This is a genomic window from Paenibacillus sp. G2S3 (assembly GCF_030123105.1).
Taxonomy (GTDB): domain Bacteria; phylum Bacillota; class Bacilli; order Paenibacillales; family Paenibacillaceae; genus Paenibacillus_AQ.
The window spans coordinates 5,940,159-5,997,829 of the sequence record NZ_CP126095.1; the positions used below are offsets into that span (position 1 = coordinate 5,940,159).

A 57,671-nucleotide genomic window follows, 5' to 3' on the forward strand; every position below is an offset into this window, starting at 1 on the left:
ACTTGCAACCGTAGGCGGCTCGAAGAATCGGCCATAAGCTTCCACGATGATAAAACCAGCAACTACAAATAAGGTGACCCCGTTCAAGAGTGCCGCTAGAATTTCAAACCGATGAAATCCATACGTTTTATTGGGTGATGCAGGTTTAGTTGCAAACCAGACCGCTACTAGGCTTAATGCTAAGGAGCTTGCATCGTTTAGCATATGCCCACTATCCGATAGCAGCGCTAAGCTGTTAGTGACCAGTCCGCCAAAAAACTCCAAAAACATAATTCCTACTGTAATTATTAATGCAATCATTAATCCTTTTTTGTTTCCGCTAGGATCAAAATGATGATGACCATGAGGTCCATGGGAATGATCGTGTCCTGCATGAGAATGATTGTGATCGCTGTGATCGTGATCGGAGTGTTGCCCGTCTACATGCTCGATCTGATGATTGTGATTATTCTTCTTGTTCTTCATGATTTACCTCCTATTTACCTACAGCAAGATAGTATTTGTATGCGCGCGCAGTGGTATTCAAAAGCTCAAGATCATAATAACATATGAACAAGTGCTCATACGTTATTATGATCTGGATTTTTCTTCTTGTCAATAACGAACCTAAGGGGTATAGCCTCTTTAATCTTGAAAACACAAAAAAACATCTTTATACAATTTCTGTATAAAGATGTTTTAGTTTATCTTTCACTTCTTATTCTTAAAGAGAAATCGCTGCTTCTAATGCAACTTCCATCATGCTGTTGAAAGAATTTTGTCTTTCTTCTGCCGTGGTTACCGCATGAGTAACTAATGAATCCGAAATGGTAAGAATACATGCTGCTTGTTTACCTAATACCTTCGCATTATGGAACAATGCATAGCTCTCCATTTCTACACATACACAGCCATGCTCATTGTAAAATTCATTGTGACCAGGCACGTTGTCTTCATGGTAGAATACATCACTGGAATGAATTCTTGCAGTTAAAATTGGCTTGTTAATACGCTTAGCCGCTTCTTCAATGACTTCGTTCAATTCTTTACTTGGCAGCTGCACGTCACCTTCCACACCACTTTGCACATAGGCGTATGTAGATTCACTCCACGCACTATCTGCCAGTACCACATCAAATAAATTCAATTTATCTGTGTAGGCACCTGCGCTACCGATGCGGATGATGTTTTCCACACCATAATTTTTGTATAGTTCATAAGAATAAATACCGATACTTGGCATTCCCATTCCCGAACCCATTACTGACACTTCTTTACCTTTGTAAGTGCCTGTATATCCAAACATATTCCGTACCGTATTAAATTGGGTTGGGTTCTCCAAATAGGTTTCTGCGATATACTTCGCTCTTAACGGATCTCCTGGCATTAATACTGTTTTGGCGATTTCACCATTTTGTGCTGCATTGTGCGGCGTTGACATAATTTATTCCTCCTAAGTTTGTTACTCAACTACTATCTTACTATACCATTCATGAATTTAAATATACGTTTAAAATATTCTTTTGTTTCAACAAAAAAAAGAACTGATTCTCTTGCTATAATTTATTCGCAAACTCGTTAAGTTTTTGGGACATTAATTTTATTTCTTCAATAAATGCAGAGGTATGCTGAACAGATGCAGCCTGTTCTTGTCCGATAGCCGCTATCTTCTCTATCGAATTAGCCATTTGGTTCGTAATCCCCTTAATCTGTAGCATGGTTTCATTTATGTTTTGAGTTGAAGAAACGGTTTCCCGTGAAAATTTCCGAATCTCCTTAGCCACGACTTCAAATCCTCTTCCCTTCTCACCTGCATGAGCCGCTTCTATGGCTGCATTCAGCCCGAGTAAATTCGTTTGGTCAGCAACCTTTTTAATAATCGATAGGACCTCTGTAGTATTCTCCACATCTCTACCAGCTTGTTGGGATTGAATAAGTAGTTGCTGAGAGTAATCCGCAAGTGAATTAGACCCATACGAAATATTATTGATTTGCTCATTAGCTTGGGTCAGTGATTCTGAGATCTGCTCTACAATAGCCTTTAATTCACTTTGTCTGCGAATCTGAACTGCAATCCCGCCAATGACCTGACCGTTTTGATCGTGAAGAGGTGTCGCTGTACCCGTAAACTCGAATCCATAGAAGCTGGCCGGAACATCGGACTTTAATGCTTGATTCTCTCGTATAGCTATGTAAAGCGGTTCTTCTTTGTTTAACAGTTGTCCTTCGCTAATGTTTAAATTAATGGTATCGCCAGGAAAATAAGCAACAAACCTTTCCAAATCACATATAGCTATGGATAAATCAGCCGGAATAGATAGTTTTATAATAGGTATAATCGCGATAAATTTGTCTAAAGATTCAATATTATTAATCACAGAAATATAGTCTCCATTCTAGCAAAAGGTTTTTCCAATCGTGCTATATTCTCAATTTTGCTTAATTCATATTTGAAATATGTATTCGAGAAATTCTCATAAAATCCTCCAAAAAAGTTTACAACTCCCCTTTTTTCTCTCACAACATACGGATAACATACAAAAAAAGCCCCCACTTTATGAGTGAGGGCTTTCGTCTCTTGCTTATATTCGATTAGTTGCGGATCAGATAATCAAATGCACCTAAAGCTGCAGTTGCACCAGATCCCATCGAAATGATGATTTGTTTATAAGCACTATTAGTGCAATCGCCAGCAGCAAATACTCCTGGTACGTTGGTAGCGCCATGGCTATCTACAACGATCTCGCCTACGCGAGTACGTTCAACCATGTCACCTAACCAATCTGTGTTTGGAACCAGACCGATCTGTACAAATACACCCTGCAATTCGATATGGTGAGTTTCTTCTGTCGCACGATCGATATAAGAAATACCATCTACCTTATCCGTTCCGGTAATTTCTTTCGTTTGTACGTTTTTAAGCACAGTAACGTTAGGTAGGCTATAGAGACGGTCTTGTAGTACAGCATCCGCTTTGAGCTCTGGAGCAAATTCCAGAACCGTTACGTGCTTCACTATACCTGCAAGGTCAATAGCCGCTTCAATCCCTGAATTACCGCCGCCGACAACGGCAACATCTTTGCCTGCAAATAAAGGACCATCACAGTGTGGGCAGTAGGCTACGCCTTTATTCTTGAATTCAGCTTCACCAGGCACACCCATATTACGCCAACGAGCACCTGTCGACAGAATGACCGTCTTACTCTTTAGAACAGCACCGTTCTCGAGTTCAACTTCAATTAAATCATTCTTATCTAAACGTGTGGCACGTTGTAGCTTCATCACATCAATGCCATACTCTTTCACTTGCTCTTCGAGTTTAGCCACTAGCTGAGGACCTTCAATGTAATTTACACTGATAAAGTTCTCAATGCCAAGTGTGTCGTTGACCTGTCCGCCTAAGCGTTCAGCGACAATCCCTGTGCGAATTCCTTTACGTGCCGCATAAATCGCTGCACTTGCACCTGCTGGGCCACCGCCAACAACAAGTACATCATATGGAGCTTTATTGTCAAACTCTGATGCGTCCACAGTACTACCCATTTTAGCTAGAATCTCTTCAACCGTCATACGACCGCTTTCGAAAAATTCACCATTAAGGTAGACGCTTGGAACAGACATAATTTCTTTGCGCTCTACCTCTTCTTTGAATACTCCGCCGTCAATCATTGTATGAGTAATACCAGGATTGAAGATACTCATTAGGTTCAGTGCTTGTACAACATCAGGGCAATTATGGCAGCTTAGGCTGACATAAGTTTCAAACTTATATTCGCCACTAATGCTTTTGATCTGATCAATAACACTTTGCTCAACCTTGGGCGCTCTTCCGCTAACTTGCAATAGAGCCAACACTAATGAAGTAAACTCATGTCCTAGCGGAGTTCCAGCAAAGGTTACGCCTGTATCTTCCCCCACACGATTTACGCTAAAGCTTGGGGTTCTAGGCAGTTCGGTTTTTTCTACCGTAATCCTAGCTGACATTTTGGCAATTTCATCAACCAGCGCTTCCATCTCTTGAGATGCTTCGTCAGAGCCTGCACTGATTTTCAGTACTACGTCGCCTTCCAAGAGTTCTAGGTATTGAGCTAGTTGAGCTTTTATTTCTTGATCTAATTTCATTTAGCTTTCGCTCCTTAAATCTTACCTACAAGATCGAGACTTGGTTTAAGAGTTTCTGCACCTTCGGACCATTTCGCTGGGCAAACTTCACCTGGATGATTGCGTACATATTGTGCTGCTTTGATTTTGTTAACAAGTGCACTTGCATCGCGACCAATACCACCAGCGTTAATTTCAACGGTTTGGATAATTCCGTCTGGATCAATGATGAATGTTCCACGATCAGCAAGACCGTCAGCTTCGATCAGAACATCAAAGTTACGGGAAATCACATGAGAAGGATCGCCGATCATGATATATTTTACTTTGCCAATCGCTGCGGAGCTTTCATGCCATGCTTTATGTGTAAAGTGAGTATCTGTGGAAACGGAATATACTTCAACACCCAGTTGTTTCAGGGTTTCATATTGGTTTTGCAGATCTTCAAGTTCAGTTGGGCATACGAATGTAAAGTCAGCTGGGTAGAAGCAAACTACACTCCATTTACCTTTAAAGTTTTCTTCTGATACATCGATGAATTTCCCATCTTGAAATGCGCTTGCTTTGAATGGTAGGACTTCTGTTCCGATAAGTGACATATTATTTAAATCTCCTTTAAGTTTTATTTTTGTGGATTCAATATTCAAATCTGCAAACATCACATATCTGAATACTATTTGTAATTATTATAATTAACCAAATTAAGGCCTGTCAAGTTATTTATAATAATTCTAATATGATAATCGTTGTCAGTCGCTAAATGTTCATAAATTATCATACTTATGAACTAGTATGGGTTAGTTTACATGTTTTATGTAGGGCAATTTCTACAATTCGAAGTCATCTGCTATTAGGTTGATAATATTTAAAGATTCTCTCACTACCTTTAGGTTAGAATATCGATTTCCATTATATGTGATTAATGCTTTCCATAAAGCCCATCCTCTTGCTCTATTCCAAGTCTCTTCATCCATCTGTAATACATCCTTGAATACCTTTCTACTCTCCTCATCAAAAAAGGTCCATGCCATTGCCGCATCACAAGCAGGATCGCCTACACCCAAGATTCCGAAATCAATGACTGCACACAGTTTTCCATCTTTGACTAGTAAATTCCCTGGCGCAATATCTCCATGAACCCAAACCGGCTTGGAATTCCATTTAGAATCTAATGCCAGTTCCCAGATTTCTCTCAATAGATCTTCTTTAAAAATATCTTTATTATGCTCAATCGCATGCCTAGACTCTTCATTATAAATAGCTAAAGATCCGCCTCTATAGAAATTATGCTCTCCAGCTATAGGTCCTCCACTAACATCAATAGATTGTAATTCTATTAAAAATGCCCCCAAATCTCTTGCAAACTGATTAAGATCATTAATATTTTGGGTCGTTAATGTCTCACCTTCTACCCACTTATTAATAGACCAAGGCCATGGATATTCTTCGTTAGGTTTCCCCTTCGCTAATGGCGTTGAAATAGGCAACGTGAGTTCTTGATCTAATATGGGCAACCACCGCTGCTCTTTCTCCACTTGTGGAACATAAGCTGCTGCACTTGGTAACCTCACGCTCATATGCTCGCCTAAATGAAACGTTCGATTATCATTCCCACTGCATTTTACAGGTCTAATCTCTAAATCCGACCACGCAGGAAATTGTCCATTGATTAATCTTGCAACTAAATCGACGGTAATTGTATTCATAAGTACCTCTCTAACATAAGTTTTACTAGCCATTTCCATAAGAGACATCTAATATTATGTTAGCTTTACTAGTGTCTGTATGCAAACTATGCAATTAGATCGGCACAAAAGGGACAAGCTATGTAAGTAGACAGCATAATATGATTACGAGGAAGAAGGGTGTTCCTTAATGACAAATAGCAAAACCAATGCTAAGGTAGATGGATTTCTAAGGAAAGTAAAACAGTGGCAGGAAGAATACGAGACGTTGAGAAAGATCGTTCTTGACTGTGAGTTGACCGAAGATTTTAAGTGGATGCATCCTTGTTATACGTTTGAGAACAAAAACATTGTCTTAATTCATGGATTTAAAGAATATATTGCGCTGCTGTTTCATAAAGGTGTCTTATTAAAGGATACCCATGGAATTCTGATTCAACAAACGGAGAATGTACAAGCCGCACGCCAGATCCGATTCACCAACGTTCAAGAGATCCTTGAAAAAGAAAGCATCATAAAAGACTACATTTATGAAGCCATCGAGGTTGAAAAAGCTGGTTTGGAAGTGGAATTTAAAAAGAATACAGATTACATCATTCCTGATGAATTTCAAAATAAACTCGATGAAATGCCTGCGTTGAAAACTGCTTTTGAAGCCTTGACGCCAGGACGGCAAAGAGCATACCTTCATCATTTTTCTGAACCCAAGCAATCCAAAACTCGAGTGTCTAGGGTTGAAAAATGGATGCCGCAAATTCTGGATGGAAAAGGATTAAATGATTAAGTTGTATATGAAGAAGCAACCTAAGCACGGTGAAATATCCGAACTAAGGTTGCTTCTTCTTTTTTACTAAGACAGACTTTATTCTACTTCAGGTAGGTTCCGGTTACTCCAATTCCACCGCTACCATTCAATACATAGACTCTCGCATTTCCTTTCCCAGAGCATATCAGAGTGATTGTACCGTTCGTAACGTTTTTGGTATCGCCAGTCACCGCATCTACGTAGGTTCCGTTCGGAATTCCGGTAAATGTCGCATTTCCTGAGATCGTAACTAATGCAAAGCTATCAATACCTTTCGCGCTGTCGGTATATCTTCTTTTAAATGCCAAATTACCTGATACATTTTCCGTAGAATATTGGCCTTTTTGCAAGGCTGGAACAGCTCTTCTGATTAAATTGAGTTGTCTGATATGTTTTGCCAAAGGATAGTTCAATGAATCGGCAAGTGTGCCGGTAGCATTTGTATATTTACCGTAGTCCTGAACCGTAACGCTACCTTCAATTTGATCTCCAAAGTAAGCACGCCCTGTTGAGCTAAGTGGTGCATTTGGTCCTACATCGATGACTGATCCTTTTTTAAACTCGATTTCAGAACCATAATAGATCGCAGGTATTCCCCGGAAGGTGAACATCAGCGAGAGATTCTCAGCCCAAGTGTCTTGTGTCCCTGCAAATCGTTGATTCTCTGGGGCTTGGTCAGGTGCATAGTCATGAGAGTCAACATAAGTTACATTCCAGGTAGCGTCGTTATAGTATTGATCACCGCTCTTCATACTGAATGCTTCTTGTGCAGTCTTGAACGCCCAATGCATTGGAAAATCAATGACATCCATACCGGATTTCATTGAAGAGTCAGGCGCGTGATAATTATTGCCTATTAAAAAAGCATTGTTCGAGGTTGGCTGCCCTGCTGTAGTAGAGTTATCTGCCCACTCTTGTTCCACAGACAGCTTGTTGGAAGCGTAGTCATTTTGTCCATCACCCGGATAGGCTTTCGAGCTTTTCCATGTATAGAATGGGGTCGATATTGCCGGAATTCCACTGTTCCATACATCTCTATACCGAGTAGCCACCTCACCAAAGACAAAGAAGTTTGAGCCCCCTCTTGTTTTCCAAGCAGGAACAAAGTATTTGTTAAAAATATACCTACTCACATGCTTCACAGTATCGACCCGGAAAGCATCAACACCCATATCAATATACTGATTATAGCTGTCAATTAGATACTGATTCACTACAGGATTTTCCGTGTTCAAGTCTACGGCGTCTCCTGCAATCTGTCCTGTCTGTACGGTGTAAGATTCCCAGGAAAGACTTTTTTCGGTATGGTACATGTTATTGTTGGTTTCCGCATTTTTCATGATTGCGAGTCTGGCCTGATATTGCTGATCAGGGGTCATCGTATCATAGTTAGCTGGCAGCTTATCCGTAATTTTGATCATGTTATTAACGGTGTCCGCTGCAGTTGGATCTTTCTTGAACAGTGGTAACAGGTTCTCTTCCCCAAAATTACCGGTATGATTCACGACAACATCCTGAATAACCTTTATCCCTTTGGCATGAGCTGCATTAATCAATTCTTGATAAGAGGCCCCCGCTGATTCATACCTTGGATCTACTTTAGAAAAATTAATTGCATGGTAGCCATGATAATCATACCCGCTGGCATTCTGCACCACTGGCGTAATCCAAATGGCACTGAATCCGAGCGCTTTGATGTAATCGAGCTTTTGAATCAATCCCTTAAAGTCACCTCTCCAAGCTGGGTCTGAATCCGGATTTCCTGCTTTAGCATCCTCCCATGAATGTACATTGTTACTCGGATCACCATCATAGAATCGTGAAGTAATCACGAAATAAATGGTGTCTTCACGGAAATCGCCTTTATTTCCAATCGTGTAGATAAAGCTCTGTTTCGTTTCAATTCCGGCACCGTCGACCACCAGGAACTTCAGTGTCGTCGTCTTATTAATAAGAATGGACGGTCCCGCCAGAGCAGTTAAAGCATTGCCCGAGATATAGACATTTGAATTAGTAGTTGGTTCCGTACCATTATTTGTGTAATATGCGGTGGTCGTTGCCGCTTTGTTATCTTTTATATTAAAAGAGACGGTAACCGCAGAGCTTGAATTCCCAACAGGTAAATTCGCTGTTATGGTTGGGGCTTGCAGGTCGAGATTCAGGTCGATGACATAAGCAAAGGTGCCTACACTGCCTGCTTGACCTAAGGAGTTAACACCAAAAGCCTTGATAGTCGTAGTAGAAACTACTTGGATTGGAGTGGTATACAAGGTAGAGGATGTCGTAGGTGTCGAACCGTCTGTCGTATAATAGATTTTATCGCTGCTATTGAGACTGGAAAGCTTCACGGTTTGAGCAGCATCATATGTCTTCGGCGTAGGAGAGACTGAAATCACAGGGATCTTCGGAATTTCTGGATTAGCGTCATACCACACATTATCCGAGGAATACCAGCCCTCTTTTACACTGCGGGACAAGTCGGCGGTCTGTTTGCCGTTGCCATCATTAAAGATAAGGCTTGTGCCGGTGGCGTTGGCAATAGTATAGCTGTACCAGTCGTTTCCGTCCGATTTCATCAGAATTCCCGGCCAAGCTCCGCTTGTCGGAACCGTTGTGGGACTCAGATTCCAGTAATGGATTCGGATCGATGAACTCCAGTTTGCTGGTTTCTTAAAATGAACCGTTAAGCCAGACGAAATTGGTGTTGGTGTTGGTGTAGGAGTCACTGTTGGTGTTGGTGTAGGAGTCACTGTTGGTGTTGGTGTAGGAGTCACTGTTGGTGTTGGTGTAGGAGTTACGGTTGGTGTTGGTGTAGGAGTCACTGTTGGTGTTGGTGTAGGAGTCACTGTTGGCGTTGGTGTAGCGGTTGGTGTTGGCGTAGGAGTAGCTGTTGGTGTTGCCGTAGCTGAAAGAGTTACATAGTCTATATTGATATTCCCAGTATCATCCGAGTCATATTTGTAGGCGATTGTATTATTCCCAGCCTGTAGGGAGAGCGTTTCTGTTTGGTCACTCCATGTATCCCAGTTTGCCAAATTCGCTAAAGTGGTCTGCTTTACCTTAGCTCCATTCACATAAATGGAAACTTGCTTGGCACTGCCAGTCGCATTGGCATAGCGAAGTGTGGCATTATAGGCACCTGCAGCGGAAGACTGAATATTGAAGGTGGTTGTTGCTCCGGTGGTTGTGTATCCATCAACAAAACCGGTGCCAGTATATCCGGTGTGATTCGTATTTATTTTTGCGCCACCTGACAAGGCTGCGCTCTCAGCTTCATACTTCCCAGCAACCGGAATAACTACCGTCCAGTTTTTCCCTCCATTGCTGTCCCAGCTATCCGTCGGGGCTGTGATGTGATAACAATAAATGAGTGTTGCGCCCTCCTGAACATTGAGGTTGGCCGTAAACGTGGTCCCACTTTTAGACATGACTGTGTCCGTAGTATTCGTCCAATTATTCGTGGTCCAATGTAGTGTTACTGCTGATGCTGTAGAGTTCGTATAGGAGACTGTATAATCAGTGTTGCTGGCTGAAGCCCCGCCGGATAAACCGAATAAACTAAAAATAAGCGAAAAAATGATCAACCAAGAAACAAACCGCCTAGATTGTTTTCGTACCAAGTAAATAACCTCCTCATTAATTTTAAGTGCAAATCACGTTGTGCAAACGTTTGCAGAAATGAGAAAAAAAGAAACAATCTAACTTATCCAATCTCCTCCTTCTTAGAAAACATGGAAAAACCTCATTGTATGCGTTTACAAATAGAACTATTGAGAAATCCTCAGGTTACAGATAGCTCCATATCTAATGAATTTTCCCTGTTTATGATTATAGGCTCCAACCTTTTCCCGGTCAATGCATCTTTTAGGCTAAAAACATAAAAATTTAATGGTTTAAATACAAAAGTTCAATCGTTTTCATTCATCAGTTGTTCGAGGCATATTAAAATCTTAGATTACCGCTATTTATAGAACTAGGCTCTATACTTTCGTAACTATTCTAGTATGATTTTATGAAATATTAATTCCTTAAATATATTATTTGGTATGTCCCTAAATTAAATCGTCGCTGATGAGGAAGCAGTTGCTTGGTCAGCTTTTACACAATCAATTGCGACAACGAACGCAATTATGATTGCCTCCATCTCCTCATTTAGTATTTGAACCTTGTAGCTATCACCCCAAGTGAACCACTCCTTATTCACTTTACCTATGACTACACCATGCTGCAAGACCTGAAAATCCATGTCCCACCAGTTACCATGTACCTCAATGTCAGCCGCATCAATCGTATAGCGTGCTTTAAAGAAAGAAAACTCCTTCTTAATCGTTAACACCTCTCGGCCATTGACCTCAACAAAAAACTTCGGTAAAAAACTAAATACCTTCTTCGTAATAAGTGCGACTTCATCTCTTGTTGTATTCATAATGGAGAACGTCTTTGGTATTTGCATAAAACTGCCCTCTACATAATAGACATCCTGCTCCTGCTGATTCTTTACCGTAAATTTACCACTTAGACTGAATACCTTCTGCTTTATATAAAGTTGCTTCATTCCAATACCTCCTTCGATATAAGCATATTATTAAAGCGCAGATTTCATCATAGATCTTAATAGCGATAGCCACCTAACCATGAACTACCTTTCGTTAACCCTCTCATTATTGAACTATAGTTTCCCATTAGTTGAACCGAATGATTGTAAAAACTTGGGTGAAAACTTCTTCGTACTTACTTACCCATTACTTTCGAAATCAGTTCTCGGGATTATGTACTTTAGTCACCCATCCGTGTTCTCAATGGTTCTAAAACTTCCGTTTATGATACGGAAGACCCTCGCCTTCTTCGCAATACTGTTTAAGACTGTACAAAAAAATAGCCCAGTATAGTTACATACGCGATAAAATGAGGTCACTTCCTCCCAATTCATCTGACGAAAAATGATTGAAGTCTTCCCGTTTTTTTCCTTCATATCAAAAGAAATTGTCGTACCTATCCATTCTGGATCTGAATCAACACACTGCTACAAAATCTTTTTTTCGGGAACAAGCTCATCAACTCGCATCTTTGTTAAACCTTTGCCGCCGAATCGAAACTCATTTATACAACCAATCTGATCATTGACTATTAGTTCATTTGTCCATATTTCTGAAAGTCCTTTTGCAGTGGTTAATGCTTCATATACCGTTGAAGCTGGAACATTCACGGTCTGGAAGTGCTCGATATTTGCACAAACGTTTCCCGCTAGTTTAACGCTTCATGTATTTTATTCTTTTCCATTCGTCTGGAACATGAAGCCATAGTGCTGGTGTCAAGCATTCGCTAAAACGTTCATGATAAGAATATTCTCTAATATAATTCCATACAGCTTGATTTATTGAATGTATTTCGTCTTTGGTTACTACACCTGTCTGCAAATTGTTGTATTCACTTTCAGCAATTTCAAAAGTTTCGTAATCAAGCCCCACCTCACTATAATATCCATCACAGCAGGTGCACTTGGGCCCGCCCATGCCATGAGGACAACCATGATTTTTTTTATTTTCGTCTGAACAATGACACCACCAAGTTACAGCGTTAATTGCTATCCCTGCATTCGAAATTTCCTCAATTAACTTTTCACTTAACTCATACTTCGTAATAATGTCAATGTAACCTGAACCGACAGGATAAGATTGATGTTTCTCTAATAAAGTCTCAATTTTATTTTGCAACTCTTTATCATTTTTTCTTAAGTTTTCTAAATACTTCATGAGAAAGCAACTCCATATACAACCATTCTATCATTATATTATCCTGCCCGTTAGTTGAATAAAGGCAGCTGATCGCGTTGACTGACGGCTGCCTAATCGTATTTGAGCTAACGCTACCCATTGGTGTAATTACTCAAATATAATCAATGAATTCATTAGTTTTGTTATATCCATAAATTATGATGGAGTCGGTAGTTACTTCACCTGGAACATGTATTTTTTTCAGGATTTGAATTAAATCAGTTTTTATCAAGTCATCTTCAGCATGAATTTCTAACCACTCAATAAATTTGTAGCCACCATCTGAAAAATGGTAATACCACTCTCCATCCCAAAGGCTGATATAGCCAGTATCAATGTCTTTAGTCCTCCATTTGGTTGGAAAAGCATAGTTGAGCATTGCTTGTCTTATTTCTTCCCATTTTGTGTTGTTCATTAAAGGTTTTAGTTCATTTGAATCCATATATTCACCTTTTTCTCCCATCAGTACTGCAAGTGTTTATTCCAGCTTATCATTTTCTCTTGTACAAAACTGCCCGTTAGCAGAACAAAGCTGCCGATTCAAGTCGGCAGCTTCGTTCTGGTGTTATTGAGCTATAGTTTCCCATTAGCGCAACGACTTACTCTGTTGAATTTCGTGTTCCTCAACATAAAGCGGCATCAGAGAAGGCGAATCGTACCTTATCGCGGCCTTTAAACGACAAAATGGTGCCGATAGCCATAGCCCCATAGCTGCAACGAAATAATGAGCCTAATCCGACAGTGCTCGCATGATGTTGGATTTCGCCTCTGCCGCAATCGCTTCATTCCCGTCATCGACCGCTTGCATCAAGATCAGTACGGGGATGTATACCGCGATCAGCCGCGCCAGCAGCTTCGTTTCCTCGTCCGCTCCTCCGTAAGTTTCGAAAAACACGCCGCGAGCGTAAGGTGGTAAAAAGCTGTAAGCAACGCTCAAATCGCAAGCCGGATGGCCTACGCTCAGATCGCCCCAATCAATGATTCCGGAAACGATCCCGTTCTCATTCACAAGCATATTTTTGAAATGAAGATCGCCATGTAGCAGTGCATTCACCGCCTCGACACGGTCCGTTTGCAGCCTGCTAATATACGCTTCGATCACACCGGACTCCTCCGGCGACAAGTGTTCAACCACCTTCGATAGAAAGCCCTCCAATTTCACTTTGCGCGATGCTATGTCCGTCAAGCTTCGATGATCTTGCTGAACTCCGCACTTCAGCGCCGCTTGCACCGGAAACTCATGCAATCTCCGCAAAAATTTCGCCAGCGTCTCTGCCGATAAAGCCCGGCGTTCTTCCGTCAAACCGATGGGAAAATCTCCTGGCACGTAGGCATAGCCAAGAAATGGTGCCGGGTATTTGTCACTTGCTTCGCCATAAAACAACGGTTTCGGATAGGGGATGGTCATATATGCCTCCAGCTTCGGCAGCAGCTTCCCTTCCATACGAATCGAGCCAACTGCAATCGTTCTTCTTGGAAACCGGAACACGTACTCGTCACCGATGAGAAAAACCGTATTGTCCCAGCCCCAGCCCAATCGCTTCACTTGCTTCGATGACAGCTGAGGGAATTGTCTGCCGATCAGCGTCCGCGCCTGCTCTTCGTTAACCTCCCACTCCGCATCCCATACATTCGTTCCTCCCATGAAATGTCTGCCTCCTCGTTCCTTACTTTATTAAGACGTTTACATTCTCTGGAAGTTACGCATAACTGCCTGTTAGTTGAACAAATAAAAAATGGCTGCCGAAGCAACCGCTATTCCACTAATGTGCCCCGCTAGCTTAATCGACATGATTTATTAAATGAGCAATTTCTTTAACTCTCTCCATTGTAATTCCTTCTCTTTGTTCAACTGCAAGTGGATGATTCGTTTGTTCTAATTCTATTAACGGAACAGCACCAACTTCTTGTGTATGTACCATTGTCTTTAACGATAATGTAGTTATTGGATATATTGAAAGTTCAGTCGATAACCAACCAAAATAAGGTTTTTCAGCTTCCCTTCCTTCTACGTGCAATAATTCATTAGATTTCAAAAAGTTTTCTTCACTAAGAGAAACCCAAACGCTCCATATAAATTTCTCTTTACTATCAATTATTGGTATTTCAATATGTCCTCTAATAAAGAAATGCTGTTCATCAATTACACAAAAATCCCTAATTAATTCTGTTCTTTGCTCTTCTGGTACAGTGTAAAAATAATATGGTGCTTCACTTCCGTAACATAAAGGAAGTTCACTTAATTCGTTGTTACAATGAGGGCATTTCATGTTTTCTTCTCCTTATAGTTTCTCGCTGATTTCTTATAACGTCTTATTCGCGAAATTACTGAGTTATCCTGCCCTTTACTTCAATAAAAACGGCAGCTAGCATCTGCCTAACATAGAAAGACCGCCATTGAAGGCGGTCTAAAAAATTTATCATTTCTGCCCAACAATAAGTCCTGGGGATATTAAAAACCTGAGATGATTCGCTGTAAGCCTAATTAGAGCGTCTCAACCAATTTCTGAATTTTTGAGCGGGAAATTAAATATAAAGGACCCATTATTTCTATTTTGCCGTCCTTTACACGTATAGCGCTCTCCTGTTCTGCCGCATAAACATCAATCTCTTCAGACAAGGGGGACAGGTAGCCTTGAACAAACTTGGCGTAGTCGCGTTGAGAATGAGATTCATAGGCAAAATGATCAAAGCCAATACCATCATAAATAGTACTTGTTTCAACTTCATCAGTGTTATTCAAGCTTAACCATTTTGCAGACATGTTTAGCGCACCGGCGCTGGCACCCAGTATAACGGCATTGCTGTTCTTAATAACATTTGATAATTCATAATCCGCCAAGAAATCGTTCTGCAAAACAGGATACCCACCGCATAAAAAAATGACAGAAGCGTTGTGAATTATTCGCTGGGCATCTTCCTTCTGCATGCGGTAATCAATGAAATGATATTCATCAAAAATAATGTTAGCCTGATAGAGCCATGTCCATTCAGAAATATCATCAAAGTTAATTTGCTCATCTGTATAACCAGACGGGTCAGCGCTAATCATAACAAGCGATTTTCTGTCTCGTATATCCTCATGCAAGCAATAGACCAGCTTCTCTGGAAAAAAATTATTAAACCAACTGAAATAGTAGTGAGTACTCAAACTTAATTACCTCCATATGAATTTTTTACAATAATAAAATGAAGTTACATATTAGTTATCTAATACGTAACTCCAATTATTATCATTAGCTTCTATTAGCAGAATCTCAAGCAAGGGTCTCCATTAAGAACTCGATCACCGGGTAAGAGATCATGTGCCGATCACGGTAAATCGAGGTAATAGCATCTGGCCGTGTGCTAAGGATTGCCTTCTGTAAAAGGGCTGCTTGAAAGCCTCTTTCTTGTGCACCGTTAATAGTAAAGGTTACACAATGTTCTGCGGCGAAGCCCGCAACGATGATGAATTCAACACCATGTTCACGTAGCACTTTTTCCAAATCCGTTTTCCAAAAAGCATTAGAGAATTCTTTTGCCATCTGGATATCCGTGGGTGCTACTGTAATTTCCGGTATACTATTTCTTGCTTCTGGATCCGTATCCGCATTCGCCCCTTCCATGTCTTGTATATGGATGACGATTTGGTCCTTCGCACGAAGTAACCCAGACACATGATTAATGTATTCACAAGCCTCACTTACATTTAACTTCTCCATATGATCGTGTAAGAAAAGGTTTTGCATATCAATAATTAGAAATCCAATTTTTATTTTGAACTCCCCCTCTCAGAATAAATATAGCTAGTTTCTATACTAATCTGGATGTAGATTCAGCTCAAGGGAATAAATGACTTAGACTATTTTGTACAACAGCATCATACGTTACGCCATTCCTCTTCATTCAGCTCGTTGTTAATGCCCACCCCAGCTAATGAACCCATAGAAGCGGCAATTATGGCTTGATGAAGATGTGTTGCTGCATCACCTGCACTAAAGACACCTGGAACGTTCGTTTTACCGAGATTATCGACGATGACTGTTCCAGCTTCTGTGATCTCACAACCGATAGCTTGTGGCAAGTCTGATCCGGTAATAAGCTTCGGTCTGAAAAATATCCCCCTACATAGGATACTAGTACCATCCTCCAGCACAACTTGCTGCACCATACCATTGTCAGATTCGATCGACTGAATCGGTGTGTCAAAGACAGGAATGTTATGTTGTTGAAGTTCCTCGCGTTGTGCATCCGTCAAGTCATCAGATCCATTAGTACATATGGTAATCTTTTTCGTCCAACCAGATAACACTTGGGCCATATGCGTTGCATCGGCTCCCTTAACAATTACGACAAGAGGCTGATCTCTTAGCTCCCATCCATCACAATAAGGGCAGATAAAGGCGCTTTTGCCATACACATCTGAGAGCCCCTTAATATCCATCGGAAGATCCTTCATCCCTATGGCGAAGAGCACCTTTTTACTTCGATAGGTTTGACCTTGAACCGTCGTAATTTGAAAATCGCCATCGGTTCCCGTAATCGATAAGGCGGTATCTTCCGCAAAAGTAACGGATGGATAGGCTCGAATCTGCTCCTTCGCAATCCTCCTAAATTCGCTTGGACTTATAGAATCTCTAGTAAGAAAGCCATGCGTTTCTCGAGTAACCCTATTACGTGCACGTCCTTCATCAATAACAACTACGTTTTTTCTTGCCCGACCTAGCACAAGAGCAGCATTTAGACCTGCCGGTCCTCCACCGATAATTACACAATTATGAGTCATACTAATTCTCCCTTTCGCTTTTCAATTTATATTAAAGATATTAAAGATTTTCGTTATCTTTAATTGTTATAAAAAAAAGAACGGATCTTACTCCGTTATTATAATTGTTGCCAGATCCACTATTTTCTTGTTTCTAGATACTAGGATTATTTCATTTAAGTGTCACAATTAAAGACTTTGTGAATCTATAATAACTTTAATGAATCTAAAAGGCAAGGATTTTTCTATTTAATCATTGCCCTCTTAGAATCCCAGCTAAATTACCGCAAAAGTGTAGTAGCCCATAAAAACAGCTTGTTGTCAGGATTAACAAATCCCTTTTTGTTTTTATCTAATGTCGATATTTGTTTCATTTCCTCATCAGATAAACTAAAATCAAAGATCTCCAGATTCGCCTTTAATCTTGCAGGATTAACCGACTTGGGAATAACCCCAACATTGCGTTCAATGTTCCACCTTAGCATAACTTGAGCCGTTGTTTTACCGTGTCCTTCAGCGATGCTTGTTAATATAGGGTTATCGAATAAATTTTTATTTCCATGTCCAAAAGGACTCCACGCTACATGTTGGATATTCTTATTCACCATATAATTATGCAGGTTGGGCTGCTGTAAAAACGGATTCGTATGAATTTGATTTACTGCAGGGACTATTGAGCCATGCTTCAATACATCTTCCAGATGAGATTGTTCAAAGTTAGACACACCAATCGCTCTGATTCTACCCTCTTTGTACAATTCCTCTAATATTAACCAACTCTCAACATATTTTGAGGATGGCCAATGGATCAAATAAAGATCTATATAATCTGTTCCCAGTTTTTTTAAGCTCATTTCGAAAGCCTGTTTCGTTCTTTTACCATGATCTGAATTCCACAGTTTTGTTGTAATAAATATATCCTTTCGATTTACACCTGATTTTTTAATTGTACTGGCAACAAGTTCCTCATTATGATAAAAAGCAGCGGTATCAATATGCTTATATCCATTTCTCAATGCCCAAATGATTGCTTCTTCGTGTTCATTTTTCATTTGGTATACACCCAATCCCACTTTTGGCAACATAACTCCATTATTTAATAGGAAATTTTCCAAAGAATAATCCTCCCATACACTATTATTTTATATCAGCTGAGTCAGTCGATTCTGAGAGCATTCCAGCAACTTCTTTCTATTCCTTCAATAAGCTCTGGAGTCTCGATTATTTTCCCATGTTGAATTTCTTTGAAGAAGCTAACAAATGCACCATAAACAATACAGATTAATGCATTCGAAGGAAGAGTGCTGAATACCCCTCTCTCTTTGCCACTTTCTATAATTCCGACTAAAAAATTCATAAATCCATCAAACACGCTCCGGCTCTTCTCATTTAAATAATATGACTCTGCATGTGAATCTATAAATAGCAGCGCGTATATATTGCTTTTTCCAAATCCGACCATTTGATAAAACACATGACGAAATTGCTCACGAATTTCATTTGAGGATGGAAAATCAGTTTTAATGGTTCCTGAAAACTCCATCACTACTTTTTGAAACAATGAATTAACTAGTGACTCTTTACTTTCAAAATATCGGTAAATTGTACCCGCTCCTACTTTTGCCGCTTCCGCAATCATAGGGACAGTCGTTCCATCATAACCTCTTTTTGCAAATAATTTTAAAGCCGCTTTATAAATTTCCTCTTGCTTGTTTGTAGACAATAAGAGCACCTCTCTTTCTAGCGGAATGAATATTCATTCCTCTTCACAATAAAACTAATTTATAAAAAAAGCAATCAGAATATTAGAAATTATTTCCTGTACCATGAAGATGAACAGACAAATAAGGATGTCTCTGAAGTATTAGCTTCAAGACATCCTTAAGTATAATTTCATAATAAATCCTATAAAAAAAGGAGGCTGTTCTTTCAATTAGAACACTACCGGCCGGATTCTGCCGTCTTCCTCATAATGAAGCTCCGTAAATTTCATACTGCGTTTATGGTCTACGCCGCCAGACAGCGATGCGTCATGATAGAACAAATACCATTTCTCGTTAAATTCCACGATAGAGTGATGAGTCGTCCAGCCAATGACTGGATTGAGGATCGTTCCTTGGAAGACAAAGGGTCCGCAAGGCTTGTCACTCACCGCATAGACGATCTTATGGGTTGTGCCAGTGGAGTACGAGAGATAGTATTTCCCTTTATACTTGTGCATCCATGGACCCTCGAAGTATCTCCTGTCTTCATCACCCGCAAGGATTAAGTTCCCTTCTTCATCAATAATGGAGATCTCCTGAGGGTGAGATTTGAATGACAGCATGTCTTCACTCAGCTCGCCCACCCAAGGACCATAAGCCGGTTCCTCTGGGCGCTTTTCTACCGCATCTTGCTGAAATACACCGTCTTGCCACTTTTCTAATTGTCCGCCCCATAGGCCGCCAAAATACATATAGGCTCTTTCATCCTCGTCCACGAATACAGCTGGATCGATGCTGAAGCTCCCTTCGATATAGCTCTCTTGAGCCTGGAAAGGACCGGATGGAGAAGTTGACGTAGCCACTCCGATGCGGAAAACACCCTCTTTATCCCGGGCAGGGAAAAACAAATAATACGTCCCCTTCCGGTATGCAGCATCAGGCGCCCACATTTGCTTCGATGCCCAAGGCACATCCCGAAGATGAAGTGCCTCTCCGTGATCTACACAGGGGGACGTAGGATCTTCCAAGGAAAAGACATGATAATCTTCCATCGCATATTGGTCACCATTATCATTCGTAGGACCATCATGGTCAATATCATGGGACGGGTAAATATACAGCTTGCCCTCAAATACATGAGCGGAGGGATCGGCTGTATAGAGATGGGTAACTAACGGTTCATTTTTTGTTGCCATAATAGAACTCTCCTCCTCATTGAGACTATGCCTAGATTGGAATTGATTCAGGGTTATTCTTTGACGCCACCAAGTGCTACGCCTGCAATAATATATCTGGATAACAAGAAGTAAACTATAAACAACGGTAAAGCTGTCAAAGCTAGCCCCATATAGATCGAGCCAAACTCCGTTTTGTAGATATCACCTCGGAGCAAGCTTACCATGATTGGCATGGTATATTTCTCCTTCTGCGTCAGTAATATCAGCGGCATAAAGAGGTTGTTCCAGTTGGCAACAAAAGCAAAGATGGCTTGTGTTGCTACTGCTGGCATCATCAGCGGTAAGATGATCCGGTTGAATGTAAAGAATTCGCCAGATCCATCTACGCGCGCTGCTTCCACGATCTCTATCGACAGAGTTGCGAGCAGGTATTGACGCATAAAGAACACCACCGCCGGTGCAGCAATCGCTGGTAGAATCAGAGGAAGAAAATTGTTGGTCCAATGTAATTTATACATGAATTGATAGAATCCGATGGCGCTTGCCTGGGAAGGAATCATCATCACGCACATGATGAAGGTAAAGAATGGCCCCCGTAGCTTCCAGCTGTAGGTGACGAGCCCATAGGCCGCCAAAGACGAGAAATAGACTGTACAGAGGGTAGCAGAACTGGCAATAATAAATGAATTCAGGAACCCTTGAAGCGGATCGAAGCTCTTATCGAGCAGCACTCGCAGGTTGCTCATCATGTGGCTCGAAGGAAGCAGAGAAAGTCCGCTTTGAATTTCCGGTGTAGAGCGTGTGGCATTTACAAACATGATCCAAAACGGCAGGATACTGAGCACCGCCAAAGAGATGCAAACCACATAGATAATTGTCTTGTTGATCTTTCGGTTAACGGTTCCGCTTTTCTGATTATTTGCCATGTGTTACACCTCCCTCACGGGCTGCTATAGCAGCTTTTCTATACTTTTGTTTTTGTATTTTTTTAAGTCTTGACGCATCGCGGTCGCGCATCACATAGAACAGGATTCCAGCCAGTACTGCCGAAATCAAGAACATGATCATACTCGCTGCTGCAGCACGATTGTACATATAGCTGCCCTTGAATGCTTGCCCGTAGATAAACATGGACGTGGTAAGCGTAGAATCGTCCGGTCCGCCTGCAAGGAATAATTGCGGAATATCGAACATGGTCAAACCACCCACCATCGATGTAATCAGTGTGAACAGCAATATCGTACGCAGACTCGGCAGCGTGATGCGGAAGAAGGTCTGAAACCCGTTGGCCCCGTCAATCGATGCAGACTCGAAGAGTGCAGGATTTATACCCATAACGCCAGCAATCAGGACGATCATGGTGTTGCCGTACCACATCCAGAACTGGATGAACGCCACAATCCCCCGTGCTGTCGTCTTATCCTGCAGGAAGAACACCGGAGCGTCGGTCCATCCTAACATTTGAAACAAACTGTTTATAGGACCCATTGGATAGGCGAATAAAGTGCTGAACAACACGGCAATCGTACTCGCTGTGATGATATTAGGCATATAGAGCAGAACCTTGAACAAGCCTTGTCCCTTTATATTGAGACGCTTATTCGTGAACCATGCCGTTAGCAAGAGCGCAAGAAGCATCTGGGGAACGAAGTTAGTAATCCAGAGCAATCCAGTGTTGATCAAAGACTTCCGGAACGAAGGATTATCAAAGAGAAGATCTTTGAAGTTTTGAAAAGGATTATCAAGAATATGGATTGGTTTTGGTATTATTCCTTTCATATCGGTGAATCCAATGACTGCGGTATATAAAATCGGATACAGCGAGAAAATCAGAAATGCCAGGACAAACGGGAAGGTAAAAATATAACCGTATTTCGAATAATTCACATTTTTGCGGCGCATGCTCTCACCTCTTTAGTTGATATGAAGGGGCGGGATTACTCCCCCGCCCCTCCGAATCCTTCTTATTCGCTTTCAATGCCAAGTTGGTCTTTGACTTGTTGCTTAAAGGTTTCGATCGCTTTGGCACGGTCCTTGTTGCCCGCGGTGTATTCACGTACTTGATCACGCCAGAGCTTGTTGATTGTTTCGTCGTACTGGGTCAAGTTTTTACCTGAAGCGTTTGCATTGGCTGGTACAAACACGTCGAACATGTTCTGACCACCGAGCAGTGGAACTTCGCCGTTTGACTTCGACATGACAACGGAGGAAGCAACGCTGTCCTTCGTACCTTGCTCGCCTTCCTTCATGGTACCGTTAGCCCAGTAGTATTGGAGTCCCGTTTCGGAGGTGTCGAGTGTAACCCACTTCACAAAATCCGCAACAGCCTGTTTCTTGGCATCGTCCTTGGTGACGTCTTTGTTGGCAAGCAGCCAAGTACCACCCCAGAAGAAGCCTGTTGGTGGTTCGGAAACAGCCCAGTCGCCATTCGTGTCTTTTACTTGACCGTTCATCACGTAGTTGATGAGCCAAGCAGGACCGAAGAAACCGAAGATAGGTTGGGCTCCAGAACCGGACATATCGGCGTACCAAGCTTCCGTCCAATCCGTTGTATCGTTGTGATAGCCATTATCTTTCAGCTTTTTAGAGAGATCAAGGAACTCTTCGCGCTTCGGATCGATATGAAGCTTGCCGTCAACAATCCAACCCTTGTCAGAGCTGTTCTCGATCGGGTGCCAGATATCACCGTCGCCGGATACGATGCCGTATCCTTTAGCTTTCAGCTTCGCGGCTGCATCGTAGAATTTATCCCAGCCTGGTCCAATTTCATTTTTGATAGTGGCTGGATCGTCGGTTCCAAAAACATCCTTCGCAATGGAGCGGCGATAGATGAAGGCACCGCCAGTCGCTTGATAGCCGAGGGCTTTCAATTTACCATCTAGGCTACCGATATCAACCGAGTATTGTGCGATGCCAGCGTCCTTAACCATTTGGTCATCAAGGCCCAGGTCAGAATAGTTGGCTGCATAGCTGGATGCGTCGCCTTGTGTATACTTGAGCACGAATGCCGATTCAGCTGCAAAAATGTCAGGGGCGTCTTTGCCTCCAGCTGACAGAGCCTGATCAAGAGCAGGCTGATAAGCACCATCAGTGGTTGCAATAACCGTAGTTTTGAACTCAACATTCGCATCAGGATGGGTTTCCATATACTTCTTGGTCATGTTAGGAATTTCGTCCGTAAAGCTCCAGAGATTGATAGTGACTTTCTCACCTGTTCCCTTTGCTGGCGCTTCGGTAGCGTTGGCTGCTGGTGCAGTGGTTGAAGTTGCGCTAGATGAGTTGGAATTTGAGTTCCCACCACATGCTGCGAGTGCAGATGACATCACGAGCAATGTAGAGATCCCCACTAAACTACGTTTCATACTTTTCATATCTTTGCCTCCCCTTTTGTATTATTACTTCGGTTTTTTGTAACCGCATACATAATTATAGATCCTCCAATCCTTAAGCATAAGGACACCCTCTTTAGGAAAACTTCCACTATTTTTAGATTCAGTTCTACGCAACGCAAAAAAAGAGACATCAAGGAATCTATCCCTTGGCGTCTCCATGATCTGTTTATATTTCTGATCATTACTTATCCGCTTTTAGCGCATCATCCTGTTTCTTGATGAACTCTTCTGGCGTGACGGCTCCGCCGAACAATGCCTGAATCTGATTCATGTGTATAGTAGAAGCGACCGGTTTCATTTGTGTATCCAGATAAAGAGTTACTTTATTAGCCTTATTTAACTCGTTTAATAGATCAATAAACATTTTCGGTAGCTTGATGGCCGCAGTATCTACTTTGGTAGCCGGGATTACGCCTGCATTGACAACAGAATGCTCTCCCCACTTTTGAACGAAAAAGCTCACGAATTCTTTAGCCTCCAGAGCATGCTTAGAATTTTTGGAAACGAACAATCCAGTGCCCGGACCACCGACCCAATCATCCACGTTGCCCTTGCCGCCTTCAACTGTCGGGAACTTGAAATAACCGATATTGACTTTAAATTCTTGGGCTATATTTGTAGTGGTCGTGAAATCTGGTAGCTCCCAAGTCCCTGTAACAAACATGGCTGACTTTCCGTTCATGAACTGTACCTTGGCTTCATCATTGGATAATCCGTTGTAGCCCTTGATAAATGTATTCAGGTTCACCAGTTCTTGCACTTGTCTTGCAGCCTCTAGCAAGGAAGGATCTGTGAAGTCCTTATCCGCAACCGCTTTATCCATCAGGTTAGGTCCCCCAATACGATCAGCTAGATACATGTACCAGAAGGAAGCCGGCCAACCGTCTTTACCGCCAAGAGTAACAGGTGTTATGCCATTGTTATTCAGTGTTCGAATAATCGCTTTGAGATCATCCAAGGTTTGGGGAGGCTGCAGATTAAATTCTGAAAATATTTCTTTATTATAGTAGACCGGAACTATGTTTAGTTCGACAGGAAGGGCATACGTCTTCCCATCAAAGGAGTACCCCTCCGTCGTACCAGCTACGAATTTCCCTTTCAACTCATCTTGTAAAAGATCGTCCACGGCTGCAAACTTATTTCCCCTAACATAAGGATCCATAAAGCCTGCTGCCCAGGTGAATCCGATGTCAGGTAGATCGTTAGATGCGGCAAGCACCTTCAGTTTGCTTTTATACTGCTCATTTTCAAGAACTTCCGTCTTGATGGTGATATTTGGATTAGCTTCTTCAAACTCTCTGATGATTTCTTTTACCATTTTGTTTTGCGCGGAGTTATTGCTATCCGGCCATAGATGCATCATTTTTAAAGTGATTTTCTCACCATCGCTCTTGGTGCTATTCTCTTTGTCCCCATTGCAAGCTGTTGTTATCAACAACAATATCAAGAATAGGGCACTATATAATCCGATTCTTTTCGTAGATATCCCCCCTACCGAGCCATTATTGGATATTCGCTTCTATACCATTCCTCATGGAAGAACGATACTGCCCTGGACTCATTCCTTCGTATTCCTTAAACAGCTTGTTGAAATATTTAACCGTTTGGTAACCGGTAAGACTGGCAATTTCCGCTATGGGCAGATTTGTTTTCAGCAGTAATTCCTTCGCTTTCTGCAATTTTCTGCGGGCGACGTATTCACTGAAATTCATCTGGCATTGCTCCTTGAAAAGAGAACTGAAATAGCTCCCGTTCAGATGAACAAGTCCGGCTACTTCCTGCAGGCTGATCGCCTCTTCTATATGCATTTCCACATAGTCTATCGCCTGACGGACCGGATCACTTAATGCGGCATCTTCATCTCTTATGGCCATTAATTGTGGATCAGCCATCTTCCGCATGAAGCCGATATGTTCCTGCTCCTCCCCTGCCTTCAGGGCATTCTCCACAGATGCGATTAGCTTTTCCCGGCTGGCTGGCTTGAGCAAATATTCAACTACGGACAACTGAATCGCTTGCTGAGCATACTCGAACTCGGCATGACCGGAGATGAGAATAACGGATGGCTGACGCTGTATTTTTTTATCCCTTATTTGGCTAACTAAAGAAAGGCCGCTAATTCCCGGCATGCGGATATCTGAAATCATGAGCTCCACCGGTATTTCCTCCAGAATTTCCATAGCCGAGATCCCATTGCTTGCCGTAAGGATTTCATAATGACCGGCTGCCCATACCTCTAGCATTTTCTTCATTCCTTCTCTAGATCTCGGTTCATCGTCGACAATAAGAATTGTTCGGCTTCTCATGGCATTTTGTCTCCTCGAACAGGAATTTTGATGTTTATACGGGTGCCTTGACCTTTTTGGCTATCGATGGTCATTACCGCACCCTGCTCATTCTCTCTCGAAAAAAATAGTTGAAGCCTTCTATGCACATTAGCGATTCCGACGCCGGAATCTTTTGAAGAAGATACCTTTCCGCTATCCAGCCCTTCCACAAGAGCGCGCAGCATCTCCTCGTCCATTCCCATCCCGTCATCTTCCACCGTAATGGTGACCCATTCTTCGTCTCCAGCAACCGTTAGCTTTATCCAACCCGGTTCAATCTTGCTCTCGACCCCATGTAATACGGCATTCTCTACAAGGGGCTGCAGCAACAGTCGGGGTAACTCCACATTCGAAAATTCAGGAGGAGCCTCAATTTCCCACTCCAAGCGATCTTCAAATCGCATTTTCATAATAAGCAAATATCGCTTTACATGCTCCAGCTCATCCTGTAACTTCACCCATCCCCCTTTACTCGAACCGGTGATCGTATAGCGGAATAAATCAGACATGGCGACAACATACTCCGCCAGTTGATCTTCATCCTTATCCAGCAGCGACCAGTACAGAACATCTAGGGTATTAAACAAAAAATGCGGATTAATTTGCGCTTGAAGTGCTTTTAACTCCGTATGACTCCGGGATAACTCCTTCTCATAAACCAACTGGATCAGCTCGTTGATATTATCAACCATTTTGTTATAGGAATAATTCAGTTCCTGAATTTCCATAGTGGAAGATACGTTTTCGATAGGTTTCAGAATGCCTAGACGGGTACTTCTCATAGCTTTGATCAACCTGAATACCGGTCTTGTAATAAGAATAGAGAGAAAAAAAGAAAGCAAGGTGAACAGCAAGGTGCCCATCAAAGCCGATACGACAATGGTCGTCCGCAAGACCGATATCCCCTTAGTGATAACGTTAACCGGGGTTAAGATGAGCAGCGTCCATCCCGTTACGGAAGACCGCTGTTTGACAACGATAAAGGACCGCTTGCCGATGGAAACGTTCTGATCGTCGGATTCCTCCACCAGCTTTGCTGCTGTCTTTTGTGAAATCGTGTCATCGTTGGATGTGATGAACTGGCCATCCGGAGCGAGGAGTAATACTGTTTCTCCGTCCCCTTCCCCAGATAAAGAGTCTTTAAGTGCAAACTTGTCACGGTCTGAGCGGATGAGTAAATAGCCTCCAGTTGTGAAATGCCGATCGATAAGGCTGATCTGTCGAATCGCCACAAGCGATGTAGGATCGAGCGGATCAATACCAAACCAAACGAGACTGCCTTCCTTTCTCGTCGCCATTTCGATCCAATCCTCGGGTACCTTATCTCTAAGGGTGCTGCCGTCAAGAGGATACAGCCTCACTCCGTCTTTATTATAAAGCTCAACAGATTTGATGCCGTCCGTGTAGATTTGGACTAGATTGATAATAGATGGCAGCGCTTGCCGTTCCGTAAAGGTAGCGGGATGACCCTCTATATCGCGTAAAAGGAGTTGCTGAATATAATCGTTGGTCGATACCAGCGTTGTCAAAGAATTGATCTGTTCGAGAACGCTTTCCAAACGGCCGTTAGCCTGAATCGCGGTTTGCTGAATATGCTTCTCCGCGTTGTTCTTGAGCAGCGTCGAGACTGAATGGAACGTAATCCCTCCAACGAACGTCAGAATGATGAGCATGACGGCGAGGAAACCGAGCAACATTTGATTTCGCAGCGTATTTAACTTTAACATCGACAGTATCCGCCGCATGCATTCTCTTCCCCTCTTTGTCATGTAAACATGGGATGATTGCCCCTATCTGCAAAAGTAAGGGCTTTCAACCTTTTCAGTCATTATATTAGCATGTTTGCTAATGATCCGTTAAGAAAGAATTATGGATTCGACAAAAAGAACTAATATTCTCGCCCCCAATACCAACAGGCGAGGTCATTAGCTCCATTTCTAGCAGCCTTTTATGTAAGAGTGTCTTACTCCTAATTAAAAAAATCCCGATGATGTATTCATCATCGAGGCTAACTACTGCTTCATTTTTTATTTTCGCCAAAAAGTTGAACAGTCTGCCTTATCCATAATGTTAAACTCGATCATTTTCTCAAGTAATGAGAAATCAACCGGACTATCCCACCGAATCCGTAACAACTGCTTGGTGTGATCATAGCCAGCCTGTACAATTGCCTCAGAGAAATGATTAATCCCTGCGATTTCAGGCGCAACAGCCATATGTTGTTTGGATACGCTAAAGCCAATAATATAGGTGTCGTGATCGGTGAACATAGGCTGATTCCACGCAATTTTTGGTTTTAAACCCGTGAATTTGTTAGTTACCCAGGCCAACACTTCTTCCATTCGCTCCCGATGCTGTGGGTTATCAATTTGCACAAAATATTCCGCGAAAGCCTCCATCTCGTTCACTCCTAACCTCATTAAATCGCCTTTTGTTCAGGCGTAGTTACAAAAAAACACCCCGTTAGATAATCATATCTAATGAGGTGATAGGGTGCAACGTTTATAACGGTATGATTTTTTGGGAAAGGTTATAACCTACTCCACAGTAACACTCTTCGCCAAGTTACGTGGTTTATCCACATCATGACCCAGTGCAAGAGAAGCATAATAAGACAATAATTGCAGAGGCACTACGGACAATGCCGCTGTCAGCATTGGCAATGTCTTAGGAATAACAAACACTTGATCCACTGATCTAAGCAGGTCAGTCAAATGCTCTTGATGAGTGATCGCAAGCACGTCAGCTCCGCGAGCTTTCACTTCTTTGATGTTGCTGACGGTCTTCTCAAGAACAGCTTCCTGAGTTGCCAGGGCAATAACCGGAACGCCTTCCTCGATCAGAGCCAACGTACCATGTTTCAATTCACCTGCAGCATAAGCTTCGGAGTGAATATAAGAGATTTCTTTCAGCTTCAAGGATCCTTCTTGAGCAACTGCGTAGTCTACGCCACGGCCGATGAAGAACAGGTTCTTGTGCTCAGAAATTTGCTCTGCATAACCTTTGATCGCTTCTTTTTGAGCTAGGATCTCTTCCACTTGCTCTGGTAGAGCTTGCATAGCTGCTAGAATCTTAGCTACTTGCGCTTCGGTTTGAGTACCACGAACTTCAGCCAAATAAAGAGCAAACAATCCGAAGGCGATCAATTGTGAAGTGTAAGCTTTGGTCGAGGCTACAGCAATTTCTGGACCTGCCAAAGTTACCAACACATCATTCGCTTCGCGAGCGATAGAACTGCCCACTACGTTAGTGATCGCCAATACATGTGCACCGTTAGCTTGAGCTTCACGTAGAGCTGCCAAAGTATCTGCAGTCTCACCGGATTGGCTGACAACGATAACCAAAGTTTCTGGCGTCACGATTGGTGAACGATAACGATATTCCGAAGCTATGTCATTCTCTACTGGAATACGAACCAAAGATTCGATCAAAGAGCGTCCTACCACGCCAGCGTTGTAAGCTGTTCCGCAAGCAATAACTTGGATGTTACGAATGTTCTTGATTTGTTCTTCAGTCATGTTTAGTTCAGGCAAGACAACCTTGTTTCCTTCGGCATTAATACGACCCCGCATAGTGTCGCGATAAGCCTTAGGCTGCTCGTGGATTTCTTTCAACATGAAATGCTCGTAGCCGCCTTTTTCTGCGGTAACTTCATCCCAATCGACAGTAATCATTTCCCGAGAAATAAAGTTTCCTTCAATCGTCATCAGTTCGACAGCATCTCTTGTCAAGACTGCCATTTCGCCGTCGTTCAAAATATATACGTTACGGGTATATTCAAGCAGTGCAGGAATATCTGACCCGATAAAGTTTTCCCCTTCGCCAAGACCGATAATGAGCGGGCTTGCTTGACGCACAGCCACCAATTTATCTGGTTCGTATTCAGTCAGGACACCTAATGCAAATGCACCGCGCATGAAGGTAATCGCTTTTTGTACAGCTTTCACAATATCCCCATCATATTCGCGAGCAATCAGATGTGAAATAACTTCTGTATCTGTTTCGGAGACAAAGTGACATCCGCCAGCAATCAGCTCTTCTTTCAGATCCAGATAGTTTTCGACAATACCGTTGTGAACGACCGAGAACTTCATGCTGTTATCCGTATGTGGATGGGAATTCTCATCGGATGGTTTACCGTGAGTTGCCCAGCGTGTGTGTCCAATACCTGCGCTACCTGCCAGTGGGCTGCCTTCCAGCTTCGACTGCAGATTCGCCAAACGGCCTTGAGCTTTCACTACTTGCAGTCCTTCCCCAGTGAATACAGCAATACCAGCGGAATCATATCCCCGATACTCCAGCTTCTTCAATCCTTCAACCAAGATCCCCTGCGAATTCTGATTACCAATATATCCTACAATACCACACATTATAATTTCCCCCGTCCGAGTTATCGTAATGTGGCGGCATAAGGAAAGAAACGTGCCGTGCGGCATGTTTTTGAGAAAAAGCAAATATTCTGTTGTATTTTTGGATCAACAAAATAAACTGTCACTTACATCTTATGTTTCATGAAATGCACAGCCTTCTTCTCTGCCGTGGCAGAACTACCGTGTTTCTTTACGATGCGCGCACACATGAATTTTTATATTTCTTATGCACCCATGAAAACGTTGTGTGAAAGGTCGCCCTTCCATTTTCCGTCTCCATTTACGGCTCTGGTGCATCACCGGGAGGTCCCCGCCGAACATTTCGAACACCTCCACCTCGTCAGCTTACGTCTGCCGTGATCCGTTCAAGCCCTTGTCTACATAACCATGTAGCAGCTTTCCCTTCTCCCCCGCGCTCGACCAAGCTCTGGCGCTTGCTATTGCAAACCTCACAATCCCCGCTTTCCTTCTAGAATGACACTTAATCTATTATATGCACCTTGTAGTACTTTGGCAATGCCGTACCAACCCAAATTTTACAAAAACAATTCAAACGACCCAATAATAAAATAAATAACGCTGGTGTAACGAGTCTGAATCGCTCTCGCTCGCTACACCAGCCTTCTAGTTATACTAATGAATTATACCAATTCGCGTTGAACAACTTCTACAATTTGATTCACATAAAGATCTAGATCTGCCTTATCAGGTCCCTCTGCCATGACACGGATTAGAGACTCCGTACCCGACGGACGTACAAGCACACGGCCATTGTCGCCTAGCTTGCCTTCTACTTCAGCGATAGCTGCTTCGATAGCCTGGTTGTTAGGATAATTAGTCTTATCTTGTACACGAACATTGACCAGCACCTGCGGGTATTTCGTCATCATGCTCTTAACTTCGCTAAGCTGCTTACCTGAAGCCTTAAGCGTATCAACCAGCTGGATAGCCGTCAGAATACCATCACCTGTTGTATTATAATCAAGGAAGATAACATGTCCAGACTGTTCTCCACCCAGATTAAAACCGCCACGGCGCATTTCTTCCATCACATACCGGTCGCCTACAGCTGTTTTAGCAGTGTTCAGGGATAATTTCTCGGTAGCTTTGTAGAATCCGATATTACTCATAACCGTTGATACGATTGTGCTATCTTTCAGCTTGCCAGCACGGTTCATTGCATCCCCACAAATGCAGAGAATGAAGTCTCCGTCAACTTCATCACCTTTATTGTCGATCGCAATCAATCGGTCAGCATCTCCGTCAAAAGCAAGTCCCAAATCCGCTCCATGACGTAATACTTCCTCACGCAAAGTCTCTGGATGAGTCGAACCAAATCCAGCATTAATATTCAAACCATCAGGCTCAGCTCCAATAGAAATAACCTCAGCGCCTAGCTCTCTGAACAATCTTGGTGCAAGTTCATACGCTGCGCCGTGAGCACAGTCGAGTACAACCTTAATTCCCTTGAAATCCTGAGAAATGGTCGTCTTCAAATACTCAAGATAGAGGTACTTGGCGTCATTATCAACCGTAACCATGCCTAAACCAGAGCCGATAGGACGAGGCAATTCATCTACTTCAGCATCCATTAGTTCTTCAATGCGCAGCTCAGTTTCATCCGTAAGCTTGAAACCATCTCCGCCAAAGAACTTAATGCCATTATCTTCAACCGGATTATGTGATGCCGAAATCATGACCCCTGCATCTGCTTTTAATAGTCTCGTAATATAAGCAACAGCAGGTGTACTCACTACACCTATACGGATTACATCTGCCCCAATAGACAGTAAACCAGCAATAAGAGCTGATTCAAGCAAAGGACCGGAAATACGTGTATCCATCCCAATGACAACCTTTGGTTTATGCACATTACCCGCTAGTACATATCCTCCACAGCGACCAATGCTATAAGCCATTTCTGCAGTTAATTCACGGTTTGCTACTCCCCGCACACCGTCAGTTCCAAAATACTTCCCCATTATTTTTCTCCTTTGAATACGCTACATTAGCTTAATGTTCTATCCTATGATTTGAATACTTTTTTGGTGTACCTTTGGGACATATCCTCAAAGACGTATTTCAATAAAAGGTTACGTTCCCCCTGTACCTACAGGATTTTCGGAATTCGTACTTGTGTTAGCTGTGCCATTATTCTCTGGACTGCTATCCGTGGGGACAGGCGTCGCTGTAGCTCCAGCCTCTCCGCTATGGGTAGGCTTCTCAGTGGCCTCCACATTGCCTATAACAGGTTCAGAGCTTGGCTCAGGAGTAGTTACACTATCTGTGTCTGGATGAGGCGTAGGTACCGGCGTTGCAGGTGATAGCAACTGTACGGTTACCGTAAGAGGCACACTTGAATTAGCCAGTGCGATGAATTTAGGCAGTGATACCCGTAAAGAAACCTCGTGAGTCCCGGCATTAAGGCCAGTCACATCAGCCACAACACTTAAATCGTCTTTATTTAGTTGATTTAGCAAAGTAGGTGCACCTGTTAAGGTAAGGGCTATATCCTTGCTTGTTGGTTCAACAATACTTCCTTCTAACCCATCACCGACACCCTGTAACTTGATGGGTACCGCTTCAACCGTCCGTTCAGCAATTTCTGAGATCGTTAATGAAACGTTCACGGTTTCAGGCATTACTTTCTCAGTTCCTGCCGGAGGTTTCAATTCTACCTTCAGCTGCTTCGTACCTGCAGAATCTATAGCGCTAAGATCGACACTTGCTTCATAGGTAGATAATGCAGCTAATGCATTGGCTTGACCATATACCACGACTGATTCCAACTCAGGTGTCACATTCGATAAGACAAGAGTACCTGGAAGTTGTCCAGTAAAGCCGATATCTAATGGCAAGCTCTTAAAAGGCAAGGTAATTGGCAATTCCACCGAAACGGTAGCAGGCTCAATGACAGCGTCCTTCACTTCTTTTCCTTCATTATCATAAGCATGTAGCTTCATTTTTTTCTCTTTAAAGGTTTCGTTCTCGCCATTTAGCTCAATGGTGCCTTGTACCTTCACCACTTTGCTTAACTCATTATCAGGCAACGTAACCTCAACAGTATCCGTAGGCTGCAAGACTGGGGTACCTAATTGATATCCCGCTGCTGGTTCTCCCTTGGTAACCAATGTTATGGGAAAAGATTTTGTATTTCGTAACTCTACATGTACGTTGACCTCTTTAGGAGTCATTCTGACAAGAGTTACACCTCTAGGTAATGAATAAGAGAGTGGCAACGTATTATCACCAGGCTCAACCTTACTTAGATCAAGGGTCACTTTATAGTCGTCCGAGAACTGAAAAGAAATATCAGAGTTTTTCCCCTTAACCTCCATACTGACACTATCTACATCCTTGTATTCCAATACATATTTATCTTTATCTAGACCGATTTCTTCGATCTTTACATTCTCAATAATCTTCGACTTAGTATCGACCGTGGTCTGTCCAACAGGTGCAGTGTCGACTCGAACCATGGTAAACAGAATAATCCCAAATGCAAGGGCAAGAATCTTATTGAAATTGTTATTGCTCATCCACTTATCCATGATTTTTGTCCCCCTTCCGTTTCCAGAAAGTTGAACCTTTCTCCTTCAGCGATGAACTTACACTCAGCTCTTGATGGAGCTTCGAAATCATTGATTCTTCTTTAATGTCCCTCACAATTTGACCATTGATGGCCAGAGAAATCTGTCCTGTCTCCTCTGAGACAATGACAGACACAGAGTCCGCAACCTCACTAATCCCGATAGCCGCACGATGCCGTGTCCCCAGTTCCTTGCTAATAAAAGGGTTCTCGGACAAAGGTAAATAGCATGCAGCCGCAGCGATCTGGTTCCCTTGCATAATAAGGGCTCCGTCATGCAGAGGGGTGTTAGGAATAAAGATGTTAATCAGCAACTCAGAGCTGACCAGAGAACGCATGGCGATACCCGATTCCGTATATTCATTGAGGCCTGTCTCTCGCTCGAATACGATTAATGCCCCTATTTTTCTATGTGATAAATAATTTACGGCTTTAATCACTTCGCCAATTAATTTACTGAGCTCTTCATCACTTTCCCCAGCCCGTCCGAAAAATCTACCTCGTCCAAGCTGCTCCAGTCCCCTTCGTAGTTCCGGCTGAAAGATGATAAAGACCGCCAGCACCCCGAATGTAAACATTTGATTCATTAGCCATTTGAGCGTATAGAGATCTAGGATGGTACTCACAGCCCAAATCAAAACCAGGACCAGAATCCCCTTCAGCAGCTGAATCGCTCGAGTTCCGCGGACCATATTAAGCACTTTATAAATAATGTAGCTGACGATCAGTATATCAACAATATCTTTAATGGAATCTTTCCATGTTAAGTCTGTAAAATAACTCATTGCCTAAAACCCCCGTCATTTCATATTAGCTGGGTTTATGTAAAATGTCTGTTAGATCTGTATCATATCTAGGTTATAACGTTCGGGCTCCAGTTGCAAGTTTAGCCCCTCACCCATTTTCTAAAATTTCTAAATTTAGGCAACAAAAAAGCGCCATCTTTCCGGAAAAAGAGGCGCAAAATAATATTCCAGCTCAAGGTAACCACTGTCGCTTTCTTTAACGGTAGGCAACTTCAGAGAACATGTTCGTCACTTTATACCAGAGCCAACTTACCGCTTGGTCTATGCTTTTGACTTGCCCAGAAATATGAGCCGTTGAAGCCTGATACAGAGAACCGTCAATGACTGTTACGTTCCCGTTCACTTCCCCATATACCTGTGCTTTACCATTCTCTATGGTAAGGTCACCGGTAATAATCTTACCGGAAGGTACGATTACAGTATCCCCTTTAATAACCACTTGATCCAGATCTGCACCTCTAACTACAAGTTGTCTATCTGGACTCCAAAAAGTTACGGAGCTCATCAGCATTACGACAAGAAACAGAGATGCCGCTGTAAGTGCAGGGTGTCTCTTAATCCAGGTAATAAAAGCTTTTTCTTTCTTGGACTTTGGCAATGAACTCATTATCCGGCTCACAAGATCATCTGAGGCAACAGGATTCTGATGCATTAGGGAGAACATCAACATATCTGTCTGTTCTAATTCTTTAAACTTTGCACGGCAATCTGGACAGGATAGAAGATGCTCCTTCAATTCCCTCTGCTGCTGATCGGGCAAGTCGTCATCCAAGTAGTCGTGCATCATAGAGACGGCCAGTTTGCATTCCATAGGAGCCAATCCTTTCATGAGTGCTATTTAATTATCCTAAGACAAAGGGTCAGGACACATAAGACTTGCTTAACTTACATACGTCGCGCTTCAAAAGATGTTTCATAAAAAAAATCTATTTTTACATTTTCGGGCCTAACTTTTTACGCAAAAACTCACGACCACGGTGAACACGCGTCTTAATCGTGGTTACAGGCATGTCTAGCACATCACTTATCTCCTGAAGTGATAAATCCTGCAGGTATCTAAGAATCATCACAGACCTGTATTTCACAGGCAGACTGTCAATCGCCTCATAGATAAGTCCCTGCGTCTCAGAGAGCAGTAATTCGGTCTCAGGTGTCACATTATCACTTGGAATCAACGAATAGCCGTCAAGGCCCTCCTGATCGTTCATTTCTGCATCGAGCGAATAGGTTGGTTTCCGTTTGCGTAATCTATCAATACAGAGGTTCGTTCCAATCCGGTAAATCCAGGTTGAGAACTTCTGTTTATCATCATACCGATCCAAGTTTCTATACACACGCAAAAAGGTCTCCTGAACAATATCCTCCGCCTCATGGCGATTGTTCAGCATCCGGTACGCCAGATGATATATTTTGTCTTTATATAGTTCCACAAGCTCGGCAAATGCCCTTTGGTCGCCTTTTAAGGCGAGCTTTGTCAATCTGCCTTCCAAATTCTCCACCTGTTAACTCCCCCAGACTTGCCGCCCTTGGTATTTATTTTCAAATATCCACGGTACAAGCAATTAAATCGTAATTCAAGTTTGTGTAAAAATCAAGGATTGTATTGTAACCTTCTCTGTAAACTGAGTTAAAAACTGGACAACTTGGTATAGGTGATTAAGTGCAGCTTCAAGAAATATTTGGACTTCCGGTCGCTGTTATTGTCAGATTTCCTGATTTAAACCGCTACTCGCGGTAGAAATCTGACAATAAAGGCGATCACTAACGCTCCTACAGTTCCAAACATTCTCTACGCTGCTCCTTCACCTGAATAATAAGTGCACACTATTTAACTTCGCTTACATCTCGGTTACTTGGGTAGGAGCCAGAAAGATTAATATTGACCACAGCACCACAATATTTTTCAGGACAAAAGAATCACTTCGCAGCACAATATTTAGTCTATGAGCGTAGTAGCTCGTATTAGGCACAAAAACACCCTGTCGGGTGAATAGGCTTCTGTTAGATAAATTCAAAGCATACGGAGCAGAAATTGTTGCACTTTCCGGGGTTTTAGGTGATTTGGCGAGTAAGAACTCCAGTGTAGGTAGATGGTTTTACTTTCATGGAACGAGTTATAGGGAAAACCTCCCTATAAATTAGGTCACAGCTGTTTTATGAACAAGTTATACGGAATTTCTCCCTGTATATTGGCTAAATTCAATTAATTACACCAAGTTCAGCTGATATAAAGGGAACAATTCCCTATATTTTATCGAAATGACCTTAAAACATCGAATTATAGGTAATAATTCCCTATAATTCAGCAAGTTGACCCTGAAGCAGAGAAATAAAAACATTAAAAATTTTATGTGTGCGAGTAGACAGTAACTCCTATAAAGAAGCAAATAAACACGAGCTCCGGCGCTCCTTTCGTGCATCCTTTGCACTCATCTCTGGCAAAGCCCATAACTCGTGTGCCACAGCGCATCGCTTTATTCTCGGTCTATGATTCTGCTATGGAGACTATTGGTCTTAGACTGTACCAGATACTGCATAATTTCCTATACAAGCACAAAGAGTCCGCCCCAATAAAGGGCGGACTCTTTGTGTTAAGACTATATCAGCCGGTATTCCGAAGACCAGCGGCAATGCCATTGATGGTAAGCAATACTTCGCGGAGCAATTCGCTATCGTCTCCATCGATTTCACGGAGCGCTCTAAGCTCAGATAGCAATTGGACCTGCAGGTAGCTAAGCGGATCAACGTAAGGATTACGGAGTCTGATCGACTCCTGAATCACAGGGACGTTATCCAAGATATCCTGCTGGCCAGTAATCTTCAGGATCAGCTCAGAAGTCAGTTTGAATTCATCTTCAATCTGGCCGAAGATCCGTTGACGCGCTTCTTCGTTCTTGCCCATGCTGGCGTATTCCTTAGCAATGATCAAGTCCGCTTTTGAAATAGCCATTTGCAGCGTATCTATCAGTGTAGTAAAGAATGAGAAGTTCTCATACATATGCTGCATTACCTTCAGATTCTCTTCCTTACCCTCATAGAAACTCTGCAGTCCAGTTCCAGCAGCATACCACGCTGGAAGCAAATAACGGCTTTGTGTCCATGCAAATACCCACGGAATTGCACGCAAATCTTCAAAACGGTCACTGTTCTTCCGTTTGGAAGGACGTGAACCAATATTAAGCTCTCCAACCTCAGGCAGAGGTGTAGATTCTTTGAAGTAAGTCAGGAAGTCCGGATCACGGAATATCAAATCCTGATATTTGTTTAGCGAAACTTCAGAGATTCGGGCAACAATCTCTTCCCACTTCTCTTCATATAGATCCGCTTGCGGAGTTCTCGCATTGATCGCTGCAGTCACAAGCGCAGATGTCGCTTGCTCTAGACTGCGGTAAGCAATCCCTTGCATCGAATAACGGGAGGAGATAACTTCTCCCTGCTCAGTGATTTTAATGCCGCCACCAATCGTCGAGGCAGGCTGAGCCAGAATGCTGCGGTTAAGCGGCATGCCGCCACGGCCGAGCGCTCCGCCACGACCGTGGAAGAACTTCAGCTTGATTCCGAACTTATCGGCTGTAGCTGTAATCTCTTTCAGAGCAACACGCAGTTCCCAGTTAGCAGTAACCACGCCGCCATCTTTGTTACTATCTGAATATCCAAGCATGATTTCCTGCAAATCATTCATCGCGCTTACTGCATCGCGGTAGATAGGCATACTGAGCAATCTATTCATAATTTGTGGTGCATCATGCAAATCATCAATTGTTTCAAAAAGTGGCACAGCTTGCAGCGTACATACGACTGTACCATCATTATCTTTACGGAATAGTCCTACCTCTTTGGAGAAGACCATAACCTCCAAAATGTCGCTTGCCGCTTCTGCCATACTGATCAGGTAACTGGTGATACATTGTATGCCGTACTCTTCTTGCGAAGCGTAGATCGTACGGTACACAGCAAGACATTCCTCTGTACCCTCACTATACGTCTGATAAGAAGAAGTAATTGGACGTGGATCATTCAGCAGTTTCTCCAACAGCTCAATCTTCTCATTCTCAGACAGTTTGGAGTAGTCCGGCGTAATATTCATTTTCGCCAGAATTTCAGTCATAGCATTCTCATGTTCTTGACTGTGTTGACGCACATCAAGTGTCGCCGTATGGAAACCGAACAACTCCACTTGGCGGATCAATTTCTTAATATAAGTGTCAGCCACATAATCGGCATAGTGATGCCGTAAACTGCGGTCAATCACGTTCAAATCATCGATGAACTCCTCAGGGGTAGAATAACGCTCAGGAGTATCTTTTTTCTCATCATCCAGAACATTTTGTGTCTTGGAGATCATATAGCTAAGCTTAATACGGTAAGGTTCATTGTCATTGCGCCATTCTTCCATCTTGCCAAGATTAATGATCTCACGATCAGCTTCAATGGATTCTACTAGCTCAGGCGTCACCTTAACAATACTTGTGCTAAAGCTTAGGTATTTCATAAGCTCACGCATGATCCGCTGATATTCTCGAATCGCCAGCTTACGTTGCATACGCAAGGTCTGTGAGGTGACTGTTGAAGTTACTGATGGGTTACCATCACGGTCTCCACCAATCCATGAGCCAAAACGCAAGTAGGTTGGTACATGCCAGTTCTGCCCTGGGTAGTATTTACTGAGACAACGTTCAAGTTCTTGATAAACGTCCGGCAATACATGGAAGATCGTCTCATGGAAGTAGTACATCCCATTACGCACTTCATCGAGTACTGTAGGCTTGCGGTCACGCAGTTCATCCGTTTGCCATAGCGTAATTACTTCATTCAATAGCTTCTCACGGAGCTGTTCGCGCTCCCGGAAGGTTAAGGTAGGGTTATCCAGACCCATAACATCATCAGATATCCGCTTATGAATATCGAGAATAGCACGGCGCATAGCTTCCGTTGGATGTGCCGTCATTACAAGCTCCAGAGATAATCCTGCAATAATCTCGTTAACTTCCTCATGAGAGAAATCACGTTCACGAAGCTCTTTAATCGCGCTTTCTATAGAACCGGGTTGGACTGTCTCCCCAGCTGAACGTTCATAGTCACGTTTGCGGCGAATCCGATGGTTCTGTTCGGCAATATTCACGAGCTGAAAATAAATAGCGAACGCTCTTATTACCTGATGACGGTTCTCTGGATCCAAAGAATTGATTAACTCCTTAAATTCACTGTGCAGTTCAGGTAAAAATAGTGAGCGCAGCGATTTACTGGTTTCGCGAATTTTCTCCACGATCTCTAGTAGTTCGTTACCGCCTTGGTGAACCAAGACCTCTCCTAAAATGTTCCCCAAGAACCGTACGTCCCGTCGCAGCAGATTGTTAGAGTTGCTTTTGCTGACGGTAGTCGTAAGTTCGGTCATGCTGCTCCCCCCATTCTCTTCCGGATCAATGTGTTAATTATTGTCTGTCTAAAAATCGCCTATTAAAGCTTTCCTCATATCATACAATAAAACCGCGTGAAAATCTCCAACTTTTTTGCGCTGTAAAGCGACACAGTATCTACGATTATACACCAATTTCTCAATTTATACAGTCCTTATATTTTATGTATTCTTTCTTATATATAATGGCTCTAGCATACCTTCATTATGTGTATTTAAATACGCAGCGTTCGAATCTGATCGATGAACAGGCCAATAAGCGGAGAATAATGACGATCGCGGTTATACGAATAATAAATATGTCTTTGAAAATTATAATCTGGAATGGTGCGCATTAGCAATCTTCCTCTGGCTACCTCATCCTCCACAGCAAGACGCGATATAAACGAAACGTACTTTCCACTTATAAGCGATTGCTTAATGGCCTCCAGTGAATCCAGTAGAATATAAGTTCTAGGTTCATTCCCCTCCCGCTCAAACCATTTATCCGTTAGTTGGCGTGTACTCGATTCCTTGTCATGTAATATAAAACTCGCTGAAGCAATCATAGCCGGGTTTAGATTAGAAAATGAGGCAAATTCATGAGATGGTGAAAAAACAAGCACGAGCTCGTCCTCACACAAGGCTTGAGTATGCAGATCTGGTAGATAAAAAGATTCTGTAGACAAAATACCAAGGTCAATCTCATGGCTAGCCAGCATTTCTTTGATTACAGGGGAAGGCTTAACCGATAAAGAGATCGTAATCCCCGGATGTTGTTCTCCAAACAGCCCCAATATTTTCGGAAGAATATAAGTAGCTGGAACGTAACTGGCACCAATCTTAAGCGTCCCCCGCCCCGCCTGACTGAACTCTTTTACAACCCGCTCCGCTTCTGCAGCTAGTGCATTGATTTTAGTCGCATAATGAAGAAACGCTTTTCCACTCTCCGTAAGAATCATTTTATCCATTCTGGATTCAAATAACTTCTCCCCCAATTGCTGCTCTAAATTCTTCAAATGGTACGTAACAGTGGGCTGCTTCAGTCCGAGTTTATCGGCTACTGTAGTTATTTTCTTATGTTTATTTAACAGTTCTACGATTTCCAGCTTGATTAAATTAAGGTTCATTATCATCCACTCCTCGCCTATTCACTAAACGGTAACATAGAAGAATTCTATGAATGTTAAAATAAATCGGCAAAAAAGTTAATATCACAGTTACATTCAGCAAATATAGCGGGAATTCTTTACCTTTACACTAAGAACAAGCTTAAGAACAGGCAGGTAGATAGAGATGAAGGAAATTACAATCCACAGATTGGAAAAGAAATTCGGAGATGTGCATGCCTTGAAGGCTGCAGATCTGAAGATTCCCGCTGGAAGCTTTACGACATTACTCGGTCCTTCAGGTTGTGGAAAGACGACACTACTCCGTCTGATTGCTGGGCTAGAAACACCGGATGCGGGAGAAATCCTAATGGATGACGAGTTTATTTTCTCAGGTAGCAAAAGAATTAGTCGCCCCATTCATAGCCGCAACTTCGGCATGGTTTTTCAAGATTTCGCACTCTGGCCGCATCTAACTGTCTTCGAGAATGTCGCCTTCGGACTTCGTGCCTCTAAGCAGAAAAAAGATTTACGAATTAGGGTTCAGCAAGCCCTTCGTTCCGTAAAGCTGGAAGGACTCGAGCTACGCTTTCCCCATCAGCTGTCCGGTGGACAACAGCAACGGGTTGCTTTTGCCAGAGCAGTAGTTACTAGACCACAACTCGTATTGTTCGATGAGCCTTTGAGTGCACTAGATGCGGTCTTGCGAGATGAAATGAGGCTGGAGTTAACCTCCTTGGTGAGAAACATGGGTATTACCGCTTTATATGTCACCCATGATCAAACCGAGGCGATGTCTATGTCAGATGAAGTGGTCGTGATGCAAGGTGGTACTATTTTACAAGCAGGTTCTCCTGAGGAGATTTATCAGAAACCAAACCATCCTTTTGTAGCTCACTTTATTGGAAAATCCAACTGGATCGTTCCCGATAAGCAAATGCTTCGTCCGGAACATTTACGTTGGTCTCAGGAGAATGCTTCCTCTCTCCCTTTTACGGGGACGATTCAACATGTGAGCTATATGGGTGATCGCTATGAGGTCATTCTAGAAATGGAGAACAAAACCACTTGGACCGCTTATCATGATCAACGTCTACCTGTTGGAGAGACGATCCAGGTCTACGCTTCAGAGCACCAGATTCATCATCTGAATTAAGCGTCCACTGCATGGAATAGCTCGTATGATGCTGTTCCATGCAGCAAGATGCACAAAAAATATTAGGGAGGCATTCACATTGAAATCAATGAATAACACTAAAGGACTTAGTACACTTCTTCTAACAACTATAATAGGTGCGAGCTTAGCCGGTTGTAGCTCTACTAACACTCCTGCAGCTAACGCAAGCAATCCGACTTCAACCGCTAACACTACAGCTCAAACTGAAGCACCACAACCCACAGAGAAAGCTCTGAGTGGCAGTCTTGTCGTCTACAGTGCAGGTCCTGAAGGTCTAGCCAATAAAATTAAAGACGGCTTTGAAGCCAAAACCGGTGTGAAGGTCGAAATGTTCCAAGGCACTACTGGAAAAATATTAGCCCGTATGGAAGCAGAAAAGTCCAATCCAGTAGTCGATGTTGTCGTTCTCGCTTCCCTTCCGTCTATGCAAGGAATGAAGAACGATGGATTATTGCTTCCATATAAAGAGGCAGTTAATGCAGATAAGCTCGTTAGCGATTGGTCAGACACAGCAGATGGCAATTATTTTAGCTATAGCGCATCCGCGCTGGGGATTGTCTACAATACTAAAAAAGTTAGCACACCTCCGGCCTCATGGGATGATCTTACTAAAGCGGAATGGAAAGGAACCATCAATATTCCAGATCCTTCGCTATCTGGCTCGGCTCTAGATTTCGTAACTGGATATTTAAGCGCTAAAGGAGACAGCGGTTGGGATCTTTTTAAACAATACAAAAGCAATGGTGTAGCGATGGCGGGCGCCAATCAGGAGGCACTTGATCCGGTTATTACCGGCGCTAAATCCGTCGTTGCTTCAGGTGTAGATTACATGGCTTATAAGGCAAAAGCTGATGGAGAGCCTGTAGATATCGTCTACCCTGCTGAAGGAACAGTCATCAGCCCACGCCCGGCTGCGATTATTAAGACAAGCCCAAATGTAGATAATGCCAAGGCTTTTATCGACTATCTTCTATCTGATGAAGCCCAAGCCCTTGTAGCCAAAGCTTACTTATTACCAGGCAGAGCCGATGTGAAAGCAGAGAATCGTGCGAATCTCGATGAAATTAAGACATTTGATGTGAAATGGGAATGGATGAACGAACATAGTGATGAAGTTTCCTCGACCTTCACACAAATTTTTAAATAAGCATAATGAATATTAACTCTTTACGCTCATTTAAATGGGTGAGCGGCGGACTTGCTTTATTTATACTGACAGTGCTCGTACTGCTGCCACTCCTGCTCATCTTTTGGACCAGTATCTATCCCAATGAGCAGCTGGATATAGCCGCGCCACTACGAACCATTATGAGTAGTCATGATCTGGTTGAGGTACTGCTGAATTCTATCGGGCTCGGGGTAAGCGTTATTCTACTAACTACGCTATTTGCACTACCTCTGGCCTGGATTATGGCTAAAACGGACTTAGGGCATCATAATTGGCTGGATGTTGTGCTACTAATCCCTTTTATGACTCCGCCATACATTGGTTCAATGGGTTGGATGTTATTTATGCAGACGGGTGGGTATATGGAACAGTTTCTGCCCGCTTCCTCCGTGCTGACTCCGTATTTCTTTAGTTATGGAGGGATGGTGCTGATCATGAGCCTGCATTTATTCCCCTTCCTGTATTTACTGCTGCGTAATACGCTTTTGCAGATCGGGGGCAATCTGGAGGAAGCAGCCTCTGTTCATGGTGCTCCGTTCTTTTACAGATTTAAAAGAGTAATCATTCCCTTGCTATTATCCAGCTATGGGCTTGGAGCTCTTCTCATCTTCGTCAAAACGATTGCCGAATTTGGTACCCCTGCGACCTTTGGTCGTAGGATCGGCTTTTACGTTCTGACCTCTGAGATCCATAAGTATATCTCTAGTTGGCCAATAGATTTTGGAAAGGCTACTTCACTAGCTTCCTTGCTGCTCGGAGTTTGTCTCGTCATGTGGTATATCCAGACTCTAATTAGCAGCCGCTTCTCTTATCGCCTAATTGGCGGAAAAGGGACTCGCACCAAACGTTATAAAAGCACGGGAATCGTAGGGGTTCTTAGTTGGGGGTATGTTGTTCTATTACTTCTAGCATCTATCGGCATTCCTTATTTCTCAATCATAACAGCCTCATTATTGAAGCTGCGAGGAGAAGGCGTATCTTGGAGCAATTTAACCTTAAAACATTATGCAGAGCTGCTGTCACCGGGTTCTCAAGGTCTTGAGGCCTTATTAAATAGCTTCACATTAGCCATCATTGCTTCCAGTATCGCGGTTATTCTTGGGACTTGGTTTGCCTTAACTGTAGGAAAAGGAGCTACATTCAAGCAGAAAATTACAGATCTATTCAGCCTACTTCCCAACACAGTGCCTGGAATTGTAATTGTAGTAGGGCTAATCCTGCTATGGAATGCTCGCTGGATGCCTATTCCGCTCTATAATACCTACTGGATGGTTGTGCTTACCTACGTTGTACTATTCATCCCCTATACTGTTCAGTATGTAAAAGCGAGCTATGGGCAGATTGATTCTTCCCTTATGCAAGCGGGACAAGTATTCGGAGGAAGCAAGCTGTATGTGTTCCGCCGTATTCTGCTCCCTCTCATCCTTCCGGGGATGGTGGCTGGCTGGATGATGACCTTCACCATTTCCAATCGGGAACTGGTAGCCTCCTTACTCATTCTTCCACCTTCAATGCAGACATCGGCGACCTATATTTTTGCCCAGTTTGAACAAGGTGCAGTAGCAATGGGAATGGCCATGGCAGTAATTTCTGTCGGTGTTACTACTATATTACTACTAGTATTAGAATATTTAAGCCCAGATAGAAAGCGGAGACAACGATGAGCACACTAACGATTTGGGGAGGGGCCGGAGAGCATGGCCGTTCCTCCTATCTTTTGCAGGACAAAGATGGGCAATCTGGTATTCTACTCGATTGTGGTGTCAAAAAAGAAGGTCCAGGTGAATACCCCCTGCTAGATACAGACATCATCCCACATTTGCAGGCAGTGTTTCTGTCCCATGCGCATGAGGATCATTCCATAGCACTTCCCCTACTATATAAGTACGGATATTCAGGTAAGGTATGGACAACGAAAGCTACCGTTAAACAGCTTCCCGATTATTTCGAAGCATGGGATAAATACGTGGCTGCTCAGTCCGCATCACTACCTTATGGAGAAATAGATAAGCAATCTATCCAGTTCATGTATTTGGAGGAGCATATCCCCCCTCAGACTTGGCTGAGGATTGCACCTAATCTTCAAGTACAATGGGGGCGAAGCGGACATTTAGCAGGTTCGGTTTGGCTGATCCTCGAATGGGATGGAACAATCGTATTTTTCTCAGGGGATTATACGAAGGAGTCGCTGCTGCTCATGGCAGATTCACCAACGATTATGGAAGCCGGAGCTAAAGATTTCGCCGATCTATCCATTATCGATGCCGCATATGGCGCGGATCCTGATGAGCAGCTTGTAAAGTTACAACAATTAGAGTCAGCGATCTCTAACACTCTGCAAAAAGGGGGTTCAATCCTCCTTCCGGTACCTATCCATGGCAGAAGCCAGGAATTGATCGTATGGGCAAGCGAGTGTTTCCCGGATGATCAGCTGATCGTCGAAGAAGAGCTCGTAGCACCTTTAAGAGGTTTGAGCGATAAGACCGAATGGCTGAAAGAGGGCGCTATTCAGCGCGTTGATATGCTTTTTAATAGAAAGAACTTGTGTATTGTATCTAATTCAGAGGAACGTGCAAAGGCATTGTTGAATCTCAAGAGCTCAATCGTGTTTACCAATGACGGAATGATGCAGTCGGCAAAAGCACAAGAGTATTTTCACCAGCTCTCTTCTTCTCCTGACAACCATGTGATTTTCACGGGACATTTGGCGGCAGGTAGTTTCGGGCACCGTCTCGTTAAACATTCTATGGTAGAAGAATCTAGCGACATTAGATGTACAATCTCACTCATTCGCTATAAAGTCCACCAAGGCTTACCGGATATTCGAGAAATGCTCCAAACGGTTCCTAGCCGCCGGTCGGTGCTCGTTCATGCTCCCAAATCGCATATTGATCATGTCACTTCTATATTAGAAGGAGAAGGTTTTGCAGGGCTGTATTCTTTGCTGCCTGGAAGTACGCTTTCGTTCTGAAGCTTAACTATGTAATCTCGTAAAAAAACAATGGGGCTCTTCCTTAGGTCTATTCAGACTTTTTGGAACAGCCCTTTTTAATGATTCGTACCGATTATTCATTTACTCTTTCGTCGTCCCCGGACGATCCTTAAAAGCTAGCTCAAACAACCCCGTCGCAGATAAACCCGCAAGCCCTCCAGCCCAAAGACGAAGTACGATATCCAGTTCGGTAAAAGGATACGCCGCCGCACCAATGAACAAACCTATCAATAGTCCGATGATCGGAACTGTATTCCGCGGGATGTTGATACTATTTTTGACCAATTGAACTAAAGCAAGTACGAATACAGCTAATATAGAAGCAAACGCCATAACATCATCTAAAATCTCTCTAGTTTCCATGATAGATACCTCCTTAGTGAGTACTTTTAATCTCAACCGTTCGAGTGGCGGAATCATAACCCACCTGTGCACCTAGCGCTTCTGCAATAATACGAACGGGAACGTAGGTGATGCCTTTTTCAAGCACTCCATCTGCAACCTTAACCCCGTTAACCTTTACAACGGCAATAATATCACTCTTCAATTCTTCTTCCTCCTTCCTATTGATGACCTTATACGCTGACTCCACTGCGGATATTGAGGGCTTTGCCCCTGCTCGTAACTGAGTGAGCATTAAGCCAAATGCCATTTGAAAATGTGGGTAATCCTTAAAGCTAGTCCAATCACCACCCCATTCGAAGCCAAGTGCCTTGGCCTCTTTTACAACCTCCTGCCAATCTGCGATCTGATTGTTATTGCCATCCCGGCACATATCCCAAGACACACTAGATCCATTCGTCAACAAAAGAGCAAAATCTACGGCTAATCCAAAATTATGATAGCTATACCCGCCACGCGCATTGGTGACAATCGCTCCGGGCTTGGTGCGTCCTTGTGCGTAAAGAGCATCTTGCTCGGCTACTGTGCGAAGTCCCTGCGTAATGAGAATGGGGATGTTGAGCCTGTAACAGCGCTCAATAAGCGCAGTAGCAGCGGAACGGACTACGGGGTGTAGGTTGGTTAGACGTTTACTTGATTTTTCTTTGATTTGGGACAATGTGAGCATCTATACCCCTCCTTTAAATAAAAAGGCAATAATAGCAAAGATAGTACCAGCCAGAACGTATTTAAGTAGATCAACAAACACTTTTCGTTCGCTCTTGCTGTCCGTCTGGGATTGTTGCAATAACTGAAACACACGTGAGTCTAAAGTGTCCCAACGCCTCATAATCTCGTTGAATTGAATTTTCATTTCTATTGTTGATTGTTTAATTTGCTTCACATCTTCCTCATGGCGTGATTGTTTTTCTTTTAATAATAGAAGCTCATTGTTAAAACTTAGATGTTCCGTTCCAAATCTAAAAATCTCGTCTTGGATGACTACGAGTCTATTTTCAACATCTTCTAAACGGTGCTCAATGGGCGCTGCTTCAGCATCGCCTCCTCCTAAATTCACTCCCACAATGGTCATATAACAGCCCCCTTCTAAAGTGATAAATAAAACAGCCCTCGTAGCAGATACGAGGGCAAAATAAAAACGCCTACTATGCGACGCTAAGTGTAATCCCTATTTATCTTCAGCCAGAAACTCCAGACCACCGTCCGTCAGAACCTCCAGCACTCCAGCTTTAAGTGTAGACGGTACCTCTGCATACTTGGTCTTACCCAAGATTACACGCTGTGCAAAAAACATAACTACCATGATATCACCTCCCTTACAAGCCAGCAGCCGAGCAACCTCAGGATCATTTATACAACTGAGTAGCCAGTTCGGATATGACATCCTCAATAAAGTCAGAGCGCTCTGACTGAGCCTTAACTTGTGCCTTAAGCAGCGTGTTCTCGCTTTTCATAGCGGCGACCTGGATAGATAAAGGCTCGATGTATTGCGGTTTCTGTGGCTCGTCCGGCTTTTCGTTCGGGTCGGGAAAACTAAACTTTAGTTTTCCCGTTTTGACATCTACCCGGTAGCCGTTACATTCTGCAAAATCCTGTGCGTTCTCGCCATATTCTAGATCTATAACACCTACTGTTTCCTCGACGCGCTCCGTAAGTGCTTTATAGCTATTAAAATCTTGCTCCCAAGTAGTTTCAACCACATCTCCGGAACGTTCTCCGGTGTCAGCTAGGACGCTGCCCGTTTCCTTATCATAATAAATCTTTCTGCCTATTTGCATTAACATCCACTCCTCTCTTAGCCCCAAGCCATCCAGTTATATTGCTGCGCTGTAATCTGACCATATGAGTTAGTTACAGTAATTCCACCAGGCGTAGGTGTAACATTAATTGAGAATCCGCCGCCACCACTGTTACCAGCTTGTATCGTAAACCCTACGGTGATAGCCGGATCAACCCAATAGCCGCCGATATTAGTCCATCCACCTGGATTATTATAGTCGACATAAAAGGTAAACACTTTAGGCGTAAAGCTTAACCCTGTAATAGTGATTGAGCCTGGTCCGAAAAGCATCCCGCTCGCCGATTGCATAGGCTGTAAAGAGCCAGGCACGCCGAAAATCGTAACGCCGTTGCGAATATTCCCCTCAGTAAGATTACCGTCTGCCTGTCTCATTTGGGCAGGACTTACAATAATCTCATGCGCTGAAGCATCCACTGCTGACTTAGTAATATAAGCACCCAACGGGATACGCACAAAGAGATTTGTTCCACCCCATGCCGCGCTATTAACTGTCTGATAGTTAACTCTCGGCACAATAGCACCATCTTGTCCAAGCATCGGTTTGCCTTGTAGGTAATTTTCGGGTACTAGATTCGGTAGTGGGAATCTTACCCATGTGCCTGGATCGTAGGCGGTTTTTTGTGTGTCTGGCGTCGGAGCCAAATACACATAATTAAGACCGCTATCGGCCGATAGCTTACCTATAACCGCGGTATGCGCGTCATACTGCCCGCTAGAACCACCCGCTGCTGTCCTATTAAAGATAGTCCCATCCTGACCAAACATTGGCTTGCCCCGTAGCCAGTTGGCCTGATCAATATTCGCGTCCTCTATTGCTACAGAAGCAATGCCCGCGCCGTATCCGCTATCTGTTATATAAGCGCCTTTATTAAACCCTGCCGATATGCGTCCGACACGCTCAAACCGTGCTATAGTAGCCACCTGATCATTCGCTCTAACTGGGATCGTACCCGTAACCAATCCATTATCTGTGCCTATTGTCTTAGGAGCTATTACGTCCGCTGCTGTCGCTGTTCCATATTCACCCCCTTCACCCTGTAAGATAAAAGCCGTGCCATCATATACAACTGTGTAAATTCCGTTCAGGGCAAGTATTGCCGCATTTCCATTGGGTTTCTTGATTGCTTTGGCCCCTAAAGTATTAGGATTGAGTGTAGGATTAGCTCCGCTAGCAATATGTGTTTTGAAACTAAATTTCAGTCCTGCTATCAGAGCCGTAGGTGCTGGGCTAAGTGTAAGAGTATACGCGGTGGCTGTACCAGCCGTAGTACCAAATCCTGTGTTGTTATTCAGTAGTGTCTTGTCCGCAGTAGACATCAAGCCATTCGTAGAAGTTGTAGCTACGGCTGTACCGGCTTTAGCATTCCACGCCGTCTTTTCAGCATCTGTAACAAACCGATTACTTGAATCTTGAGCAATAATAGCGGGTGGATGAGTAGCCGGGTGTGTATAGTTAGTTGCTCCCGTAGCAACACCCGCCAGCTTTGTTTTCTCAGCTGCGGTGTAGTCGTTCGTAGACAGCTGTTTGCCAGTAACTTTATCGACCTTGCCATTAACGGCATTATCCAAGATATCCATATTCCCGTTCAAATCGGCGATATCAACGATGTCTGTTCCCTCGGGCTTCTTTAATCCCAAATTTCCTGTGGTTTGCATGTGTCACTCTCCTATCTATAAGTTCTTAATTCGTTCCATGTTTTACTGTGGGCACTCTCCCAGGTCAAAGCCTTAACAGAGTCCCACCAGGTATAGCTGAACACAAATTCATAAGCTAAATGCGCAGGTTTTATCTCTTCGATAATTTGAATCAACCCTGCCATATTCGGAGGTATGCCCAGTGTACTCACAAAATGAATCTCAAAACGATACTCATCAGGCACTTCCTTAACTTCAACCACTCCACCTGAAAAAGCGGATGCCGTCCGCTGGATCATCTCCGGCGTTGTCGTCCCGTTTCCACGCAGCTTCGCCTTAATCATCTCTCGGCGTGTGGCATATGACTTGGATAAATCGATATTTAATCCAAGTTCAGCTTCCCAACGTCCAAGGCTCACCGTTGCCGTTTCAACAAACGCCTGATCCAGTACATCTATAGTGCCTACCTTCAGTCCACCAATTTCTAGCCCGATGGTCTCCTGAAGCTTCTCCATTTCACGGACATCCTTATAATAATCCGGCAAATACTGCATTAGATCAGGCGCCTCGACTTCACTCGGATGATTCGAATCTTCATCTGCGGAATACAATAATTCGCTGAATAAAGAGTTGCCATAGCTCATCCCCTACACCCCCTTCATTTGATTCCAGGTCAGGGGACCTTTAGGCAGATAATCATGTGTATGCGCCGCTGGAGGAAACACTGATGGCTTCCCCTCTACCCCCGCCCAAACCACACTATCTGCTTGTTGCGCAAAATCCACCTTGCCATTGTTATTCGTATCGTAAATGCTTTTCAGCATATCTCCGGTACTCTGCGCTGCAACGAGGAGGACATTGCCAGAGGTAGAGCCAATGTATAGCTTACCAGTGTCTGTACAGTAGCCAAGCTCACCAATAGCCAGTGCTCCAATCGCACTTTCCAATCCGCGGCGTATTTGAATCAATGTCTTTAGAGCCATTGTCCCGCCCCCTAGAATGTTCCGCCATCAATACTGGCTACGGTAAGTTTATTGCCATTCGCAGCATCATAAATGATGCTACTTCCATCCACACTTACAGCTACACCGGCTCCATCTACAGTGATCCCTTTTCCAGCTGTAACCGCAATCGCGTCTGCAGTAACCGTGATCCCATTGCCTGCACCAATATTCAGTGTCACAGCATCGGCCTGACCACCACCAATCAGCCCGTTTCCAGCTGTAATGGTCTGTAGAGCACCACCCGTGCGTACCCATGCGCTGCCATTCCAGCTATAGATCTTTTGCTCATCATCGACGTAAGCGGTCCAGCCTACGGCAGGAACATAAAATACCCAAGCAGCAGATTGGTACTCCACGATTTGATTCGTTTTCCCCGCCCATGCCCCGGTTGCTCCCGCTGGAATAATGTATCGATCACCCTCAACCGGACTGGCAGGTGGAGCCAGCAGGTTCTGATCTTTTACCGACGCTTGCGGTTCGATGTTATGCTTGGCCAGCTCAATTTCATTTTTAATCTTCTGCGCTGACCACAAATCTGTAATCGTAGTCCCGGCATCATTGATCGTCCGGTGCTTGGTCACATCATCAATATGAGTCTTAATCTCAGCCGCGGTCTTTACGTTCGTGCCATCAGATACTTTATTGATATGCCCCGCGCTAATATCCGCTTTAAGCACCTTCGCATAGGTTGCACCCTCAGCGATATCGTCGAGGGTACCTGTCACGTCGCTAAGCTTCTGCGCATTCACCCGCCGCCAAGCTGCTCCATCATCAAAATATAAATATCCGCTATTCGTACCCGTAGTCACGTAATACAAACGGCCAACGGCTCCTGCAACCGGACGCGAAGCTTCTGGACCCGATAGCGCCCTTCCGACCATGGAATTAGACGTGCCGTCACCAATATAAACTTCCTTAGTATCACTGCAAAAACCAAGCTCACCCGCCTTCAACACGCCATAACTCGTTAGCTCAGCCTTTGTTCCACGCTTTATTTGTATAGTCTGTGCCATTTTACACCTCTCTTCTAAATGATCCTCCGTCAATCTGACCCTTGCTCTTATAACGCTCTAGTTCACTTTGTACGGCTATAAGGCTACCTTGCAAACCATTAATATCATCCGCTTCAACGGTATCCCCGGGGGTTTCGTAAGTTACATATACCTCGGGCACATCGGCAAAAATCTTAATCAACCGCCGCCATGGCGCTTCATCCGGAAAAGACACCGTAAAATTACGTAGCTCGATCCCGGAATACTGTGGCCCTGTGTACACCGCGATGGTCTGATTATTGATATTGTCATGCGCAAGCACACCACTAAACATGCCATTTACAAGCGACAATCTCTCTTCAATAACATAACTGCCACCGTTTGCTTTTTTATTAAGCTTTTCTTGAAAAATATCAATTTGCTCTGGATACCCCATACTACACCTCCAGTAAAACATTTCCGAACAACGGTACTTCTTCTTCGTTCAACATTACGTTGCCCGCTCCACTGTTCAGCTTCAGCTCACTGTAATCTGCGACTCCCTCAGTAGCTAGCAATAGTGCACCAATTACAGACTGGCTAATATAGGTTGTTGAAAAAGCCTTCTCTTTGCGATAGCTCTCAAGAATCGCCTTAAATTCTTCATTTACAGCTTGCAGCGCATAGCCTGAAGCAAGGGTTACTTTTGCGCTCATACTAATACTTTTTCCCTTTGCCGAAGCCACAGTTACAACAGCACCTACGGGGGCTTGCCCCTCACCTGCACCTGAGACCGGATCAATGTAATGCTGAACCTTGGTCACCAACAGCTCAGAAGCAGGTTTTTTCTCAGCATCCACAACAATCACCTTTACAGTTTTAGGACCGTTCCATAACGGAAAAACACGTGCACCCCCCACCCCCGCAACCTGCATCGCCCACTCCATATAATGATATTTATTGCCGCTAGTAGCTGGGCGTCTGGCTGAATCCAAATAACGCTGGCGTAGTGATTCATCACTTTCGGCGTTCTCTCCAGGGATCAGAAGAGAAGCTATTTCTCCGCGCGCAAGGTCTGAAATATAATCCACTGGCAGCAAAGAACCAAAATATCGGTTTCCTTCTTCTCCAGCGGTTTCACTTTCTAGCCGATACACTCCAGGAGATAGCTTCTCCACAGCCATATAATTCAGCATATCGAGTGAAAAGCGGCTGCCGAGAGGGACATCCACAAATCCCCCATCCGCTTTATAAAAAATCCCCTTCAGCTGAGCCTTGCTCGCTTCACGCCTTACAATTCCTGACCAGGAGATACTTCGCTCCAAGTACTCACCGGTAGCCGTATCTGCAAAATACAGATTATTATTCACATCCAGCTCAATGTACATTTGTGCCAGCTCTGCTGCTGCTGGAGCGAGCGCGTCATAAATGATGCTGCCCTCGCGTTTATCCAAATCTGACGGAACCCGATCCAGCATCCGCTCCAAAAGAGCCTCATACGTCTGATCCTCATACATCCTCATTCCACTCCTTTCTCAGCTGAAAATTCCCATAACGTGTGACCACCTTACAATCAAAAGTTAGATTATCCCCGGTAAACGAAACCTCAATATTCTCTAAGCTAAGGATTCGTTCATCCTGAAGTAAGGCCTCACTAATGACACGTCTGATTTCAGCTCTGACTAACAGCCGATCCTTACCCAGAACCAGCTGCCACTCTGTTCCGTAATCCGAACTGTAAATCAGATGTTCAAATCTATCGGTTCGCAGAATTTTGGCCGCTGCCTGCTGCACTGCCTCAAGTCCATCCGCTTGGCCAGTAATCCTTTTTCTGTCCCAATCCATTCGGTAGGTTAGACTAGGGCTTTCCCCACGCTCAAGGTTGACCTCGCCTTCAAGAAGGGCAGTTATCGGTCCGGATTTTCCAATCGCAGGAATCATATCGGACTCACCAGCCGATCCAGAACAATATAGCTTTGTCCACCCTGCATCCGAACCATCAGAACCCGATCACCAGAGGCAAGTCCTCGACGCACTACCACTTCTCTACCCTCTAGCTCGACTTTACATTCCATTACCGATTCAGGCAGCACTAGCGCATTCCCCGATAAAATAAAACGTTGATCCACCTGGATCTGTAAAGGAGCTGCCTCCGTTACCGTCCCATAAGAAAAAGCCACGGGATTTGTATTTCCCACGGCTCCTAAGCTTGCTTTCTTTATAATATCCAACATCATTTCTACACCACCTTTATATCGAGGGACATCGTATGCTCCCCACCGGAAATCTTATGACTGCATTGATCCACCAGAAACACCTGAGTCTTAAATTCATCAAGCAGGACATAAATGAAATTACCAGCCCTTACGCGCATATCACCAATCGCCTGTACGGAGAGACTAAGCTTTTCACGGTTGTGCATTTTTAGCAGATTATTTGCCTTCTCCTGAATTTGTGCAGCATTCGCTTTGTCATCTGCCTTCTGATACAAGTGCAGGATACCCCAGCGTTTCACATTATCCTTATCACTAACCGGAAAGAAATCACGCTTACCAGACTTCTCATTATCCTTGTATAGAAAGATCGTGTTGTACGTATCATCATCAATACTTTTTTTGAGCGAATAGTCGTACAGATAATGCCCCGCTCCCAACACCAAGTTAAGCAGCATAGACTCCGGTTTACGCAGTGTAAGCTTGCCAAAATCATCGTAAAAAGCCATCAGCCGCCCCTTATACTGAAGCTCACTGCCGATCGCTCCCATAATGATGTCCAGCAGCTTTTTGTCATCCTCGATTAAAGAGGGAATCCGGTACTCTGTATCCTCCAGCACACCTGTCTGCAGTCCGTAATCCTTTGTGATTTTCTCGATGACGTCACTAGCCGTAACATCCTGCAAAACATAACTACCATTGCCCAGCAAATAACGCATCTGATCATAGGCTGTCAGCTTAATCTCCTGATCTGAGCCTGTATCAATGCTGAACACAAACCCGTAAAATACATCCACATTATCTTTGCTGAACTGAATAATATCACCGTTGCTGATGCCGAACTTTGGATGCTGATAGATTCCACTGTCCACAAGTGTTAACTCTAGCGTTGCCGGTTTTCCTGAGCGGGCCGTTTTCCAAGAAATATCGGAGACGATGCCAGAAATATCCCATAGATTACCTTCCTTATTCTTCACAAGCAGTTCCATAACATCCTCCTACGGCAGCTTAATGACCTTACCGATTGGAAGCTTCCTCAGCTCACTATCTTTAATGCCATTAAGTTTCTGGATTTCTCCACACCTTTTGCCATCTCCAAGAATTTCTTTAGCGATTTTCCATAGATTGTCTTTAGATTTCATGATATACGTTTTAGGTTTGGGCTTTTCATTAGCCCGCTTCTGTTCTACCTTCACTTCATCTTTGACAACCTTAACTGCTACCGCTTGATAGAATACATACTTTTTGAGAGATAAAGAATATTCAATATCCCCTGATGTACCCGCACTGAGCTTCCAAGAGAAACCTTCAATACTCATAGCCATGTTCACACCGAAATCAATTTCTATGGATTTATCCTCACTAGTCGATGATTCCTTTAACCATTTCTGAGGGTTGTTTAGCTTCCCATCAGCTTTTTTCAAGTCATCAGCATAACTCACCCCAGAGAATACAAAACGAATAGGTCTGCGACTCGTCATCCACTTCTTAATCAGCTCCACATATTCAAAAGGTCTCTTCAACCCGTCCTCTTGCACCAATACGAACGGATACTTTTGTGCCGGAAAAATACTTTCAATTGTAATCTCCGTAAGCTTCGGATAAGCAATCGTATTGATTTCACCCAAATCTATAATGGTATAGCTTTTTCCATCCCCGCTCTCTTTGATCTCTAAGGTCTCCGGGTTGACTGGTAGCCGGAATGCTTCCGCCTGATTATTAAAACCAAGAAAAATCCCGTACTCTTCCACGTTACGTATACACCCCCTGCGCTGTAGAGACAAACTCTTCGTTCAGCTTTTGCCCGATCTTGTTGATAATCGTATCAATGTCTCCAGCATTGTTGATATTTCCAGTTGTTACCTGCACCGTCGGCGTCAGCTGCACAAAATTCTGGATCGCCTGAATCTCCGCCAGCTCCCTCAGCATTTTCAGATCGTCACTGGAGATGTCTACAGTGCCGTTGATGGAATCGAGTTCTTTCACGCGGTTGACGGTGTTTAGATTGCCCGGAACCCCTGCATTTCGAAAAGAACCTGCAGCTGTAGGCGTATTTAACGCAGGCGTCGTAGGAACTGCTGGAATATCTGGTACGGTTGGCGTTTTCGGAGGCTTTGACAAATCCCCTGGATGAGTAGTATTCCACTGATTTAATGTGTTGTTATTACTCGTATTGCCTCCTACATTCAGTTTTTCTTTAAACTTATTGATATCAAAATTCTGGATTTTTTCTGCCCCTGAATTAAAAGAAGCTCCAATGTCCATTTGCAAATCCTTTTTGAATTGACTGCTATCAACCTCTTCAATATGAAGATTGATCTCCGACTCTATACCAATAAATTTGCCAACAGCTCCAACTACTTTATTTATACTATCTAGCAAAAAGTTCACAGCGCCAATAATACCATTAACAAATCCGGTCCAAAGATCGATAACAAAGCCCACAAATTCTGCAACGAGCTGTCCCAGTCCCCTGAACATATTCGCCAAAAAGTCCCTCACAGGCTGAAGGGCTGCCACAATCCCTAAAAATGCTACTATAAGTGCAACTATAAGCCCTATTACAAGTGCAATTGGATTAGCACTCATCACAGCGTTGAAAATGCCTTGGGCTGCGGTAGCAATTCCGGTAGCAATTGCTGTAATTCTAGTAGCAATTGCTGATCCATTCATCGCGATTGCTAAGGCAATAACTCCAGCAACAACACCCAAAACAATCGGCAAAACAACAGGGTTGCTAAGAACACTCCAGAGATACAATGCGCCTTGTACGACCTGCGAGAATACTTGTGCAAGTATCGCCAGTCCAATCGCTATCCCATCGATAATTGGCTGAAAGCTTCCATCTGAAAATGCCTGGTTAAGAATGCCTAATAGTGGTGACAATGCCGCAAGAGCACCTTCTCCCATACCAGCCAGAGAGTTGTTATAGTTTCCAAGAAGAGCTTGCCATTGATTAACGGGTGAATCCATCATGGTTTGTAGCGAATCACTCGTCATCCCTGACGTTGTCATAATATCTCCCAAAGTACTCAAAAAGGCTTCCATATTGCCCGTTCCGGCCACTAGATCAAGTCCACCCAGATCCTCTTTATCCACCTGAAGCATGGATGCTAAATCACTAGAATCCCCCTCAAAAGCAGAAGTAATCGCCGATGAAGTATCACCAATATCTTTACCCTCCGGAGACATCATGCTTAGCCTTGTGGAATAATCCATAAGCTTATCTAACTGATCCGTATTTTGAGTTTTAGGATAAAACGACAAGACACTTTCCATGGACTTGTTTACATCCTGCCCGGTATCTAGTGCCCTCTTCTTGAACTTATCAAACATTGCCACACCAAC

At 43.4% G+C, this 57,671-nt stretch carries 55 protein-coding genes (2 of these 55 cut by a window edge); 5 read left to right on the forward strand and 50 right to left on the reverse strand.

Going from position 1 to position 57,671, the window contains the following annotated elements:
* The 6 genes from QNH28_RS26195 to QNH28_RS26220 all read right to left on the reverse strand — a co-directional run.
* Positions 1-465 carry the beginning of a cation diffusion facilitator family transporter gene (locus QNH28_RS26195; protein ID WP_283909158.1) on the reverse strand. Its footprint begins 546 nt before the window's first position, so the window shows 465 of its 1,011 coding nt (coding positions 1-465); the start codon lies at positions 463-465; its stop codon lies beyond the left edge, outside the window.
* 238 nt (positions 466-703) lie between these two features.
* Positions 704-1,420 (reverse strand): purine-nucleoside phosphorylase, encoded by a 717-nt coding sequence (gene deoD, locus QNH28_RS26200; protein WP_094874689.1) that lies wholly within the window; start codon positions 1,418-1,420, stop codon positions 704-706.
* A 115-nt stretch (positions 1,421-1,535) separates the two neighbouring features.
* Positions 1,536-2,357, reverse strand: coding sequence for a methyl-accepting chemotaxis protein (locus QNH28_RS26205; protein WP_283909159.1), 822 nt, complete (start codon positions 2,355-2,357; stop codon positions 1,536-1,538).
* Positions 2,358-2,571: 214 nt separating this feature from the next.
* Positions 2,572-4,101, reverse strand: a complete 1,530-nt coding sequence (gene ahpF / locus QNH28_RS26210; protein WP_283909160.1) for an alkyl hydroperoxide reductase subunit F — start codon at positions 4,099-4,101, stop codon at positions 2,572-2,574.
* A 14-nt stretch (positions 4,102-4,115) separates the two neighbouring features.
* Positions 4,116-4,679: an alkyl hydroperoxide reductase subunit C gene (gene ahpC / locus QNH28_RS26215; RefSeq protein WP_042192019.1), complete on the reverse strand. Its 564-nt coding sequence runs from the start codon at positions 4,677-4,679 to the stop codon at positions 4,116-4,118.
* A gap of 228 nt (positions 4,680-4,907) precedes the next feature.
* Positions 4,908-5,786 carry an aminoglycoside phosphotransferase family protein gene (locus QNH28_RS26220; protein ID WP_283909161.1) on the reverse strand — a complete coding sequence of 293 codons (879 nt, stop codon included), beginning with the start codon at positions 5,784-5,786 and terminating at the stop codon, positions 4,908-4,910.
* A 169-nt stretch (positions 5,787-5,955) separates the two neighbouring features.
* Between QNH28_RS26220 and QNH28_RS26225 the strand changes: the two genes are divergently transcribed.
* Positions 5,956-6,549 (forward strand): YdeI/OmpD-associated family protein, encoded by a 594-nt coding sequence (locus tag QNH28_RS26225; protein ID WP_283909162.1) that lies wholly within the window; start codon positions 5,956-5,958, stop codon positions 6,547-6,549.
* 83 nt (positions 6,550-6,632) lie between these two features.
* Here QNH28_RS26225 and QNH28_RS26230 read toward each other — a convergent pair whose 3' ends face one another.
* The 28 genes from QNH28_RS26230 to QNH28_RS26365 all read right to left on the reverse strand — a co-directional run bounded on the left by QNH28_RS26230 (position 6,633) and on the right by QNH28_RS26365 (position 40,981).
* Positions 6,633-10,190 (reverse strand): alpha-amylase family glycosyl hydrolase, encoded by a 3,558-nt coding sequence (locus QNH28_RS26230; RefSeq protein WP_283909163.1) that lies wholly within the window; start codon positions 10,188-10,190, stop codon positions 6,633-6,635.
* Positions 10,191-10,627: 437 nt separating this feature from the next.
* Positions 10,628-11,125: an LURP-one-related/scramblase family protein gene (locus tag QNH28_RS26235; protein WP_042192030.1), complete on the reverse strand. Its 498-nt coding sequence runs from the start codon at positions 11,123-11,125 to the stop codon at positions 10,628-10,630.
* 468 nt (positions 11,126-11,593) lie between these two features.
* Positions 11,594-11,776: a hypothetical protein gene (locus QNH28_RS26240; protein ID WP_283909164.1), complete on the reverse strand. Its 183-nt coding sequence runs from the start codon at positions 11,774-11,776 to the stop codon at positions 11,594-11,596.
* Between the two features lie 43 nt (positions 11,777-11,819).
* The gene (locus tag QNH28_RS26245; RefSeq protein ID WP_283909165.1) at positions 11,820-12,323 is read right to left on the reverse strand and encodes a hypothetical protein; all 504 of its coding nucleotides are present in this window, start codon (positions 12,321-12,323) and stop codon (positions 11,820-11,822) included.
* Between the two features lie 133 nt (positions 12,324-12,456).
* A complete protein-coding gene (locus QNH28_RS26250; RefSeq protein WP_283909166.1) occupies positions 12,457-12,807 on the reverse strand; it encodes a DUF6678 family protein in 351 nt (116 codons plus the stop codon).
* A gap of 267 nt (positions 12,808-13,074) precedes the next feature.
* Positions 13,075-13,989, reverse strand: coding sequence for a phosphotransferase (locus QNH28_RS26255; RefSeq protein ID WP_283909167.1), 915 nt, complete (start codon positions 13,987-13,989; stop codon positions 13,075-13,077).
* A 136-nt stretch (positions 13,990-14,125) separates the two neighbouring features.
* Positions 14,126-14,614, reverse strand: coding sequence for a DUF2199 domain-containing protein (locus QNH28_RS26260; protein WP_283909168.1), 489 nt, complete (start codon positions 14,612-14,614; stop codon positions 14,126-14,128).
* Positions 14,615-14,829: 215 nt separating this feature from the next.
* Positions 14,830-15,495: a Type 1 glutamine amidotransferase-like domain-containing protein gene (locus tag QNH28_RS26265; protein WP_283909169.1), complete on the reverse strand. Its 666-nt coding sequence runs from the start codon at positions 15,493-15,495 to the stop codon at positions 14,830-14,832.
* 106 nt (positions 15,496-15,601) lie between these two features.
* A complete protein-coding gene (locus QNH28_RS26270) occupies positions 15,602-16,102 on the reverse strand; it encodes a cysteine hydrolase family protein (RefSeq protein WP_349655077.1) in 501 nt (166 codons plus the stop codon).
* Between the two features lie 104 nt (positions 16,103-16,206).
* Positions 16,207-17,112, reverse strand: coding sequence for an NAD(P)/FAD-dependent oxidoreductase (locus tag QNH28_RS26275; RefSeq protein ID WP_283909171.1), 906 nt, complete (start codon positions 17,110-17,112; stop codon positions 16,207-16,209).
* A 260-nt stretch (positions 17,113-17,372) separates the two neighbouring features.
* Positions 17,373-18,206 (reverse strand): aldo/keto reductase, encoded by an 834-nt coding sequence (locus QNH28_RS26280; RefSeq protein ID WP_283909172.1) that lies wholly within the window; start codon positions 18,204-18,206, stop codon positions 17,373-17,375.
* Positions 18,207-18,247: 41 nt separating this feature from the next.
* Positions 18,248-18,814, reverse strand: coding sequence for a TetR/AcrR family transcriptional regulator (locus tag QNH28_RS26285; protein WP_283909173.1), 567 nt, complete (start codon positions 18,812-18,814; stop codon positions 18,248-18,250).
* A gap of 210 nt (positions 18,815-19,024) precedes the next feature.
* Entirely contained in the window at positions 19,025-19,990 is a 966-nt protein-coding gene (locus QNH28_RS26290; RefSeq protein ID WP_283909174.1) for a glycoside hydrolase family 43 protein, read from the reverse strand.
* Positions 19,991-20,043: 53 nt separating this feature from the next.
* Complete coding sequence (locus tag QNH28_RS26295) at positions 20,044-20,898, reverse strand: carbohydrate ABC transporter permease (RefSeq protein ID WP_042192048.1); 855 nt, start codon at positions 20,896-20,898, stop codon at positions 20,044-20,046.
* The gene (locus QNH28_RS26300) at positions 20,888-21,874 is read right to left on the reverse strand and encodes a carbohydrate ABC transporter permease (protein ID WP_283909175.1); all 987 of its coding nucleotides are present in this window, start codon (positions 21,872-21,874) and stop codon (positions 20,888-20,890) included. Before QNH28_RS26300 ends, QNH28_RS26295 begins: the two co-directional genes overlap by 11 nt.
* Before the next feature lie 62 nt (positions 21,875-21,936).
* Entirely contained in the window at positions 21,937-23,343 is a 1,407-nt protein-coding gene (locus tag QNH28_RS26305) for an ABC transporter substrate-binding protein (protein ID WP_283909176.1), read from the reverse strand.
* Between the two features lie 202 nt (positions 23,344-23,545).
* Positions 23,546-24,877, reverse strand: a complete 1,332-nt coding sequence (locus tag QNH28_RS26310) for an extracellular solute-binding protein (RefSeq protein ID WP_481858413.1) — start codon at positions 24,875-24,877, stop codon at positions 23,546-23,548.
* Complete coding sequence (locus QNH28_RS26315) at positions 24,867-25,670, reverse strand: response regulator transcription factor (RefSeq protein ID WP_283909178.1); 804 nt, start codon at positions 25,668-25,670, stop codon at positions 24,867-24,869. Before QNH28_RS26315 ends, QNH28_RS26310 begins: the two co-directional genes overlap by 11 nt.
* Complete coding sequence (locus QNH28_RS26320) at positions 25,667-27,418, reverse strand: sensor histidine kinase (RefSeq protein ID WP_283909179.1); 1,752 nt, start codon at positions 27,416-27,418, stop codon at positions 25,667-25,669. Before QNH28_RS26320 ends, QNH28_RS26315 begins: the two co-directional genes overlap by 4 nt.
* Before the next feature lie 300 nt (positions 27,419-27,718).
* Positions 27,719-28,090: an iron chaperone gene (locus QNH28_RS26325; RefSeq protein ID WP_283909180.1), complete on the reverse strand. Its 372-nt coding sequence runs from the start codon at positions 28,088-28,090 to the stop codon at positions 27,719-27,721.
* A 138-nt stretch (positions 28,091-28,228) separates the two neighbouring features.
* Positions 28,229-30,061, reverse strand: a complete 1,833-nt coding sequence (glmS, locus tag QNH28_RS26330) for a glutamine--fructose-6-phosphate transaminase (isomerizing) (RefSeq protein WP_283909181.1) — start codon at positions 30,059-30,061, stop codon at positions 28,229-28,231.
* Between the two features lie 641 nt (positions 30,062-30,702).
* Complete coding sequence (gene glmM / locus QNH28_RS26335; protein ID WP_042192071.1) at positions 30,703-32,043, reverse strand: phosphoglucosamine mutase; 1,341 nt, start codon at positions 32,041-32,043, stop codon at positions 30,703-30,705.
* A gap of 111 nt (positions 32,044-32,154) precedes the next feature.
* Positions 32,155-33,612 carry a CdaR family protein gene (locus QNH28_RS26340; RefSeq protein WP_283909182.1) on the reverse strand — a complete coding sequence of 486 codons (1,458 nt, stop codon included), beginning with the start codon at positions 33,610-33,612 and terminating at the stop codon, positions 32,155-32,157.
* Positions 33,605-34,435 (reverse strand): diadenylate cyclase CdaA, encoded by an 831-nt coding sequence (gene cdaA, locus QNH28_RS26345; protein ID WP_060625814.1) that lies wholly within the window; start codon positions 34,433-34,435, stop codon positions 33,605-33,607. The genes QNH28_RS26340 and cdaA overlap by 8 nt, the downstream gene beginning before the upstream one ends.
* Positions 34,436-34,652: 217 nt before the next feature.
* Positions 34,653-35,267: a zf-HC2 domain-containing protein gene (locus QNH28_RS26350; RefSeq protein WP_283909183.1), complete on the reverse strand. Its 615-nt coding sequence runs from the start codon at positions 35,265-35,267 to the stop codon at positions 34,653-34,655.
* A 121-nt stretch (positions 35,268-35,388) separates the two neighbouring features.
* Positions 35,389-35,955 (reverse strand): RNA polymerase sigma factor SigW, encoded by a 567-nt coding sequence (gene sigW, locus QNH28_RS26355; protein WP_036681288.1) that lies wholly within the window; start codon positions 35,953-35,955, stop codon positions 35,389-35,391.
* 1,103 nt (positions 35,956-37,058) lie between these two features.
* Positions 37,059-39,851: a phosphoenolpyruvate carboxylase gene (ppc, locus tag QNH28_RS26360; RefSeq protein WP_283909184.1), complete on the reverse strand. Its 2,793-nt coding sequence runs from the start codon at positions 39,849-39,851 to the stop codon at positions 37,059-37,061.
* A gap of 236 nt (positions 39,852-40,087) precedes the next feature.
* Complete coding sequence (locus tag QNH28_RS26365; protein ID WP_283909185.1) at positions 40,088-40,981, reverse strand: LysR family transcriptional regulator; 894 nt, start codon at positions 40,979-40,981, stop codon at positions 40,088-40,090.
* Positions 40,982-41,147: 166 nt separating this feature from the next.
* On the opposite strand from QNH28_RS26365, the gene QNH28_RS26370 reads away from it, so the two are divergent.
* From QNH28_RS26370 to QNH28_RS26385, 4 genes are all read left to right on the forward strand, one after another.
* A complete protein-coding gene (locus QNH28_RS26370) occupies positions 41,148-42,116 on the forward strand; it encodes an ABC transporter ATP-binding protein (protein ID WP_283909186.1) in 969 nt (322 codons plus the stop codon).
* Positions 42,117-42,204: 88 nt separating this feature from the next.
* Entirely contained in the window at positions 42,205-43,284 is a 1,080-nt protein-coding gene (locus QNH28_RS26375; protein ID WP_283912273.1) for an ABC transporter substrate-binding protein, read from the forward strand.
* Positions 43,285-43,289: 5 nt separating this feature from the next.
* The gene (locus QNH28_RS26380) at positions 43,290-44,969 is read left to right on the forward strand and encodes an ABC transporter permease (protein WP_283909187.1); all 1,680 of its coding nucleotides are present in this window, start codon (positions 43,290-43,292) and stop codon (positions 44,967-44,969) included.
* Positions 44,966-46,276, forward strand: coding sequence for an MBL fold metallo-hydrolase (locus QNH28_RS26385; protein WP_283909188.1), 1,311 nt, complete (start codon positions 44,966-44,968; stop codon positions 46,274-46,276). The genes QNH28_RS26380 and QNH28_RS26385 overlap by 4 nt, the downstream gene beginning before the upstream one ends.
* A 102-nt stretch (positions 46,277-46,378) precedes the next feature.
* On the opposite strand, the gene QNH28_RS26390 is transcribed toward QNH28_RS26385, so the two are convergent.
* The 16 genes from QNH28_RS26390 to QNH28_RS26465 all read right to left on the reverse strand — a co-directional run.
* Entirely contained in the window at positions 46,379-46,660 is a 282-nt protein-coding gene (locus QNH28_RS26390) for a holin (RefSeq protein ID WP_283909189.1), read from the reverse strand.
* A gap of 13 nt (positions 46,661-46,673) precedes the next feature.
* Positions 46,674-47,366 carry a M15 family metallopeptidase gene (locus tag QNH28_RS26395; protein ID WP_283909190.1) on the reverse strand — a complete coding sequence of 231 codons (693 nt, stop codon included), beginning with the start codon at positions 47,364-47,366 and terminating at the stop codon, positions 46,674-46,676.
* Positions 47,367-47,771, reverse strand: coding sequence for a hypothetical protein (locus QNH28_RS26400; protein WP_283909191.1), 405 nt, complete (start codon positions 47,769-47,771; stop codon positions 47,367-47,369).
* Positions 47,772-47,867: 96 nt separating this feature from the next.
* Entirely contained in the window at positions 47,868-48,002 is a 135-nt protein-coding gene (locus QNH28_RS26405) for a CD1375 family protein (protein WP_283909192.1), read from the reverse strand.
* Between the two features lie 43 nt (positions 48,003-48,045).
* Complete coding sequence (locus tag QNH28_RS26410; protein ID WP_283909193.1) at positions 48,046-48,477, reverse strand: hypothetical protein; 432 nt, start codon at positions 48,475-48,477, stop codon at positions 48,046-48,048.
* Between the two features lie 17 nt (positions 48,478-48,494).
* Positions 48,495-50,156 carry a hypothetical protein gene (locus tag QNH28_RS26415; protein ID WP_283909194.1) on the reverse strand — a complete coding sequence of 554 codons (1,662 nt, stop codon included), beginning with the start codon at positions 50,154-50,156 and terminating at the stop codon, positions 48,495-48,497.
* Between the two features lie 11 nt (positions 50,157-50,167).
* The gene (locus tag QNH28_RS26420) at positions 50,168-50,779 is read right to left on the reverse strand and encodes a putative phage tail protein (protein ID WP_283909195.1); all 612 of its coding nucleotides are present in this window, start codon (positions 50,777-50,779) and stop codon (positions 50,168-50,170) included.
* A gap of 3 nt (positions 50,780-50,782) precedes the next feature.
* Positions 50,783-51,118, reverse strand: a complete 336-nt coding sequence (locus QNH28_RS26425) for a hyaluronate lyase N-terminal domain-containing protein (protein ID WP_283909196.1) — start codon at positions 51,116-51,118, stop codon at positions 50,783-50,785.
* A gap of 11 nt (positions 51,119-51,129) precedes the next feature.
* Complete coding sequence (locus tag QNH28_RS26430; protein ID WP_283909197.1) at positions 51,130-52,152, reverse strand: DUF2793 domain-containing protein; 1,023 nt, start codon at positions 52,150-52,152, stop codon at positions 51,130-51,132.
* Position 52,153: 1 nt separating this feature from the next.
* A complete protein-coding gene (locus tag QNH28_RS26435; RefSeq protein WP_283909198.1) occupies positions 52,154-52,567 on the reverse strand; it encodes a phosphoglucomutase in 414 nt (137 codons plus the stop codon).
* A 1-nt stretch (position 52,568) separates the two neighbouring features.
* Complete coding sequence (locus QNH28_RS26440) at positions 52,569-53,627, reverse strand: baseplate J/gp47 family protein (RefSeq protein ID WP_283909199.1); 1,059 nt, start codon at positions 53,625-53,627, stop codon at positions 52,569-52,571.
* The gene (locus tag QNH28_RS26445) at positions 53,620-54,051 is read right to left on the reverse strand and encodes a DUF2634 domain-containing protein (RefSeq protein ID WP_283909200.1); all 432 of its coding nucleotides are present in this window, start codon (positions 54,049-54,051) and stop codon (positions 53,620-53,622) included. Before QNH28_RS26445 ends, QNH28_RS26440 begins: the two co-directional genes overlap by 8 nt.
* Positions 54,048-54,344: a DUF2577 domain-containing protein gene (locus tag QNH28_RS26450; RefSeq protein ID WP_076301021.1), complete on the reverse strand. Its 297-nt coding sequence runs from the start codon at positions 54,342-54,344 to the stop codon at positions 54,048-54,050. Before QNH28_RS26450 ends, QNH28_RS26445 begins: the two co-directional genes overlap by 4 nt.
* A gap of 5 nt (positions 54,345-54,349) precedes the next feature.
* Positions 54,350-55,312 carry an XkdQ/YqbQ family protein gene (locus tag QNH28_RS26455; RefSeq protein WP_283909201.1) on the reverse strand — a complete coding sequence of 321 codons (963 nt, stop codon included), beginning with the start codon at positions 55,310-55,312 and terminating at the stop codon, positions 54,350-54,352.
* 9 nt (positions 55,313-55,321) lie between these two features.
* The gene (locus QNH28_RS26460; RefSeq protein ID WP_076300990.1) at positions 55,322-56,074 is read right to left on the reverse strand and encodes a LysM peptidoglycan-binding domain-containing protein; all 753 of its coding nucleotides are present in this window, start codon (positions 56,072-56,074) and stop codon (positions 55,322-55,324) included.
* 1 nt (position 56,075) lies between these two features.
* Positions 56,076-57,671 carry the 3' portion of a hypothetical protein gene (locus tag QNH28_RS26465; protein ID WP_283909202.1) on the reverse strand. Its footprint extends 438 nt past the window's final position, so only the last 1,596 of its 2,034 coding nucleotides appear in the window; the start codon falls outside the window, past its right edge; the stop codon is at positions 56,076-56,078.

What these genes read in the sequence shown, in the direction of transcription:
- deoD (WP_094874689.1), bottom strand. Translation starts at nt 1,420, where the DNA reads ATGTCAACGCCGCACAATGCAGCACAAAATGGTGAAATCGCCAAAACA.
- ahpF (WP_283909160.1), bottom strand. Translation starts at nt 4,101, where the DNA reads ATGAAATTAGATCAAGAAATAAAAGCTCAACTAGCTCAATACCTAGAA.
- ahpC (WP_042192019.1), bottom strand. Translation starts at nt 4,679, where the DNA reads ATGTCACTTATCGGAACAGAAGTCCTACCATTCAAAGCAAGCGCATTT.
- QNH28_RS26220 (WP_283909161.1), bottom strand. Translation starts at nt 5,786, where the DNA reads ATGAATACAATTACCGTCGATTTAGTTGCAAGATTAATCAATGGACAA.
- QNH28_RS26225 (WP_283909162.1), top strand. Translation starts at nt 5,956, where the DNA reads ATGACAAATAGCAAAACCAATGCTAAGGTAGATGGATTTCTAAGGAAA.
- QNH28_RS26235 (WP_042192030.1), bottom strand. Translation starts at nt 11,125, where the DNA reads ATGAAGCAACTTTATATAAAGCAGAAGGTATTCAGTCTAAGTGGTAAA.
- QNH28_RS26245 (WP_283909165.1), bottom strand. Translation starts at nt 12,323, where the DNA reads ATGAAGTATTTAGAAAACTTAAGAAAAAATGATAAAGAGTTGCAAAAT.
- QNH28_RS26250 (WP_283909166.1), bottom strand. Translation starts at nt 12,807, where the DNA reads ATGGGAGAAAAAGGTGAATATATGGATTCAAATGAACTAAAACCTTTA.
- QNH28_RS26255 (WP_283909167.1), bottom strand. Translation starts at nt 13,989, where the DNA reads ATGGGAGGAACGAATGTATGGGATGCGGAGTGGGAGGTTAACGAAGAG.
- QNH28_RS26260 (WP_283909168.1), bottom strand. Translation starts at nt 14,614, where the DNA reads ATGAAATGCCCTCATTGTAACAACGAATTAAGTGAACTTCCTTTATGT.
- QNH28_RS26275 (WP_283909171.1), bottom strand. Translation starts at nt 17,112, where the DNA reads ATGACTCATAATTGTGTAATTATCGGTGGAGGACCGGCAGGTCTAAAT.
- QNH28_RS26290 (WP_283909174.1), bottom strand. Translation starts at nt 19,990, where the DNA reads ATGGCAACAAAAAATGAACCGTTAGTTACCCATCTCTATACAGCCGAT.
- QNH28_RS26295 (WP_042192048.1), bottom strand. Translation starts at nt 20,898, where the DNA reads ATGGCAAATAATCAGAAAAGCGGAACCGTTAACCGAAAGATCAACAAG.
- QNH28_RS26300 (WP_283909175.1), bottom strand. Translation starts at nt 21,874, where the DNA reads ATGCGCCGCAAAAATGTGAATTATTCGAAATACGGTTATATTTTTACC.
- QNH28_RS26305 (WP_283909176.1), bottom strand. Translation starts at nt 23,343, where the DNA reads ATGAAAAGTATGAAACGTAGTTTAGTGGGGATCTCTACATTGCTCGTG.
- QNH28_RS26315 (WP_283909178.1), bottom strand. Translation starts at nt 25,670, where the DNA reads ATGAGAAGCCGAACAATTCTTATTGTCGACGATGAACCGAGATCTAGA.
- QNH28_RS26320 (WP_283909179.1), bottom strand. Translation starts at nt 27,418, where the DNA reads ATGTTAAAGTTAAATACGCTGCGAAATCAAATGTTGCTCGGTTTCCTC.
- QNH28_RS26325 (WP_283909180.1), bottom strand. Translation starts at nt 28,090, where the DNA reads ATGGAGGCTTTCGCGGAATATTTTGTGCAAATTGATAACCCACAGCAT.
- glmS (WP_283909181.1), bottom strand. Translation starts at nt 30,061, where the DNA reads ATGTGTGGTATTGTAGGATATATTGGTAATCAGAATTCGCAGGGGATC.
- glmM (WP_042192071.1), bottom strand. Translation starts at nt 32,043, where the DNA reads ATGGGGAAGTATTTTGGAACTGACGGTGTGCGGGGAGTAGCAAACCGT.
- QNH28_RS26340 (WP_283909182.1), bottom strand. Translation starts at nt 33,612, where the DNA reads ATGGATAAGTGGATGAGCAATAACAATTTCAATAAGATTCTTGCCCTT.
- cdaA (WP_060625814.1), bottom strand. Translation starts at nt 34,435, where the DNA reads ATGAGTTATTTTACAGACTTAACATGGAAAGATTCCATTAAAGATATT.
- QNH28_RS26350 (WP_283909183.1), bottom strand. Translation starts at nt 35,267, where the DNA reads ATGGAATGCAAACTGGCCGTCTCTATGATGCACGACTACTTGGATGAC.
- ppc (WP_283909184.1), bottom strand. Translation starts at nt 39,851, where the DNA reads ATGACCGAACTTACGACTACCGTCAGCAAAAGCAACTCTAACAATCTG.
- QNH28_RS26365 (WP_283909185.1), bottom strand. Translation starts at nt 40,981, where the DNA reads ATGAACCTTAATTTAATCAAGCTGGAAATCGTAGAACTGTTAAATAAA.
- QNH28_RS26370 (WP_283909186.1), top strand. Translation starts at nt 41,148, where the DNA reads ATGAAGGAAATTACAATCCACAGATTGGAAAAGAAATTCGGAGATGTG.
- QNH28_RS26375 (WP_283912273.1), top strand. Translation starts at nt 42,205, where the DNA reads ATGAATAACACTAAAGGACTTAGTACACTTCTTCTAACAACTATAATA.
- QNH28_RS26380 (WP_283909187.1), top strand. Translation starts at nt 43,290, where the DNA reads ATGAATATTAACTCTTTACGCTCATTTAAATGGGTGAGCGGCGGACTT.
- QNH28_RS26385 (WP_283909188.1), top strand. Translation starts at nt 44,966, where the DNA reads ATGAGCACACTAACGATTTGGGGAGGGGCCGGAGAGCATGGCCGTTCC.
- QNH28_RS26390 (WP_283909189.1), bottom strand. Translation starts at nt 46,660, where the DNA reads ATGGAAACTAGAGAGATTTTAGATGATGTTATGGCGTTTGCTTCTATA.
- QNH28_RS26395 (WP_283909190.1), bottom strand. Translation starts at nt 47,366, where the DNA reads ATGCTCACATTGTCCCAAATCAAAGAAAAATCAAGTAAACGTCTAACC.
- QNH28_RS26400 (WP_283909191.1), bottom strand. Translation starts at nt 47,771, where the DNA reads ATGACCATTGTGGGAGTGAATTTAGGAGGAGGCGATGCTGAAGCAGCG.
- QNH28_RS26405 (WP_283909192.1), bottom strand. Translation starts at nt 48,002, where the DNA reads ATGGTAGTTATGTTTTTTGCACAGCGTGTAATCTTGGGTAAGACCAAG.
- QNH28_RS26410 (WP_283909193.1), bottom strand. Translation starts at nt 48,477, where the DNA reads ATGCAAATAGGCAGAAAGATTTATTATGATAAGGAAACGGGCAGCGTC.
- QNH28_RS26415 (WP_283909194.1), bottom strand. Translation starts at nt 50,156, where the DNA reads ATGCAAACCACAGGAAATTTGGGATTAAAGAAGCCCGAGGGAACAGAC.
- QNH28_RS26420 (WP_283909195.1), bottom strand. Translation starts at nt 50,779, where the DNA reads ATGAGCTATGGCAACTCTTTATTCAGCGAATTATTGTATTCCGCAGAT.
- QNH28_RS26425 (WP_283909196.1), bottom strand. Translation starts at nt 51,118, where the DNA reads ATGGCTCTAAAGACATTGATTCAAATACGCCGCGGATTGGAAAGTGCG.
- QNH28_RS26430 (WP_283909197.1), bottom strand. Translation starts at nt 52,152, where the DNA reads ATGGCACAGACTATACAAATAAAGCGTGGAACAAAGGCTGAGCTAACG.
- QNH28_RS26435 (WP_283909198.1), bottom strand. Translation starts at nt 52,567, where the DNA reads ATGGGGTATCCAGAGCAAATTGATATTTTTCAAGAAAAGCTTAATAAA.
- QNH28_RS26440 (WP_283909199.1), bottom strand. Translation starts at nt 53,627, where the DNA reads ATGTATGAGGATCAGACGTATGAGGCTCTTTTGGAGCGGATGCTGGAT.
- QNH28_RS26445 (WP_283909200.1), bottom strand. Translation starts at nt 54,051, where the DNA reads ATGATTCCTGCGATTGGAAAATCCGGACCGATAACTGCCCTTCTTGAA.
- QNH28_RS26450 (WP_076301021.1), bottom strand. Translation starts at nt 54,344, where the DNA reads ATGTTGGATATTATAAAGAAAGCAAGCTTAGGAGCCGTGGGAAATACA.
- QNH28_RS26455 (WP_283909201.1), bottom strand. Translation starts at nt 55,312, where the DNA reads ATGGAACTGCTTGTGAAGAATAAGGAAGGTAATCTATGGGATATTTCT.